Genomic DNA, 57,040 nt, shown 5'->3' on the forward strand with positions numbered 1-57,040 from the left:
TCGGCGATGGTCTCGATGCCTTCCACCACCAGGTCCAGCGACAGCGCGCTGGCCAGGGCGACCACCGACTGCACGACGGCGCGCTGCTTGTCGTCGCCCTCGTCGAGGGCGGCGGCGAACGAGCGGTCGAGCTTGATCTGGTCGACGGGCAGCGTGCGCAGCTGGGTCAGCGACGAATAGCCCGTGCCGAAATCGTCGAGGGAGACGCTGACACCGGCCTCGCGCAGCCGCGCCAGTGTCGGGTGGGCCACCCGCAGGTCGACCAGTGCGTGTTCGGTGAGTTCGATCATCAGGGCCTCGGGCGGCAACCCGGCCGCGGCCAGCATCTGCAGCACCTCTTCGGCGAAGCCGGCTTCCCGCACCTGGCGGGGCGACACATTGACCGACATCGTCAGGTCGTGCGCCAGCCCGTCGGCGCGCCACTGCGCAAGGGTCCGGATGGTCTCGCGCAGCACCCACCGGCCGATGTCGACGATCATCCCGTTGTCCTCGGCCAGCGGGATGAACGCACCGGGATACAGGACGGGCAGCCCCGGGCGGTGCCACTGCAGCAGCATCTCGAAGCCGGTGATCACTCCGGTGTCGAGCACGACGATCGGTTGGGCGGAGCACCGCAGCTCGCCACGCTCCACCGCGTGCCGCAGGGCGGCGTCCAGATCCAGACGCTGCGCGACCTCGGCTTCCAGCGTCGAGTCGAACACGTTGATGTGGTGGCCGTCGGTGAGCTTGGCCCGGTACATCGCCACGTCGGCCTCGCGCATCAGTTCGTGGCCGGAGACGGTGGATTCGTCGGCGAAGGTGATGCCGATGGAGACGTCGACGAACGCCTCCTTGCCGTCGATGGTGTACGGGACGCTGAGTGCGCTGCGGATCCGTTCGGCCAGTGCGAGGGCCTGGGTGCGGTCCGGCAGCTCCGGGCAGAGCACCACGAACTCGTCGCCGCCGAGGCGTGCCACGGTGTCGCTTTCGCGCACGGTGGCCGACAGCCGCCGCGCCGCCGCGATCAGCAGCTGGTCTCCGCCGGCATGCCCGATCGAGTCGTTGACCATCTTGAAGCGGTCCAGATCGCAGAACAGCAGTGCCAGCGGAGTTCCGCGGCGGCGGGACAGCAGCAGGCTGTTCGACAGCCGGGTGAGGAGCAGGCTGCGGTTGGCCAGGCCGGTGAGAGCGTCGTGGCTGGCTTGGTAGGACAGCCGCCGCGCGGACGCATCGCGTTCGAGTGACAGCACCGCCAGGTCACGGCACCGCACCAGGGCGGTGTGGGCGAGTTCGTCGAGCGCATCGGCGTCGCCGAACACCTGGAGCGTTCCCGATCCGTCGACGTTGTCGGTGACGACACCGGTCCACGCCGGCGTGCCCGACACGTCGGCGCCCGGCGGGTAGATGACCGTGCGCCTGCCGATCGACAGTCGGACCGCCGGTGCCCCGGAGACGTCGGCAGCCAGCTGCACGATCTGGCGCAGAACCGATGACACCGGGCCCGCGGTGGCGATCCGTTCCAGGATCTGCGCCTGGCCGCGTTCCAGCGCGGAAACCCGGTCGAGGCGAAACTCGGTCTGGCGCAACGCTTCGCGCTCGTCTTCGAAAGCCCTTCGGGCGCTTCGGTATTGGCGCACAACGTTGGCCGACACCCACCACAGCAGAATCGCCGCGAGGATCAGAGCGGAGATCAGCATGGCCAGCTCGACCACCCTGCCGCGCAGCAGGTTCCGCTCGGCGAGGCGATCCATCCGGTGTTGTTCGAGCTGGTTGTCGGTGGCCAGCTCGTGGGCCCGCTCGGAGAGGGCCTCGGAACGCGGCAGGATGGTGCCGGCCCACCGGTCGCGTTGCCCGACGGGTAGCAGGCCGGGCGGCGCCTTGGCGACCACCGCGTCGAGGGCGGCCAGTGCCGAGCGGTAGTCGGGGCCGGTGCTGTCGGCGGCGGTCAGGCCGTTGGTCGCGATCACCCGCAGGCGCTGAGCCAGCATCGCCCTGGCGAGCTGGACGTCACGCCGGGGAACCACGCCGAGCAGATATTGCTGCGCCCGGTCGATGTAGGTGAGGGAGTCGCGCACGGTGAAAAACGTGTTGGTGGTTGCGGCTTCGCTGCGGGCGCTGTGCTGGCTGTACGCGTTTTGATCGGCCGAGGACTGAAAGCCGATCGCGACCAGCGCGATGAGCAGCAGCACCAGCACGGCCGCCACGAGCTGCTGGCCGCGGTTGAGGGTCAGCCGAGGGCCGGGCGGGGTGAGCCAGCGGTCGGTGATCACGAGCCTGCCGGATGCTTCACCGTGATCGACGTCAGGCTCCAGTTCCAGGCTTCGAGCACCGATGACAGCGGGGTGCGGTCGGGGAACACGATCCGGATGGGCCCGCCCTGGTCGTAGGGAATCGGCGCGCCGTCATGCTGGGTGGCGATCAGAGCCTGCGAGTCGACCATCGGTTTGACGACGCTGACGTAGTGGTAGTGGTCGATCGCGTCGGTGTCGATCGTTGCGGTATCGGGGATTCCGGCCAGCGCGAGCACGTCCGCCAGCGGCACACCGCTGTAGGTCTCGCGCTTGTTGACGAAGGGTTCGTCGATCGAGATGGTCGCGTGGCCCATGGCATTGAGTTGGTCGATGGTCAGCGACAGCGCCGTCGTCCCGCCGGTCACGGTGAGCACCGGCGCGTTCGGAGCCGGCGGATCGACGGTCCCGATGTCGTAGGGGTTGCGCCCCTGGCCGGACCCCGATTCCGCTGCGGCCGAGGAGGGGTGGTCGTGGGTGGGACTGCTCGCGCACCCGCCGACCGCAATGCTGACCGTCCCCGCCGCGATGGCGGCCAGGAGGCGGTTGCGCATGAAGGGCGATGATACTGCCCAAAGCAACGATCGGCCGATAGGTCAGCGTCCCTGGCCGGGCGGTCCGGCGAAGGCTTGCGCGATGCCGAGCCACCTTGCGGCGTCGGGTCCTTCGGCGACAACGTCAAGCTCGCCGCTCGGCCTGCGCTGGGTGACCAGATAGCAGAAGTCGAGAGCCGACCCGGTCACGCGTTGGGCCGCGTCCTCGGGCCCCCACGCCCAGCAGCTGCCGTCGGGCGCCGTCAGCTCGACGCGGAACGGCTCGTCAGGCGGGGTGAGTCCGTGCACGGTGAACGCGAAGTCGCGGGTGCGCACACCGAGGTGGGCGATCGATTTCAGCCGGGCCGTCGCAGCGACCGCGATACCGAGACCGTCGGCGACGTCCAGTCCGTGCGCCCAGGTTTCCATCAGCCGCGCGGTGGCCATCGACGGTGCGCTCATCGGCGGCCCGAACCAGACCAGCTTGCGGCCGTCGGCCACCCCGCGCAGCGCTGCGTGCAGCTGCGTGCGGGTGTCGCGCCACTGCGTCAGCAGCTGCTCGGGCGGGGTGAGCGCCAGCTCTTCGGCGGCCTTGTCGACGAAGCCCGACGGGTCGGCCTGCGCCGCGGCGAGCAGTTCACCGAACGCGGGCTCGTCGGTGATCGACAGCAGCGACGCCCGATCCGTCCACAGCAGGTGTGCGATCTGATGGGCGATGGTCCAGCCGGGCGCCGGTGTGGGCTGCGCCCAGGAGGGTGGATCCAGCGGTGCGACGAGGGCGTCGAGCGCGTCGCTTTCGTCGCGCAGGTCGTCGATGATCGGGTCCGCGGCTGCCATGGATCGAACCTAGCCCCAGCCCTGACATCACGGGCGACGCCCGACCGCGCTGTGCACCGCCAGGCCGACGAGATAGACCACCGAGCCGGTCAATGCCAGGACGGGGGAGTGGCCGTCGGCCGGAACCACCGCCGCGGCGACGGTGATGGCGGCGATGAACGACACCCAGAACAACGAATCCTGTACGGCGAACACGTGTCCGCGCAGCGCGTCGTCGACGTCGATCTGCATGGCGGTGTCGGCGCACAGCTTGACGATCTGGCCGGCCAGCCCGAGCAGGAACCCACACACGATCATCACCACCAACTGCAGGGTGGCGCCGGCCAGCTGAATGACCGCCGCACACACCAACGCCCCGTTGGCGGTCGCGTATCGGCCCCACCGCTTGATCGACATCGGGGTCAGCACGTTGGCCAGGAACGCGCCGCCGCCGGTGGCCGCGACGAAGATGACGGCGGTGCCCAGACCACCGACGGCCGGGGTGTCGCTGTGCCGCACGATGACCAGCACCAGCAGGGTGTTGATGCCGAACACCATCCGGTGGCTGGCGAGGCCGGACAGGGTGGCCGCGACGGTGGGTGTGGTCAGCACGGTGCGGGCGCCGTAGATCCACCCGGTGGTGACGGCGTAGAACACCGATCCGTGCACGGCGCGGGCGGTGTCGTCGGGCCCGAGCACGTGCCGGGGAAAGCGCAGCGACAACACGAACGCGACCGCGATCGGCACCGCCACCATCGACATGATGGTGGCCGCGCCCGCGTCGCCGGAGCCGAACAGCCAGCGCGGCAGCAGCATGAAGTTCGCGCCGAGGAACGTGGCGGTGGCTCCGGTGGCCGTCGCGACGGAGTTCATCACCACGACGGACTGGCGCGGCACAACGTGCGGCAGCGCCGCCGACAGCCCTGAGGTGACGAACCGGCTGAACCCGTTGACGATCAGCGCGCCGCACAACACGGTCAGGTCGCTGGCACCGACGGCCAGCAGCATCGCGACGCCGACGACCAGCACCAGCCGGGCCAGGTTCGCCGCGACCAGGACCGCCCGGCGATCCCAGCGGTCCAGCAGTGCTCCGGCGAACGGGCCGACGATCGAGTACGGCAGGAACAGCACCGCGAATGCGCCGGCCACCGCCCACGGATCGGCCGCCCGTTCCGGGTTGAACAACAACCCGCCGGCGAGCCCGGCCTGAAACAGCCCGTCACCGAATTGGCTGGCGGTCCGCAACTCGAGCAACCGCCAGAACTCGGGCAGACTGCGCACGGCGCGCCAGAGCGAACCGGGTGCGCGGGCGTCGACCATCGGACCAACAGTACAAATATCCACACGCGCCCGTTACCACAGCAACACCTACCTGATGCCATGATGGTGGGGTGGCACAGTCCGAGGACCCCGAAGATTTCGTCGCGCCTGCGGCGAACCGGGTACGACCGGGAACGTTGCTGCTGGCCAACACCGATCTGATGGAGCCGACGTTTCGGCGCAGCGTGATCTACGTCGTCGAGCACAACGATGGCGGCACTTTGGGTGTGGTGCTCAACCGCCCCAGCGAGACCGCTGTCTACAACGTGTTGCCGCAGTGTCTGAAATTGGCTGCGAAGCCGAAGACGATGTTCATCGGCGGGCCGGTCAAACGCGACGCCGCGCTGTGTCTGGGCACGCTGCGGGTGGGCACCGATCCGCAGGGCATGCCCGGTATGCGCCATGTTGCGGGCCGAATGGTGATGATCGATCTGGACGCCGACCCCGATCTGCTCGCGCCTGCCGTCGAGGGGGTGCGGATTTTCGCGGGGTACTCCGGCTGGACCATCGGCCAGCTGGAGGGCGAGATCGAGCGCGACGACTGGATTGTGTTGTCCGCGTTGCCTTCCGATGTTCTGGTCGAGCAGCGGGTGGACTTGTGGTCGCGGGTGTTGCGGCGCCAGCCGCTACCGCTGTCACTGCTGGCGACGCATCCGATCGACGTCAGCCGGAACTGAGTGCCGGCGTCCCCCGGCCCAGCCGGGCGGCGATCACCGCGCAGACGAAGAGCTGGATCTGGTGAAACAGCATCAGCGGCAACATGATCAAGCCCACGCTGGCCGCCGGGAACAGCACGAGCGCCATGGGCAACCCGGAGGCCAGACTCTTCTTCGACCCGCAGAACAACAGCACGATCGCATCCGCGCTATCTAGCCGGGCCAGTCTGCCGGTGATCCAGGTGAAGGCCAGCACCACCGCCAGCAACACCGCGCTGACCGCGGCGACGGCCACCACCCGCCACGGCTGCACGCTGCTCCAGATGTGTTCGGCCATCCCGACCGAGAACGCGGCGTAGACGATCAGCAGGATCGAACCGCGGTCGACCACCTTGGTCAGCGCCGCGTGCCGGGTCACCGCCGGCGCCAACCACCGGCGCAGCAGCTGACCTGCGGCGAACGGCGCCAGGAGTTGCAGCACGATGTCTGCCACCGCCGACCCGTCGACCCGGGGTGCCCCGCCGAGCGGCATCAGCACCACAACGAGCAGCGGTGTGAGAAAGACGCCGACGATGTTCGACAGCGACGCGCTGACGATCGCGGCCGACACGTGCCCGCGTGCGATCGAGGTGAATGCGATCGAGGACTGCACGGTCGACGGCACCAGACACAGGAACAACAGGCCGGTGTACAGGTCGGCGGTCAGCACCGACGGAACCAGCGCGCGGGCCGCGAGTCCGAGCAGCGGGAACACCACGAACGTGGTGGACAGCACCAGCAGGTGCAGCTTCCACTGCCGCACCCCGTGCCAGGCCTGTTGTGGCGACAGCCGCGCGCCGTACAGCAGGAACAGCAGGGCGATGACGATCTTGGTGATCAGCGACAGAGCGTCGGCCGCCGTACCGCCGGCGGGCAGCACAGTGGCCAGCAGGACGACCGCGATGAGCAGCAGCAGGAACGGGTCGACTCCGAAACCGCGACGCAGCGCCCTCATCAGGTCGCCGAGCGGCTTACTTGCAGGACAGCGTGCAGCTCGCGCAGCTCCCCGCGCAGCCGCCGGCCTGAGCTTCTCGTCGGGCGGCGTAGCGGGCGCCTTGCCAGGAGCCGGCGCCGATCGTCCCGACCGCGCCGATCACGCAGACGATCAGGACCAGCAGCGCGGTGCCCGCGGGGGCGGCCAGGGCTACTGCTCCGCCTGCGGCGAGCATGACGGCGGCGGCCAGTTGGGTCGGCGCGACCGCACGCATCACCTGCGCGGTGACGTCAGCGCTGGGCGGTCGGGTCAGCGTCCACGCGCCCGAGCCGCCGACGAGGACGGCCATTCCCAGGCACACCAGGCCGACGATGAACATGGGGCCACAATACGAGCCCGGGTTCAGCGCGCCAGAGCGGGCACCGCGGGAAGGACGGCCGGAGCGGGCGCGGGGGCCTGTGCCGACGCATCGGCCAGCGGTGCCGCTGCAGGGGCGGGAGCCGGGGCCGGCGCGGCTGTCGGCGACGCCACCCGGAAACCGTTGACGATGGCGTCGGTCGCGTCAGCGGTGGCGACCACCTGGTTGGCGGCGGTCGTCACGTACAGCGACACCAGGTAGCGGTCCGGGCCGGACTGGGCGATGACGTGGCGGCGCGAGGTGTTCAGCGTCATGTCGTTCTCGCGGTAGGTGCCCTCGATGAGCGAGGACGGGAAACCGTCGAAATCGGCCAGCGAGGCGTCGGTGGCCTGCCAGTTGAACAGTTGCTGGCTGTCGACGTAGCCGTGGGTGATGGCTTCCTTCGGATCGAAGTCGCCGACCAGCTTGTACACCTTCAGCTGTGCGTTGGAGGTGTACAGCCCGTCGCCGCCGAGCCGGTCGGCGAGCACGGTGAACGCGTCGGGGACGTTCGGATCGGGCACGACGGTCCAGCCGCGCGGCATCGGCAGCACCAGGTTGAGCGCGGTGAAGCCGCTGGCCTTCTGCGGCTCCATCTTGACGCCCTTGTCCTTGAAGAAGTCGGCAAGGGTGCCGGACGCGGCGGGGGCCAGGGTCTCCGGTGCGGCCACGGCAGGTGCCACGGCGGGCGCGACGGCCGGGGCCGCGACCTGCGGAACGGCGGCGACCTGGGGGACGGCGGCCGGTGCCGCCGCGGGCGCGGCGGCGGGGACCGCGTTCGCGGCCGCGACCTCGGGGGCGACGGTGACGGTCTGGGTGACGGTGACGGGCGCGGGCAGAACGGGAACGACCGGATCCGCTGACGCGGTCGCGCCGGTGAAACCGAGGACGGCGGCTGTACCGGCGGCCATCCCACCTACTACCACCCGCCAGTTACGGGCATTCGTGATCATCGCAGCTGTCCTTTTCGACACGGTCGGGCCAGGTGAGGCCCCTTGTCAGGAGGCCGACTGTATCGGCCTGCCGGGCAGCCCGGATAGGGCTGGAACAGACCTGGAACCAACCGTCGACCGCACTGCAATCCATCCGAGACCGGGCCGTTGCACAGGGTGCGACCGGGGTCACACAGCGCTGTCGCGGGGTGGACCCGCGAGCGGCCCTTATACCCTGTGTGCGTGACCGAAACCCCGACCGCCGCACCGCAGGGCAGCGCAGACGCCGACACCCCGCGGTTCCGCTACACCGCCGAGCTGGCCGGCCGGATCGAGCGCACCTGGCAGGACAACTGGCAGTCGTGGGGCACCTTCGATGTGCCTAACCCGGTCGGGTCGCTGGCACCCGCGGACGGCTCGGCGGTTCCCGACGACAAGATGTTCGTCCAGGACATGTTCCCGTATCCCTCCGGTGAGGGTCTGCATGTCGGGCATCCGCTGGGTTACATCGCCACCGATGTCTATGCGCGCTACTTCCGGATGACCGGGCGCAATGTGTTGCACGCGTTGGGTTTCGACGCCTTCGGCCTGCCCGCCGAGCAGTTCGCGATCCAGACCGGCACCCATCCGCGGATCCGCACCGAGGCCAATATCGTCAATTTCCGCCGCCAGCTGGGCAGGCTCGGCCTGGGGCACGACCAGCGGCGCAGCTTCTCGACCACCGACGTGGACTTCTACAAGTGGACCCAGTGGATCTTCCTGCAGATCTACAACGCCTGGTTCGACACCGAGCAGAACAAGGCCCGTCCGATCGCCGATCTGCTCGCCGAATTCGACTCCGGTGCACGCACTCTCGACGACGGCCGGCAGTGGTCCACCCTGTCCGCGGGTGAGCGAGCCGATGTCATCGACGGTCACCGGCTGGTCTATCTGGCCGATTCGCTGGTGAACTGGTGCCCGGGGTTGGGCACGGTGCTGGCCAACGAGGAGGTCACCTCCGACGGTCGAAGCGAGCGCGGCAACTTCCCGGTGTTCCGAAAGCGGTTGCGGCAGTGGATGATGCGCATCACCGCCTACTCCGACCGGCTACTCGACGACCTCGAGGTGCTGGACTGGCCGGAGAAGGTCAAGACCATGCAGCGTAATTGGATCGGTCGATCCACCGGAGCGTCGGTGCTGTTCGACGCCGACGGCGCGGACATCGAGGTCTTCACCACCCGGCCCGACACCCTGTTCGGCGCGACCTACCTGGTGCTGGCTCCCGAGCATGAGCTGGTCGACCAGCTCGCTGCCGCGCAGTGGCCGGACGGGGTGGACCCGCGGTGGACCTACGGCGCCGACACCCCGGCCGAGGCGGTGGCGGCCTATCGGCGCTCGATCGCGGCCAAGTCCGACCTGGAACGCCAGGAGAACAAGACCAAGACCGGGGTCTTCCTCGGTACGTATGCGATCAATCCGGCTGACGGACAACACGTTCCGGTCTTCATCGCCGACTACGTCCTGGTCGGCTACGGCACCGGCGCGATCATGGCCGTCCCCGGGCACGATCAGCGCGACTGGGAGTTCGCCACCGAGTTCGGCCTGCCGATCGTCGAAGTGATCTCTGGTGGCGACATCTCCGAGGCCGCGTATTCCGGTGACGGTGCGCTGGTGAACTCGCAGTACCTCGACGGCCTGACCGTCCAGGACGCCAAGAACGCCATCACCGAGCGGCTGGAGGCTGACGGGCGCGGCCGCGCTCGTGTCGAATACAAACTGCGGGACTGGCTTTTCGCGCGGCAGCGGTACTGGGGCGAGCCGTTCCCGATCGTGTACGACGCCGACGGCCGGGCCCATCCGCTGCCCGAATCGGCGCTTCCGGTGGAACTGCCCGACATCGCCGACTATTCGCCGGTGATGTTCGACCCGGACGACGCCGACAGTGAGCCGTCCCCGCCGCTGAACAAGGCGGACGAATGGGTGCACGTCGAGCTGGACCTCGGTGACGGCCTGAAGACCTACACCCGCGACACCAACGTGATGCCGCAGTGGGCGGGCAGCTCCTGGTACGAGCTGCGATACGCGGACCCGCACAACCCGGATACGTTCTGCGCCAAAGAGAACGAGCAGTATTGGATGGGCCCGCGACCGGCCGAGCACGGCCCGGCCGACCCCGGGGGAGTGGACGTCTACGTCGGCGGCGTCGAGCACGCGGTGCTGCACCTGCTGTACTGCCGGTTCTGGCACAAGGTGCTCCACGACCTCGGACATGTCAGCTCTCGCGAGCCGTACCGCCGCCTGGTCAACCAGGGGTACATCCAGGCGTTCGCCTACACCGACTCCCGCGGCGCGTACGTGCCGGCCGCCGACGTCGTCGAGCGGGACGGGAAGTTCTTCCTGCCCGGGGACGACGGCGAGATGGAGGTGTTCCAGGAGTTCGGCAAGATCGGCAAGAGCCTGAAGAACTCGATCTCCCCGGACGAGATCTGCGACGGCTACGGTGCGGACACGCTGCGGGTCTACGAGATGTCGATGGGTCCGCTGGAGGCGTCTCGGCCCTGGGCGACCAAGGACGTCGTCGGCGCCTACCGCTTCCTGCAACGGGTGTGGCGGCTTGTGGTCGACGAGTCCACCGGTGAGACAAGGGCTTCCGAGCATCAGGCGCTCGACGAGGACACCCTGCGGCTGCTGCACCGCACGATCGAGGGCGTGTCCGAGGACTACGCGGGCCTGCGCAACAACACCGCCGCGGCCAAGCTGATCGAGTACACCAACCACCTCACCAAGGAGGGCGTCAGCGCGCGAGCGGCGCTGGAACCGCTGGTGTTGATGGTGGCGCCGCTGTCGCCGCACCTGGCCGAGGAACTCTGGCATCGACTGGGGCATTCGAAGTCGTTGGCGCACGGACCTTTTCCGGTAGCCGATCCGCAGTATTTGGTCACCGACACCGTCGAGTACCCGGTGCAGGTCAACGGCAAGGTCCGCGGACGCATCACCGTTGCCGCCGACGCCGACAAGGCCGGCCTCGAAGCGGCCGCGCTCGCCGACGAGAAGGTCCAGGCCTTCCTGGCCGGTGCCACCCCGAAGAAGGTCATCGTGGTACCGGGCCGGCTGGTGAACCTCGTCGTCTGACCCACCCCCTTTTTCGCCCAAACCGACGACTGGCAGGGAAAGTGCGAGTAGATCGCCGCAAAACGTCGATCTCGGCGCGAGGCTAGCCGCGAGGGCGGACCACCACCTGGTGGGTGTGCGCGTCGGGCGGGCTGGCGATCACCTCGGCGACGATCCGCGCGACGGTCTCCGGTTTGAGGAACTTCGCCGGGTCGTACTGGCCGCCTTCGTAGGCGACCAGGTCCTGTTGCATCTCGGTGTCGACCCGGCCTGGGTGCACGCTGGTGACTCGCAACTCGGGGACGTCGGCGCGCAGCGAATCGGCGAACGCCCGCTGGGCGAACTTGCTCGCCGAGTAGGCGGCCAGTCCGGGTGAGGCGTTCAGTCCGGCGCCGGAGTTGATGAATACGACGTGCCCACGCGCCGCGCGCAGTGCCGGGAGCAGCGCCTGGGTGAGGGCGACGGCGCCGGTCACGTTGACCTCGAAGCAGGCCCGCCACTGTTCGGGCGTCGAGTCGTCGAATCGTCCCGGGTAGGCGACGCCGGCGTTGTGGACCAGCACGTCCAGTTCGGCGAGCGGCTCGGCCGCGGCCTCGATCCCGTCCGGATCGGTGAGGTCCAGCGGCCAGGTGGTGGCGCCGAGACGGGTGGCGACGGCGTCCAGACGATCGGACGGACGGCCCGCGAGGAGCAGGGTGTGGGTGGGGGCCAGCGCATCGGCGATCGCCGATCCGATGCCGCCACTGGCACCGGTGATGAGAGCTGACTTCTTTCCCGGGTCGCTTCGCTCCTGCCCACCGGATTTTTTACCCGGGTCGCTTCGCTCCTGCCCACCGGAAGACATGCCACCCACCCTACCGACCTGCGTTTCGCAGGTTCGCGCCGCAGAATGAACGCGTGGCATACGACCCGAGCTTCGGCCCGACACAGTTGGCGGCCCGCGCGGCCTACCTTCTGCGCGGCAACGACCTGGGTGTGATGACCTCCGCGGCGCCCCTGCTCTACCCGCACATGTGGAGTTGGGACGCCGCGTTCGTCGCCGTCGGCCTGGCCCCGCTGAGTGTCGAGCGCGCGGTCGTCGAGCTGGACACCCTGCTGTCCGCGCAGTGGACCAACGGGATGATCCCGCACATCGTGTTCGCCAACGGCGTCGACGGATACTTCCCCGGCCCGGCCCGCTGGGCCACGTCGGCATTGGCGGCGCACGCCCCGCGCACCCGGCACACCTCGGGGATCACCCAGCCACCGGTGCATGCCATTGCGGTGCAACGCATTCTGGACCGGGCCCGCACCAGGGGCCGTTCCACCCGCGCCGTGGCCGAGTCGTTTCTGGACCGCCGGTGGCCGGATCTGGTGCGTTGGCACCGCTGGCTGGCCGAGGCCCGCGATCAGAACGAGCACGGTCGCGTCACGCTGTATCACGGCTGGGAGTCCGGGATGGACAACTCGCCGCGCTGGGATTCCGCCTACGCCAACGTGATTCCCGGGAACCTGCCGGAGTATCAGCGCGAGGACACCCACATCGTCACCGACGCCAGCCAGCGCCCGTCGGACACCGAATACGACCGGTACCTGTGGCTGCTCGAGGAGATGAAGTCGGTCCGCTACGACGACGATCTGCTGCCGAAGGTGATGAGCTTTGCCGTCGAAGACGTCTTTGTGTCAGCGATTTTCGCGGTTGCCTGCGATGTGCTGGCCAATATCGGCGAGGACTACAAGCGGCCCCACGCCGACGTCCGCGACCTGTATTCGTGGGCCGAGCGGTTCCGGGCCGGCGTCGTTGAGACCACCGACCAAAGGACCGGCGCCGCACGCGATTTCGACGTCAGAGCAGATAAGTGGATCGCGACGGAGACCGCCGCGCAGTTCGCTCCGCTGCTGTGCGGCGGCCTGCCGCACGACCGGGAGCGGGCGTTGCTGCGGGTGCTGGAAGGTCCGCGGTTCTGCGGACACCCGGACCTGCGGTACGCGGTGATCCCGTCGACGTCGCCGGTGTCCAAGGACTTTCGGTCACGCGAGTATTGGCGCGGGCCGGTCTGGCCGGTGCTGACGTGGCTGTTCTCCTGGGCGTTCGCGCGCCGCGGATGGTCGGAGCGTTCGCTGTTGCTGCGCCAGGAAGGCCTTCGGCAGGCCAGCGACGGCACCTTCGCCGAGTACTACGAACCATTCACCGGCGAGCCGCTGGGCAGCATGCAACAGTCCTGGACCGCGGCCGCGGTCCTCGACTGGTTGGGTTAATCCCCGAGTCGTTTCGCTCCTGCCCGCCGGGGCTAGCTAGCTTTCGGCCTGCTCGGCCAACCGCTCCAGCGGACGCAGCGCCTTGGCCAAGGTCTCGCGCTCCTCGTCGCTCAGCTTCGAGAGCAACGCGGCCAGATTCGCCCGCCGGACCGCCAGTGCTTCGCGGTGCTGCACCAGCCCCTGCGGCGTGACCTCGACGAGAACGGCCCGCAGGTCCGAGGGGTCACGCGACCGCTTGACCAGCCCGAGCTTTTCCAGCCGGCGGATCGCCACCGTGGTGGTCGGGGTGCGTACCCGTTCGCGTGCGGCCAGCTCGGTCATCCGGATCGGACCCTGATCCAGCAGGGTCAGCAGGATGGACAGCTGTGCGAGGGTGAGGTCGGCTCCGGCGGTGGTGGACTTGGTGTCGGCGCGGCGCAAGACCGAAAAGAGCTTCGACAGGACCCGCTGCAGGTCCCCGGACAGGTCAGTGACCTGCGGCTCGGCCTCAATCATAGTTCGCTAGTCTAACCTGTCCGCGGTTGTCAACCGCGCGATACGCGGTATTACGCGCCCGAGTTAGAGAACTTGCGACAGGAAACGCTGCAGACGCTCCGTCTCGGCGGCGCTGAAGATCTGATCGGGCGGCCCGGATTCGATCACCTGGCCGTAGTCCATGAACACCACCGAGTCCGCGGTCGACTGGGCGAACCCCATCTCGTGGGTGACCACGACCATCGTCATCCCGTCCGAACCCAGCTCGGCGATCAGCGCCAGGATCCCTTTGACCAGTTCGGGGTCCAGCGCCGAGGTCGCCTCGTCGAAGAACATTACCTGCGGCGCCATCGCCAGCGCCCGCGCGATCGCGACCCGCTGCTGCTGACCACCGGACAGCGTGGCCGGCCGCACCTCGGCTTTGTGCTTCAAACCGACCCGGTCCAGCTGGGCGAGCGCCAGCTCGTGGGATTCCTCGGCCGACAGCCGCTTGAGTTTGCGTGGCCCGAGCGCGACGTTGTCCACCACGCTGCGATGCGGGAACAGGTTGAACTGCTGGAACACCATGCCGATGCGCTGGCGCAGCGCGTCGGGATCGTCGTTCAGCACCGACTTGCCGTCGAGCAGGATGTCGCCGCGGTCGGGTTCGTAGAGCCGGTTGAGCGTGCGCAGCAGGGTGGATTTGCCCGAGCCTGACGGGCCGATGACCGCCGTCGTGGTGCCGGCCGGCACGTCCAGATCCACGCCGCGCAGCACCTTGTTGGTGCCGAAGGCGAGGTGAATATCCTTGCAGGCCAACGAGACCGGGTCAGGAAGCGAGGCCATCACACCATCTCCTGGCTCGTTGTGCTCGGCGCCAGCGGATCCTCGTCGGGTTGTGTTCGGCCGCGGCGCAACCGGGCGTCGATGTAGTTGACCAAGTGCGTCAACGGGATCGTCAGCAACAGGTAGAACAGGCCCGCCGCCACCAACGGCGAGAGGTTGCCGGTCTGGGCGTTGAGATCGCGACCCACCTGGAACAGCTCGCGCTGGCTGGCCACCAGGCCCAGGAAGTACACCAGCGACGATGCTTTGAGCAGCGAGATGAACTGGTTGACCAGGGCGGGCAGCACTCGGCGGACGCCCTGGGGGACCACCACCAACCGCATCGAGGATGAGTAACTGAAGCCCAGCGCGCGGGACGCTTCCAGCTGCCCGGCGTCCACACTCTGGATGCCGGAGCGGAAGATCTCGCCGATGTAGGCCGCGGCCATCAGCCCGAGCGCGGCGATGCCGAGCGGGAAGGGGTTGTTGCCGGTGATGCCACCCACGACCGGCCCGATGCCCAGCCCGATCAGCAGGATGATCACCACCTCGGGCAGCCCGCGGAAAATGTCGGTGTAGACCCGGGCCGGCCAGCGCAGCCACCGCGACCGGGAGATCCCCGCCACGGCCAGCACCATGCCGAGCAGCAGTCCGATCACGCTGGCGCAGACCGTCAGGATGAGCGTGTTGGGCAACCCGGTGGTCAACAGGTCCGGGATGGCCTTCTTGTAGAGGTCCCAATCCAGGAACGACTCCCGCAGTTGGGTCAGCACCGATTTCGGTGCCGCCCCGACCGAGGCCGGTTTCTCGTGCGCGGCGGCGATCGCGGCGAAGTCGGGCAGCTGCGGAACCGGCGCCGCTTTCGAGCCCGGCTTCCAGCCCGGCGGCAGAGCCCGCGGCACCCACTCCGAGTACAGCTTCGACCACGTGCCGTCGGCGATCACCGCATCCAGGCCGGAGTTGAGGGCGTCGATCAGCGGCTTGTTCTCGTTCGCCACCGCGTAGGCGACGAAATTGTCCAAGCTGAAGGTGTTTTCGACGATCTGAGCCGGATCGCCCGGCTTGACCGTGCCGACCGCCTGCTGCGAGGGCGCCACCCAGGCGTCGATCTGACGGGTCTTGAGGCTGGCGTAGACGGTGTTGTAGTCCGGAAACTTCACCGGTTGCAGGTGCAGCGTGTCGACGAGGTAGGCCTCTTGAACGGTGCCCTGCACCACGCCGATTCGCTGCCCGGGGCCGAGTTGTTGGAATCCGGTGATGGCCGAGCCGGACGGCACCACGAGGGAGAAGTAGCCGAAGTCGTAGCCGTTGGTGAAACCCACGGTGCGCCGGCGCGCGTCCGTGGTGGTGATCGACGACGACCCGACGTCGAAGCGGCGGGCGGCGACTTGGGCGAGCAGACCGGAGAACTCGGTGCCGACGAACGAAATCTTCAAGCCGAGTTTGTCGGCGATCGCCCGCAGCAGTTCGTTGTCGAATCCGGTGAACTGTCCTTTCGAGTCGATGCAGATGCTCGGCGGTGCGTCCGACAGCGTGCCGACGGTCAGCGTGCCGGGGGTGATCAGGCCGAGCGCGTCACGGTTGACCGACGTCAACGGCTGCACCGTGGCGGTGGTGTATTTGTCCTCGTCCGGTCCCTTGGCTGCGGCGGCGAGGTTCGTCGGCAGGGCGCTGGCCGATCCGACGCCCGGCGGCGCGCACTGGTCTGCCCCCGCCGGCGCGGCGGCCACCAGGCCGGCGATCATCAACAGAACCGAGAGCAGTGTCGTCAGGCGTATGCCGGCCCGCGGTGTCCGGTCGGAATGAACAGCCATCATTAGCAAGGTACTGCCCGCGGCAATCCCGTCGCGCTTTGCGATCAGACGGAACCCAAGTCGGTGAGCACCCCAAGCCGGTGCAGTTCGCCGATCAGAACGTCGGCCATCAGGTCGGTGCGGTCCAGGCAGGCCTGCCGGGCGGACGACGGATTACGGCGGTGGATTGCGTCGTGTTCGGCTTCGGCGAGCGGCAGGAGCTGGTTCACCGTGTCCGGGTAGGTGGCCCAGAATTCGTGGGGCATGAATCCGCGCGACGCCCGAATGCCCGCGCTCAGTCGCGGGCCGGCGTACTCGTCGACGACGATGTCTCTGAAGAGGTCGGCCGCGTTGAGGAAGGCGCGCGAGTCGGATGAGGCGCGCATGACGGCTATCGGCTCGGCGAGCCGGTCGAGGACGTCGGGCCGGGGATCGGCGGCGGCCCGCGCGGACGCCGCACCGGTCAGCAGGCCGTGCACTTCATGGTGTTCGCGCAGGACGTCGGCATCGAAGCGGTGGACGAACGCGCCGCGGTGATAGCGCGACTCGAGGATGCCGTCGTGTTCGAGTTGGTTGAGGGCTTCCTGGACGGGCACCCGACTCAGTCCGAGGGCAGCGGTGATCTTGTTGCGGTCCACGCGATCTCCCGACCGCAGCCGACCGGTGAGCAGCATGTCGAGGACGTGGGCGACAACCAGGTCTTTCTCTTTGACCCCATAGCGTTTGGGCATATCCCTCTCCGGGTCCCTCTCCGGGGGCGTCCAGACGACGTGCACTCGTCGTCATCCTCCTGGTTACTTGCGGGTAGCTCGCGCAATCCCAGGTAACGAGACTGTGAGTCTCGTTACTCTCCGACCATGACGACGACGGAAATGCCCGACGGTTACTACGCGGCGACGCCGGTCCCGAGCGGGCGCACCGCGGCCGTGGACCACCTGCGCAAACCGGGGCCGGTGTATCGGGTCGGAAAGATGTGGCTGATCACCAGTTACGAGGGGGTTCGCTTCGCCCAGAAGCATCCCGAGTTGTTTTCCTCGGCGAAAGCCTTCGACGGCGTCGCCAACGCCATCTCGATGATCCCGATCGCGATCGATCCGCCGAAGCATGCGGACTACCGACGGGTGCTGGACCCGATGTTCGGACCCAAGCGCATGGAAGCGATGGACGGCGAGCTGCGCGCACAGCTGCGCGGGCACATCGACAAGTTCGCTCCGCTCGGCCGCTGCGACGTCGTCGCCGACCTGTCCTACAAGTTCCCCACCCAGGCCATCCTGACGCTGTTCGGGCTGCCGCTGGAGCACCTGCCCAAGTTCCTCGGCTGGGTCAGCGGGATCATCAAGGGTGCCGACATCGCATCACTGGGAAGCGAGCAGTCGCAGTCGGTAATCGACTGCAGCATAGCGCTTTTCACCTTCCTGGCCGAGCAGCTGGAAATCAAGCGCAGCCATCCGGGTGACGACATGCTCAGCAATATCCTGGCCCTCGACGGCGACGAGGCGTGGACCGATGCCGAGATCTTGGGGCTGTGCTTCCTGATCGTCCTGGCCGGACTCGACACCGTCACCGGTGCCATCGGATTCGCGTTGCTCAACCTGGCCAACGACCCGGTGCTGCGGCACCGGTTGATCGCAGACCCGTCGCTGATACCGCCGTTCATCGAGGAGGTTCTGCGTCTCGACGGCCCGGTGCCCGGGGTGCCGCGCGTGACGACCGCCGACGTCGAGGTCGAAGGCGTGACGATCCCGGCGAATTCGCAAGTCATGCTGATGCTGTTCACCGCCAACCGTGACGGGCCGTACGCCCACACCGCCGACGAGATGGACCTGAACGCCAAGGCCGTGCATCTCGGATTCGGCGGCGGTATCCACCGGTGCCTGGGTTCGCACCTGGCGCGCCGCGAATTACGGCTCACCATCGAAGAATTCCACGCGCGCATCCCGGATTACCGGTTGGCGGGCGAGGCCACCACGTTGTGGCCTGCCGGCACCTTCGGCCTGGAATCGCTGCCGCTGGAGTTCGATCCCTGCTAACGGCTGTCGCGCCAGCGCACCAAAGCCTCGGCGGCGCTGAGGTCGTAGTCCGGTCCGTCGCAGCCGACGGTCAGCAGGGTCACGCCCAGCCCGGTGAGCGCCTCGGCGTTGGCGACGATGGTGTCGCGGTCGCGGCCCTCGACGCCCGATGACCGTTCGATCTTGGCCGGGTCGCGGCCGACGTCGGAGCAGTGCCGGTCGAGCACCTCGGCCTTGCCGGGGTAGGTCTCGGCGTTGGTGAATCCGTGCCAGATGTCGCCATGCTCGGCGACCAGGCGCAGCGTCTTCTTCTCACCCTGACCGCCGATGAGGATCGGGATTTCCCGGGTCGGTGCCGGATTCAGGTTGGCCAGCCGGGACTTGATCCGTGGTAGCGCGCCGGCAAGGTCGTCGAGGCGGCTACCGGCGGTGCCGAACTCGTAGCCGTACTCGTCGTAGTCCTTCTGCTTCCAGCCCGACCCGATACCGAGGATCAGCCGGCCGCCGGAGATGTGGTCGACGGTGCGGGCCATATCGGCCAGCAGCTCCGGATTGCGGTAGGAGTTGCAGGAGACCAGCGCGCCGATCTCGACCCGGGAGGTCTGTTCGGCCCAGGCACCCAACATGGTCCAGCATTCGAAGTGCGCACCGTCGGGGTCGCCGTACAGCGGGTAGAAATGGTCCCAGTTGAAGACCACGTCGACGCCGAGGTCTTCACAGCGGCGCACGGCATCGCGGATCTGGTTGTAGTCGGGGGCATGTTGCGGCTGCAGTTGCACGCCGATGCGAATGGGATAGGTCACACCCCAACCGTACGTATCGCGCGACGCCGGTATTCCCAGCGGGGGACTGCTCAGTCGGCGAGCACGTCGCGCAGAATGTCGATCAGCGCGCGCGGTTGGTCACCCTGTACGGAGTGACCGGAGTCGGGAACCATGATCACGCGTTGGAAACCCGGTGCGGTACGGGCGAATTCGTCAGCGTCCTCGTCGTTGACGAAGAATGAGTTGGCGCCCCGCACCAGCGTGGTGGGCATCGTGATGGACGGCACGTCGTTCCACAGCCCGGCGAACGACTCCGGCAGCCCGCCACCGGAGTCGGCGCCCTTGCGGAAGGAGTCGTAGCGCCAGGTCCAGGTGCCGTCGTCGAGCTGCTTGGAGTTGTGAAAGACGCCGCGGCGCAGTGATTCCCGGCTTCGGGTGGGCGAGGCGGCGACCGTGACGTCCAGCATGGCGGCGAAGCTCGGAAACGTGCGTTCCCCTTGCGTCAGTGCGACCGCACCCAGCTGGGCCTGGCTCATCTGCTCATGACGCTCCGGCGCGGACGGTGTGACATCGACCAGCACCAGTTCGGGGACGAGCGCCGGCTCGACGGTGGCGATGCGCAGCGCTGTCAGGCCGCCCAGCGACATGCCGACCACCAGTCGTGGGCTGGGCGCCCATTCGTTCAGGACGGGCCGCAACGTCTCGGCATTCAGCCGGGGGCCGTAGTCGCCGTCCTCGCGCCAGGCCGAGCGGCCGTGCCCAGGTAGATCGATGGCCAGCGCCGGAACGCCCAGGCCGAGGATGACGGTGTCCCAGGTGTGGGCGTTTTGACCGCCGCCATGCAGGAACACGATCCGCGGCGGTTCGGCACCCCACTTCAGCGCGCTGATCGGGCCGGACTCAATCCTGGTGACCGGCGGCAACTCCGCGCTGACGCCGGCCTGCTCGGCGTTCTCGGGCAGCAAGGCGAATTCGTCGAGGCCGATCAGCTCGTCATCGGAGATCACTAGCTCTTTATACGTTGAGACCGCAGTGGGATCGCATCCTGGCGGTGATGCGCGATCTCACTGCGGTCTCAACGAACGGGAATCAGCCTTCGATGAACTTCTCCAGCTCCGCGCGCGCGACGTCGTCGGCCAGCTGCTTGGGCGGGCTCTTCATCAGGTAGGCCGACGCGGGGATGATCGGGCCGCCGATGCCGCGGTCCTTGGCGATCTTCGCGGCGCGCACGGCGTCGATGATGATGCCTGCCGAGTTCGGCGAGTCCCACACCTCGAGCTTGTACTCCAGGTTCAGCGGCACGTCGCCGAAGGCGCGGCCTTCGAGGCGGACGTAGGCCCACTTGCGGTCGTCGAGCCACGCGACGTGGTCCGACGGGCCGATGTGGACGTTCTTGTCCTCGACCTTGCCGGCCAGCGAACCGGTCAGGTTGGACGTGACGGCCTGGGTCTTGGAAACCTTCTTGGACTCCAGACGCTCACGCTCGAGCATGTTCTTGAAGTCCATGTTGCCGCCGACGTTCAGCTGATACGTACGGTCCAGCGTGACGCCGCGGTCTTCGAACAGCTTGGCCATCACGCGGTGGGTGATGGTCGCGCCGACCTGGCTCTTGATGTCGTCGCCGACGATCGGGACACCGGCGTCTTCGAACTTCTTGGCCCAGACCGGGTCCGAGGCGATGAACACCGGCAGGGCGTTGACGAATGCGACCTTGGCGTCGATGGCGCACTGCGCGTAGAACTTGTCGGCTTCGTCGGAGCCCACCGGCAGGTAGGAGACCAGCACGTCGACCTTGTTGTCCTTGAGGACCTTGACGACGTCGACCGGCTGCTCGTCGGAGATCTCGATGGTCTCGGCGTAGTACTTGCCGATGCCGTCCAGTGTCGGGCCGCGCTGCACGACGACGTCGGTCGGCGGCACGTCGGCGATCTTGATGGTGTTGTTCTCCGAGGCGAAGATCGCCTCGGACAGGTCGAAGCCGACCTTCTTGGCGTCGACGTCGAACGCGGCGACGAACTTCACGTCGCGCACGTGATACGGGCCGAGCTTCACGTGCATCAGGCCGGGAACGGTGGCGTTCGCGTCAGCGTCCTGGTAGTACTGCACGCCCTGGACCAGTGAGGACGCGCAGTTGCCGACGCCGACAATGGCGACCCGCACATCTGTCGACGATCCGTTGTGCTCCGTCATGGGACGTTCTCCTAACTCGTACTTCTACTGGCTGCTGTTCAGGTACTGCGGTGGCCGCGTCAGGCCTGGTCTGGGTGGCTTTGCGCCACCCGCTCAGCGGCGATCAGCTCGTTGAGCCACTTGACTTCCCGCTCGCTGGACTCCAGGCCCAGCTGATGGAGTTGTTTCGTGTAGCGGTCGAATGAATTGCTCGCCCGGGCGATGGCCTCCCGCAGACCTTCGCGACGTTCCTCCACCTGGCGCCGGCGGCCTTCCAGGATCCGCATCCGTGCCTCGGCCGGTGTGCGATTGAAGAACGCCAGGTGCACACCGAAGCCGTCGTCGGTGTAGTTCTGTGGGCCGGTGTCGGCCACCAGTTCGGCGAACCGCTGGCGACCGGTGTCGGTCAGCTGGTATACCCGGCGGGCGCGGCGCAACACCGTGGTCCCCGCGGGGGCGGTGTCCTCGACGATCAACCCGTCGGTCTGCATCCGGCGCAGGGCCGGGTACAGCGAGCCGTACGAGAATGCGCGGAATGCCCCGAGCAGGCCCGTCAGTCGTTTGCGCAGTTCGTAGCCGTGCATGGGCGACTCGAGGAGAAGGCCCAAGATGGCAAGCTCCAACATCGGGTCACCTCCTTTGCTCGGCCGTTACGACACTTCGACACCTCCGGCGATAGTATCGGAGCGATATATTCGGCGCTACTTGAGTGCGCACGTTCCCCATGGATACAGCCGAGTGTCACGCCAGAGTCGCGCTCGGCGTCGAGTGTCACGCCAGAGCCGCGTTCGCCCGTTAGGGGTAGTTGATCTGCTTTTCCGAGCCGTCGGGATTCAGCTGGATGTAGCCGCTGCCGAAGTCGCTCGAGACGTAGACCGAGATCGTCAACGTCCCCGGGACGGTCTGGTCGCGGCTGGGCTCGATGATCAGATAGGTGCTCTTGACGTCGCCGGGCTTCATGTTCAGCGTTTCCGGCGCCCCGCGCAGCACGCCGACGACCGCTTTGGCGTCGAACTTGCTCAGATCCACCAGCTGGGCGTCGCTACTGGCACCCGACGTGCTCGGGTCGCCCCAGCCGCCGCGGTAGGTGTAGTTGAGTTCGCGTCGCTCGTCGCCCGGATCCGGCCGGGTCAACGACGCGTACTCGGGGTAGATCACCAGCCGGTTGCCGTCGGTGTTGCCGAACTTCTTCTTCATCTGCTCGAGCAATCCGGTGAGGCCACCCAGCGAATGCAGCTGGCGCGGCGGCGTCAGCACCACCGGGGCAACGCCGTCCGACTTGGCACCCGGATCGGAGGTGAAGTTCAGCGGCGACGGGGTGTTGCCGTACAGCCCCCAGCCGATGCCGATGCCGAGCACGACCAGAACCCCCATGATGGCGAGCCGGATGCCCCAGCTTCCGCTGGTCCCCGGCGTCGACAGCCGCGGCTTCTTCAACGTGGGCAGCTGCACCGGCGCGTTCGCGGTCTGGAGGTCGGAGACGAGCGCGCGTAAGTCGCCCAGCGTCATCGCCGTGGTCGCCGCCTTCACCCGCTGCTGATGCTCGGTCATCGACAGCTGCCCCTCGGACAGCGCGGTGTCCAAAATCTGGCACGTGTCGTTGCGGTCGCTGTCCTTGGCGCGCGTGCTGGAAGTCTGCGATGTCGCCACGGCGATGATCGTAAGAGTTCGGACACCAAGAGCGCAGACCAGCCGCATATTCGGCGGCGCCGCGAGTCGGTTGCGTGCCGGTGCCCAGATCCCCGACGTACTCTGGTCCTCGTGCGATTGCAGCGACAGGTGGTGGACTACGCCCTTCGGCGACGCTCCCTGCTGGCCGAGGTGTACTCCGGTCGAACTGGGGTTTCAGAGGTCTGCGACGCCAATCCCTATCTGTTGCGCGCCGCCAAGTTTCACGGCAAGCCCAGTTCGGTGATGTGCCCGATCTGCCGCAAGGAGCCGCTGACATTGGTGTCCTGGGTGTTCGGCGATCACCTGGGTGCGGTTTCGGGATCCGCGCGCACCGCCGAGGAGCTGGTGTTGCTGGCGACTCGATTCGACGAATTCTCGGTACACGTGGTGGAGGTATGCCGGACCTGCGAGTGGAATCACCTGGTCAAGTCCTACGTGCTCGGAACGCCGCGGCCCACCAACGGGACGCGAGGACGCCGTGGCACCCAGACGGCGCGCTCCGGCGCGCGTACGGCCAGTGAATAGCGAAGGGCGTCCCGACCGGCCTGCCACTGACAACCGCACAGGTTCAGGGGCCCAGGGTGCGTCCGGCAACTCGGAGCCACCGACCACGCGATTCCCCGCGGCGGGCGACGGGTCTGGCCCGTCCCGATCCGCACCCCGCCGGCAGGTGCCGCCGGATGACCGGTTGACGTCGATCATCGAACCGGTCCGCGACACCCCACCGCAGCTGCGTGACCCGGTCGACGTCGTCAAGGCAGCGTTGGACGGCACTCCGCCGCCGAAGCTTCCCCCGCCGCCCCCGCCGCGCCGCCCGGGTGGCGCCGGGGGGCCGGGTGGCCCGCCGCCGTTGAAGCCGCCGACGTTCTCCCAGCAGGTCAACTGGAAGTGGGTGCGCCGGTCGTTGTACCTGGCCGCCGTCGTGTTGATCGTGCTGCCGCTGATCACCTTCGGGATGGCCTACCTGATCGTCCAGGTGCCTCAGCCTGGGGACCTGCGCACCAACCAGGTGTCTACGATCCTGGCAAGCGACGGCTCCGAACTCGCGAAAATCGTTCCGCCGGAAGGCAACCGGATCGACGTCAACATCGACCAGGTGCCGGTGCAGGTCCGCAACGCGGTGATGGCCGCCGAAGACCGCGACTTCTACAGCAATCCGGGCTTTTCCTTCACCGGCTTTGCCCGCGCACTCAAGAACAACCTTTTCGGCGGCGACCTTCAGGGCGGGTCGACGATCACCCAGCAGTATGTGAAGAACGCGCTCGTCGGTGACGCCCGATCCGGGGTCGGCGGTGTGGTGCGTAAGGCCAAGGAGCTCGTCATCTCCACGAAGATGACCGGCGAGTGGTCCAAAGACCAAATCCTGCAGGCGTATCTGAACATCATCTATTTCGGCCGCGGTGCCTACGGCATCGCGGCGGCTTCGAAGGCGTACTTCGACAAGCCGGTCGAGCAGTTGACGGTCGCCGAGGGTGCGCTGCTGGCCGCGCTGATCCAACGGCCGTCGACCCTGGATCCGGCGGTCGATCCCGACGGTGCGGCCACGCGGTGGAACTGGGTGCTCGACGGCATGGTGTCGATGGGCGCGCTGTCGAAGGACGAACGCTCCCAACAGGTTTTCCCGCCGACGGTGTCGCCGGAGCAGGCCCGCTCGAACAACGTCACCACCGGGCCGAACGGCCTGATCGAACGTCAGGTCACCAAGGAACTGCTGGATCTGTTCAACATCGATGAGCAGACCCTGAACACTCAGGGCCTGCAGATCACCACGACGATCGACCCGCAGGCGCAGAAGGCCGCCGAGGACGCGGTGTCGAAGTATCTCGATGGCGAGATGCCGGACATGCGTTCGGCGGTGGTGTCCATCGATCCGAAAACCGGTGGAGTGAAGGCCTATTACGGCGGTTCGGATGCGCAGGGCTTCGACTTCGCGCAGGCCGGTCTGCCCACCGGCTCGTCGTTCAAGGTGTTCGCGTTGGTGGCCGCCCTCGAGCAGGGCATGGGGCTCGGCTATCAGATCGACAGCTCGCCGGTCACCGTCAACGGCATCAAGATCACCAACGTCGAGGGTGAGGGCTGCGGTGTCTGCAACATCGCGGAGGCGTTGAAGCGCTCGCTGAACACCTCGTACTACCGGCTGATGCTCAAGCTCAAGAACGGTCCGAGTGATGTGGCGGACGCCGCGCACCGGGCCGGTGTTGCGGAAAGTTTCCCCGGGGTGCCCCACACGTTGTCCGAGGACGGCAAGGGCGGCCCGCCGAACAATGGTGTGGTGCTGGGCCAGTACCAGTCGCGGGTGATCGACATGGCCTCGGCCTACGCCACGTTGGCCGACTCCGGCGTCTATCACAAGCCGCACTTCGTGCAGAAGGTCGTCAACTCGCGCGGCGAGGTGCTCTTCGACGCCAGTACCGCCGACAACAGTGGCGAGCAGCGCATTCCCAAGGCGGTCGCCGACAATGTGACCGCGGCGATGCAGCCGATCGCCGGCTATTCACGCGGACACAATCTGGCGGGTGGCCGGCCGTCGGCGGCCAAGACCGGAACCAATCAGCTCGGCGACACCGACGCCAACCGCGACGCATGGATGGTCGGCTACACCCCGTCGTTGTCGACGGCTGTCTGGGTCGGCACCACTGACGGCACGCAACCGCTGGTCACGTCGTCGGGCGGACCGGTGTACGGCTCGGGCCTCCCGTCGGACATCTGGAAGGCCACGATGGACGGCGCGCTGAAGGGAACAGACAACGAGTCGTTCCCCAAGCCGACCGAGATCGGCGGATACGCCGGTGTCCCGGCGCCGCCGCCCCCGCCACCCGCGCCGCCGTCGGAGACCGTCATCCAGCCCAGTATCGAAGTGGCACCGGGCATCACGATTCCGCTGGGACCGCCGACCACCATCACGATTCCGCCGGGCGGTGGTCCGCCGCCGCCACCGGGTGGGCCGGACCAGCCGGCACCGGTCGGTGGTGACCCCGGCGTACAGCTACCGCCTCCGCCGCCGTGATCGACGGCCGCGCCACCGTGTCACCTGCACCGCTGGCCGAGGATCTGCGCAGCGCTGACGACCGTGACATGCCGAGCCGCAATGACACTGTGGGCGCGGCACTCTCGGAAGTCGTGGGCGGTCCGGTGGGCCGGCACGCGTTGATCGGCCGGACCCGGATCTTCACCCCGTTGCGGGTCATGTTCCTGATGGCGTTGGTGGTGCTGGCGCTGGGCTGGTCGACGAAGGCGCCGTGCCTGCAGACGGTGGGCACCGGCTCACCCGATCAGCGGGTGGCCAACTGGCAGAATCAGCGCGCCTACTTCGAGCTGTGCTACTCCGACACCGTGCCGCTCTACGGCGCGGAGTTGTTGAGCCAGGGCCGCTTTCCGTACAAGTCGAGCTGGATCGAGACCGATTCGAGCGGCCGGCCGCAGATCCGGTATGACGGCAAGCCCGCGGTGCGCTACATGGAATATCCCGTGCTGACCGGGGTGTACCAGTACGTGTCGATGGCACTGGCCAAGACCTACACAGCGGTCGCCAAGATGGTGTCGCTGCCTGCGGTCGCCGAAGTGGTGATGTTCTTCAATTTCGCGGCGATCGGGCTGGCGTTGGCGTGGCTGACGACGGTGTGGGCGTCGTCGTGGCTGGCGGGCCGGCGGGTGTGGGATGCCGCGCTGGTGGCCGCGTCCCCGGTTCTGATCTTCCAGATCTTCACCAATTTCGACGCGCTGGCAACGGCTTTGGCGATCGGCGGCCTGCTGGCGTGGGCGCGCAAGAAGCCGGTATTGGCGGGCATCCTGATCGGTCTCGGGGTGGCGGCCAAGTTGTATCCGGCACTGCTGCTGCTGCCGTTGTTGGTGCTGGCGATCCGCACCGACCGGATGCCCGAGGCCGCCAAGACCGTGGTGGCCGCGGTGGGTGCCTGGTTCGTGGTGAACCTCCCGGTGATGGTGCTGTTTCCGCGCGGCTGGTCGGAGTTCTTCCGGCTCAACTCCCGGCGCGGGGATGACATGGACTCCCTGTACAACGTGGTGAAGTCGTTCACCGGCTGGGACGGCTTCGACACGAACCTCGGGTTCTGGCAGCCGCCGGTGATCCTCAACGTCGTCGTTGCCGTGCTGTTCGTGTTGTGCTGTGCGGCAATCGCGTACATCGCCCTGACCGCGCCGCAGCGGCCGCGGGTGGCGCAGCTGGCGTTCCTCACGGTGGCCGCGTTCCTGTTGGTGAACAAGGTGTGGAGCCCGCAGTTCTCGCTGTGGCTGGTGCCGCTGGCGGTGCTGGCTCTGCCGCAGCGCCGAATTCTGTTGGCGTGGATGACCATCGACATGCTCGTGTGGGTGCCGCGGATGTACTACCTGTACGGCGAGGCCAACAAGGGCCTGCCTGAGCAGTGGTTCACCGCCACTGTGCTGCTGCGCGACATCGCGGTGGTGGGCCTGATGGTGTTGGTCGTGCGTCAGATCTACCGTCCCGAACTGGATTTGGTGCGCTGGGGCGGCCGGGTGGACGATCCTGCCGGGGGCATGTTCGACGGCGCCCACGACGCGTATCCGACGTGGTTCCCGCGGTGGTTGCGCCCACGCGCGACGGCGGTTGCCGATGCGCCCGAGGAACAAGAGGCACCGGATGCAAGTCGCGATAGCACTGTTCCCGCGTAACACCGCACTGGACGCGATCGGCCCCTACGAGGTCCTGCAGCGCATCCCGTCGATCGACGTGGTGTTCGTCGGGCATCGTCGCGGCGAGGTCCGCAGCGACAACGGAATGCTCGGCCTGACGGTCGACGCCACCTTCGACGACGTCACCGAACCCGACATCCTGGTGTTCCCCGGCGGAATCGGCACCCGCACGCTCGTCGAGGACACCACAGTCCTGGACTGGGTCCGCGAGGTGCACCGGCACACCACCTTCACCACCTCGGTGTGTACCGGCAGCCTGGTGCTGGCGGCCGCGGGCCTGCTGACCGGTTTGACGGCCGGGACGCATTGGCGGGCCACCGAGCTGTTGGAGTCCTTCGGCGCGATCTACACCCCGCAGCGGGTCGTCGAGCATCTGCCGGAGCGCATCATCACCGCAGCCGGGGTATCCAGTGGCATCGATATGGCGCTGCGGCTGGTCGAGCTGCTGGTCGGACGGCGGGCCGCGGAGGCCAGCCAGCTGATGATCGAGTACGACCCGCAGCCGCCGTTCCGGGCCGGCGCGGTGGACCAGGTCTCCGATGCCACCTTGCAGCTGGCGCTCGAGTACTACGGCCAGCGGAGTTAGGAGCTCGAGGTGACGGCGAACAAGCGCCACTCGCCGGGCACGCCTTTCAGGTCGTGCTCGCCGCGGTCCTCGAACTCGAGCCCCGACCCGAAGACCAGATCCCGCAGCGTGCTGGACACGACGATCTCGTTGGCAGCGGCCAGTGCACTGACTCTGGCGCCGATGTGCACTGCGATGCCACCGATATCGGCGCCACGTACCTCGCACTCTCCGGTGTGAAGTCCAGCGCGGATCTCGATACCGAGGGGTTTGAGCGCCTCGCGAATTGCCATGGCGCAGCGGATCGCTCGCTGCGGCCCGTCGAACACTGCGAGAAAGCCGTCGCCGGAGGTGTTGACCTCACGTCCGCGGAAGCGGCCGAATTGAGCTCGGACAACCGCGTCGTGTGCGTCGAGAAGCGAGCGCCACTCTCGATCACCGAGCCGCGCCGCGCGACGTGTGGAGTCCACGATGTCGGTGAAGAGCACGGTCGCCAACACCCGATCGTCGGGCACGTCCGCTTCGTGTCCGGTCAGGAATTCGGCGACTTGCTGAAATGAGGCGCGCCACGGTTCGACGAAGTGAAACAAGTTGCGGCCTGGCAGCTCAACGTATTTCGCTCCGGTGATGTTGTCGGCGATGTTGCGACCCATCTGTGGCACCACGAGCTGATCGTCGAGATGATTTACAACCAGGGTGGGCACGCGAATCGTCGGGAGAACGGCGCGGACGTCCAGCTGCTGGACCATCTCGAGCATTACCGCGTGGGTCGAGGGGCTGACCGCCAGACGCTCCATCCGTGCCCACTGCGCCCGAATCTCTTCGTTCCAGGGCATATCAGGATTCATGTGGCGCTGGAGCTCGCCGGAGCCCCAGAGCGCGGTCATAGTGCCGGTGAATGTCTCGTCAGGTCGGATGGTGAGCGTCTCCGCATAACCCTCCAGCGCAATGAGAGCTGTGGTCCGGGATGGATATGTGGCCGCGAACATCGCGGCTTTTGCGAACGCACCGTCGACCGCGACGAGCACGGCTTCAGTGCTTCCGATGTCGTCGAGTACCGCAGTGATGCTGTCGGTCCATTGCTCGAGGGTTGGCATTGCCCCGGGGCGAACCGGGTCGGAGGCACCGGTGCCGGGCTGGTCCAAGAAGATGAGGCGGCCCAGCGACGCGATAGCCTCGGCCCAACCTTGTATCGACTGCAGCTCGGGCAGGATCTCACAGCAGGTGAACCAGTTCGGGACGAAGACGATGTCCCGATCGCCGGGCGGCGACGCCCGGTACGCGACGCCCAAGTCTCCGTTGCGGGCGTAGCGCGTCTCGGAGAACACGGCCGAAGTCTAAGCCTGTCGATCACCGCGATTTCGCTGATCAGCCTGCACTCCGGTAGCCTGTGCAGGTTGCCGACGCAGGCGACCCTTCTGCCACGGACACGCCGTGGCCGCTACGACCATAGGAGGTGATGAGGTTCCCATGCGTCCATACGAAATCATGGTCATCCTTGACCCCACTCTCGACGAGCGCACCGTTGCCCCGTCCCTGGAGACGTTCCTGAACGTCATCCGGAGTGACGGCGGATCGGTCGACAAGGTCGACATCTGGGGCCGGCGCCGTCTGGCCTACGAGATCGCCAAGCACGCCGAGGGCATCTACGCCGTCGTCGACGTGAAGGCCGAGCCGGCCACCGTGTCCGAGCTCGACCGGCAGCTGAACCTGAATGAGTCCGTGCTGCGGACCAAGGTGATGCGGACCGATAAGCACTGAGTCCAGCTCGGACTCACTATCCGCTGAGTGGATAAGCGCGCCGCGCGTCGGAGCTCTTACGTAGGCTTCGCGGTGAATCCATCCGCCTATGCCAGGAGGACCTTGTGGCCGGTGACACGACCATCACCGTCGTCGGAAATCTGACGGCCGATCCCGAACTGCGGTTCACCCCGTCGGGTGCAGCCGTCGCCAATTTCACGGTGGCGTCCACACCCCGCACGTTCGACCGTCAGACCAATGAGTGGAAAGACGGCGAGGCGCTGTTCCTGCGCTGCAACATCTGGCGTGAGGCGGCCGAGAACGTGGCCGAGAGCCTCACCCGCGGTTCGCGGGTGATCGTTCAGGGCCGGCTGAAGCAGCGTTCCTTCGAAACCCGTGAGGGCGAGAAGCGCACCGTTGTGGAGCTCGAGGTCGACGAGATCGGCCCGTCACTGCGTTACGCCACCGCCAAGGTCAACAAGGCCTCGCGCAGCGGCGGCGGTGGTGGCGGCTTCGGCGGCGGCGGTGGCGGGGGCTCCCGTCCGGCGGCAGCAGCGGCCAGTGAGTCGGGCGACGACCCGTGGGGCAGTGCCCCGGCGTCGGGGTCGTTCGCCGGCGGTGACGACGAACCGCCCTTCTGATACCCAACGAAATCCTTTGTGCGCCAACGGCGCGACTGTGAAGAACGAAAGAGATTGACCCATGGCCAAGACCAACAAGCGGCGTCCCGCACCGGAAAAGCCGGTCAAGACCCGCAAATGCGTGTTCTGCTCGAAGAAGGGGCAGGACATCGACTACAAGGACACGCAATTGCTGCGCACCTACATCAGCGAGCGCGGCAAGATCCGCGCCCGCCGGGTGACCGGTAACTGCGTGCAGCACCAGCGCGACATCGCGATCGCCGTCAAGAACGCGCGTGAGGTTGCTCTGCTGCCGTTCACGTCGGCGGCGCGGTAGAGAACGGAAGTATCGAGATGAAGCTGATTTTGACCGCTGAGGTCGAGCACCTCGGAACCGCCGGCGACACCGTCGAGGTGAAGGACGGCTACGGACGTAACTACCTGCTGCCGCGCGGCCTGGCCATCGTGGCCTCCCGCGGTGCACAGAAGCAGGCCGACGAAATCCGTCGTGCCCGCGAGACCAAGACCGTGCGCGATCGTGAGCACGCCGACGAGATCAAGGCCGCCATCACCGCGCTGGGTTCGATCCAGCTGCCGGTGAAGTCCGCCGCGGACTCGGGCAAGCTGTTCGGCTCGGTGACTGCCAACGACATCGTCGGCGCCATCAAGAAGGCCGGCGGACCCAGCCTGGACAAGCGCACCGTGCAGCTGCCCAAGGCACACATCAAGGCGACTGGCGCCCACACCGTCGGAGTGCACCTGCACCCCGAGGTGAACGTCGACATCACCGTCGACGTCGTGGCCCAGAGTTAGCCGTCCGCGTCAATTCCCCGGGTGGCGGCCCTGCGAGGCTGCCCCCGGGGAATTGCTGTATTTCTGGCGAACACTTCCGGGCGGGGTCGCCACAGCTAATCTAACCGTCCGTTAACCTGGCGCATAACCTCCGGCAACACAACACGCCCGAGATCGCAACCGAGGCCGACACGCCGACGAACTTGCCATCCACAACACTCACCTGGCGCTACCCTGCGTTTAGCTGGGCGGATAACCCAAAATCGGCCGGTCATCCACAGGTTCTCCCCAACGACTCAACACCTCTTTTGCCAGCTATCCACAAACCACTAACAGGTTGATGAACAGGCTCGGTTTGCGAGGGCCCCAGCAACGTCTAGCGTGAGCCGTCGGCAGTGCGGTCCATCATCGTGACGCCGAATGCTTGTCGGGGGCGTGGGGTACACCTCTGATAGTGCATCGAACAGAAGTTCGACGAATTCAAGAGGAGGTGGGGCAGCCCAATGGCGGTCGTCGACGATCTCGGTCAGCCCGGGATGGACAGTCCTCCTCCTTCTGAGGACTTCGGTCGCCAGCCTCCCCAGGACTTAGCAGCCGAACAATCCGTGTTGGGCGGCATGCTGCTGTCCAAGGACGCCATCGCCGACGTGTTGGAGCGGCTGCGCCCGGGTGACTTCTACCGGCCGGCCCACCAGAACGTCTACGACTCAATCCTGGACCTCTACGGCCGCGGTGAGCCCGCGGACGCTGTCACCGTCGCCGCCGAGCTGGACCGTCGCGGGCTGTTGCGCCGCATCGGTGGCGCGCCCTATCTCCACACGCTGATCTCGACGGTGCCGACGGCGGCCAACGCCGGGTACTACGCGGGCATCGTGGCGGAAAAGGCGTTGTTACGGCGTCTCGTGGAGGCCGGCACCCGGGTGGTGCAGTACGGCTACGCCGGCGCAGAAGGTGCCGACGTCAACGAGATCGTGGACCGCGCACAAGCCGAAATTTACGACGTCACCGAGCGGCGCACCGCTGAGGACTTCCTGCCGCTGGAAGATCTGCTGCAGCCGACGATGGACGAGATCGACGCCATCGCCTCGAACGGCGGTCTCTCCAAGGGCGTGCCGACGGGCTTCGAAGAGCTCGACGCGTTGACCAACGGTCTGCACCCGGGTCAGATGATCGTGGTGGCGGCCAGGCCCGGTATGGGCAAGGCGCTGGGTCTGGACACGCCGCTGCCGACTCCGACGGGCTGGACCACGATGGGCGAGGTCACGGTCGGGGACTACCTGATCGATGCCGACGGACGCCCCACGCGCGTGGTCGCGGTAACGGACGTCATGGTGGGCAGGCCGTGCTACGAGGTCGAATTCTCGGACGGCACAGTCCTTATCGCGGACGCTGAGCACCAGTGGCTGACGGAGACCCGCGCTTCGCGGAAGTCTGCGCAGGCCGCCGCGGTTGGCTACCACCGCTACAAGAACCAGCAGACGTTCGCCGCTGTCCGCACAACGCGGGAGATCGCTGAGACGCTGCGATGCCCGACACAAGACCGCCGACTGAACCACTCGGTGACCAACGCCAAGCCGCTGCAGGCGCCAGATCGCGACTTGCTCGTCCCGCCGTACACGCTCGGCGCTTGGTTGGGTGACGGAACAAGCGCGGCAGCGCAGATCACCTCGGCTGATCCCGAGATCATCATGTGCATCGAGGCCGAGGGCATCGAGGCGCACAAGTCGGATACGGCGAAGTATCGCTATTCCTTGCGGCTGCCTACCCCCGATGCGCCGGTGGCACGGGACTGCGTGGTGTGCGGTAAGGCCTTCGTTCCCACGACAAGCCAGGTCCGAACCTGCGGGCAGTCATGCGGGGGCAGGGCACGCTTCCTGTCCGATCCGATGCCGGCGCCTACATGCTCACGGTGTGGGGGACCGTCGTGCGGGTTGCTGCTATGCCAGCCATGCCGGAATGCGGTCGGCACCTTGCAGGCTCAGCTCCGGACCATCGGGGTGCTCAACAACAAGCACATCCCAGCCGATTATCTGCGCGCCTCCGAGTCCCAGCGGCGCGCGGTGCTCGCCGGTCTGTTGGACACCGACGGCACGGTCACCAATGGCGGGGCCGTCCAGTTTTCGGTGACCAACCAGCGGCTCGCTGATGATGTCTTCGAACTGATCGTCAGCCTCGGCTACCGTTGCGGCCGCGCAACGAAGAGAGTCCGAGGTCGATCCGAAGAGAGTTCAACTGCTTTCATCCTGAACTTCTCCACTGATGACGAGGTGTTCGGGTTGCCCCGGAAAGCCTTGTTGCACAAGGAACGGCGGGCCAGCGGGAAAGTACGGGTGTCGTCGCGCTTCATCACGGACGTCCGGCCCATCGCGAGCGTTCCGGTGCGCTGCGTCGAGGTCGACAACGGCGACCACATGTATCTGGCGGGGCGGGCGATGATCCCGACCCACAACTCGACCCTGGGCTTGGATTTCTTGCGGTCCTGCTCGATCAAGCACCGGTTTCCGAGCATCGTGTTCTCGCTGGAAATGAGCAAGTCGGAGATCGTGATGCGACTGCTCTCGGCCGAAGCGAAGATCAAGCTCGCCGACATGCGCTCGGGAAAGATGACCGACGACGACTGGACACGCCTGGCGCGCCGGATGAGCGAAATCAGCGAAGCGCCTTTGTATATCGACGATTCGCCGAACCTGACGATGATGGAGATCCGAGCGAAAGCACGCCGGCTGCATCAGAAGGCCGGATTGCGGCTGATCGTGCTCGACTACCTGCAGCTGATGACGTCGGGCAAGAAAGTCGAGTCGCGCCAGCAGGAAGTTTCTGAATTCTCCAGGCAGATCAAGCTTTTGGCGAAAGAACTGGAAGTTCCAGTGGTCGCGATGAGCCAGCTGAACCGTGGTCCCGAGCAGCGCACCGACAAGAAGCCGATGCTGGCCGACCTTCGCGAGTCGGGATCGATCGAGCAGGATGCCGACATGGTGATCCTGCTGCACCGTCCCGATGCCTTTGAAACCGACGACCCGCGTGGCGGCGAAGCCGACCTGATTGTCGCGAAACACCGTGCAGGACCTACGCGTACGGTGACAGTCGCACACCAGCTGCACCTGTCGCGGTTCACCAATATGGCGCGGTAACGGTCATTGGTGTCGCTGCGCTTGTGACCTTTCAAACTGCACGACCAAATCTCACCTGAAGTGACCCGCGAATGGCCAATTAGCCACGAAGGGTGAGACGACAACAGGGAGCTGATCTCGTAGATGGGCGCGGATGAGTGCGATGGTGCCGTCGACGCCCGTCGTCAATCGTGGGCGACGGAACACCGCTAGACAGCCTGGTGCCCCGTTGTCGAACATGATGACCTCAGCTTGGCGGCCAGGCCGTCGAGCAGTGTGGCGGCGGCCATCGGCACGGTGGTCTACGTCAGCTGACGCAGTCGCCATTTGCTTCGTGTGAGTTGGTCAGTCGAGGGTGATGTCGGTCAGCGCGATGGATACCACTAGTTGCTCGGGGATCGGGTGGTTATCGGGATCGCGAACGTAGATCATGCGGGTGCGCGGGATGATGACGCCGTCGATCTCGTCGAAGTCCGAGACGTAGTGGGCGGCCGGGGAGCCGCCCGCGATGTCCACTTGGTAATCGCGGCGTTGGATCAGGCCGTCGTCGTCGATGTAGAGCACCTGGTGCGGGCTGTGGGTGGCGATGGAATCGGGATAGCTGACATGCAGTCGCCGCCAGGTCTGGCCGCGTTCGGTCCACGGCTCACCTTCCTCGGTGCGTACACCGGGCAAAGTGAGGTTGAACGGTTCGGCGGTGTACGTCCACATGGCGTAGCCGGTGAAGTATGCCAATTGCAGTGTCGTCCAGCGTGTTTCGAGGGTGTGGCCGGCGAAGGAGGCGCGAGGGTCGCCGAGCATCTCCACGACGTCGCCGTCGAGTGTCTCGATACCCACTCGGTCCGGTGTGTAGGCGGTCCTCAGGTCGTATGCGGTAAACGGACACAGGGAGGCCCGCTGGTCCTTGATCCACACCGTGATGTCACCGTCGTCGACGATGCCGGGGACCTGTTTGATGTCCCAGATGGCTCCGCCGAAGCGCTTGTGTGCGCTCACCGATGTCAGCTGGTTCCAGCGGTCGGCCCCGCCGTACGCCTGCAGCGTCTTCTGGAGTAGGTCCGTCACGAGGTGCCTTTCAGCGTCCGAGGAACTGACGGATGTGGTGGCCGAAGTCGACCGGGTACTGGTCGAGGAAGCCGTGTCCCGCGTCGGGGTAGATGCGTAGCTGTGCGCCTCGGATTCGTTCGGCGAGCAGGTAGCTGTTCTTGGTTGACATCATGGTGTCGTTGTCGCCGTTGGCTACCAGGGTGGGCTGCGTGATTGCCGAGAGCCGTTCCAGCTTCGAGGTTTCCGGGATGCCCCACGTCATCAACGCCTGATACTGGGCGTCGCGGCAGGCCAGCGTCGTCTCAATGTCGCGGGCCTCGGTGCGGGTGTGGGTGCGGGCGAGGTACTCCCAGCCGCGCTGGACGCTGGCTTCCGATCCGGAGAAGAAGAGGGCGAGGAAGTTCTCGGCGGTGATGTCGTCGCCGCAGGCGTAGGTGTAGACGTCGTCAGACCAGCGGTGCAGATCCGGTGCGCCTTGGGGGGCGGTGCCGGCCAGGACGAGGCGTCGCGGTAGTCGGGGGCGTATCAGGGCGATCTCCTGGGCGATATGCCCGCCGAGGGAGAATCCCAGCAGATCGACGGTGGTGAGGTCGAGCGCGACGATGAATCGCAAGGCGCTGCGGGCCATGTCAGTGACGTTGTCCGGTGTTGTTCCGGTGGATCCGCCGACGCCGGGCAGATCCACCGTGATCACCTCACGGTCCGCGCTCAGGATGTCCAGCAATGCGGGGTCCCAGTAGTCGAGGTTTCCGCGGAAGTGCTGGAAAAGCACGAGCGGCGGCAACGTCACCGAGGGTGTCCCGATTCGCCGGTAGGCGAGGGTGTCCCCGGCCACATCGAGTCGAAGGTTGGGCGCGAGGGCGGCTCCCGCGTCCTGTGCGATGGTCGTCATCGTGCTGTCTCCCTAGCGCTGCTGGTCCAACCGTTGTCGATCACATTCGCAGGAAGCCACCCCGTGCTGTATCCGTCAGTTGACTACCGCTTCCTCGTGCGTGCCGGGTGGGTTCCGGTAGCAATTCGACCTATGGCATCTCCCGCGGCGCCCATCGCACACTGGCATGCCGGAAACATCTTCAGGACAGTGGGATTGGAGCACACGTGCCGTACCTCAGCGGGTCGGATGGAACTCGACTCTTCTTTAAGGAATGGGGCAGTGGGCCGGCAGTGGTGTTCTGCCACGGTTGGCCGCTGAGCGCAGACGCCTGGGACGTCGAGCTGAAGCTGTTCGCCGACAACGGCTACCGGGCCATCGCCCACGACCGCCGCGGGCACGGTCGGTCTGAACACAGCTGGGCCGGAAACGACATGGACACCTACGCGGCCGATCTTGCCGCGGTCATCGACGGTTTGGGATTGTCAAGCGTCGTCCTGGTCGGGCACTCGACGGGTGGCGGGGAAGCGTTGCGCTATGCGGTGCGGCATGGCGCGGGCAGGGTGCGCAAAGTGGTCACCATCGGCGCCATTCCTCCGGTGATGGTGCAATCGGCGGCCAATCCGGAGGGCACTCCTGTCGCGGCGTTCGATGACATCCGCGCGCGGGTGTTGGCCGACCGGTCGCAGTACTGGAAGGAGTTGGCGCTGCCGTTCTACGGCTTCAACCGCAACGGAGCACGGGTGTCGCAGGGGTTGATCGACCACTTCTGGCAGCAGGGCATGCAGGCGGGTCTAGCGTCGGCCTACGACTGCGTCAAGGCGTTCTCCGAGACCGATCTGACCGGTGACCTCAAGGACCTCGACGTCCCGATCCTGATCGCACACGGTGACGACGATCAAATCGTCCCGATGCACGATGCCGCGTCGAAGGCGATCGAACTGGTCCGCTACGGATCACTGCGCGTGTATCCGGGTGCCTCGCACGGGATTCACGGCGAGTATCAGCAGCAACTGGGCCGGGACCTGCTCGATTTCATTCGGGCTTGATCTCCACCAGGGCGACCCGCGACGAAGGTACGCGCTCGCCGTCCGAGCCGCGGAATACGACGCCGACGGGCTCACCGGTGGAGGAGTCGATGAAGCGGAGGTCGCTGCTGTGAGCGCGGGCGAGGTGGATGTGGCCCCACTGGCCGATAGCCGCGAGCGCAGGGATTAGCGCGTGCCCGGCTTTGGTCAGGACGTAGCGGCTACGCCTACGGTCGCCGGGGTTTTGATAGTCGACCATCTCGAGGATGCCGGCATCCACCAGTTCGCCGAGACGAGCACTCAATACGTCGGATGCGGCACCGAGCTGCTCGCGGAACTCCGAGAACCGCGACCGGCCAAGGAAGGCCTCGCGAAGGATCAGCACAGCCCACGGTTGGCCGAGTATTGACATGGTGCGCGCAATGGGGCACGCATCCTCGGACCACAACTCACGACGCATCCCGCCATCCTAGCTGAGTTGGTATGCCAAACCCAGCTCTGGTACCTTCTAGCGGGTGATGGTCGGGCGATCAGCGGAACTGGCCGAAGTCATAGCCGCACTGGCGGCTGTGTCCACCGGCGGATCGGCGTTGGTGGTCGAGGGGGATCCGGGAATCGGGAAGTCCACTCTGCTCGCACGCGCGAGTGAGTGGGCCAGCGCCAACGGGTACGGCCGGCTCTATTGTTCGGGCGTGCAGAGCCACAGCGAGATCGGCTTCGCCGGGCTGCACGAACTCCTACATCCGCTCCTCGTCCACGCACCTGCACTGCCCCCACGCCAGCGTTCGGCCCTGATGACCGCTTTCGGACTGGAAGACGGCCCAGTGCCCGATCGGCTCCTGGTCAGCTTGGCGGTTCTCGGGCTGCTGGAAGAAGCCGCCAACAATAGGCGCCTGCTGCTGGTCGTCGACGACGCACAGTGGTTGGACCAATCCACCCTCGACGTGTTGACCTTCGTGGCGCGTCGACTGACCAACGCGCCCTTGATGATGCTGTGTGCCGTGCGCTCGGCGCTCGACGGCACCGCCCAGTACCTCGACGGGTTACCCCGGTTGCCGCTGGGTCCACTCGGCTCCGACGAGGCCGCCGAGCTTCTCGCCGCGACCCTGACGGCCTCCACCAACGCCCGCGAGGTCGACGCCTACACCCGTCGGCGCGTGCTGGAGCAAGCCCGCGGCAATCCGCTGGCGGTCATCGAAATGGCTGTTGCGCTCGGCGAGCGGGCCACAGACGCCGTCCTCTTCGCGGGGGAGCCGTTGCCCACCGGCCGGCGCGTCGAGCGCGCCTTTCTTACTCAGGTGGCAGCGCTACCGGATCAAAGCCGGCTCCTTCTGCTCGTTGTCGCGGCCGGTAACGGTGTGTTGACCGAGATTCACAGCGCCGCAGAAGTTCTGGGATTGAATCTCGCCGAACACCTGGCCCCGCTGGAGCGATCGGGCCTCATCGTCGTCGGCCGCGGCGAGATCCAGGTCCGACATCCCCTGATTCGATCCGCCGTGTATGGCGCGGCGCCGCTGTCGTCACGCTCGATCGTGCACCGTGCGTTGGCGACCGCGACGACGGATCCGAACAGCGCCGCCTGGCATCGGGCCGAAGCGGCGTTCGGCCCGGATGAAGACGTCGCCGCCGACCTCGAGCGTGCCGCGGACAGGGCACGAGCCCGTGGCGCCGGCGCGGAGGCCGCTGCGGCGTTACGGCGTGCAGCGATCCTGACCCCGGACGTCGACCGGCGCGTCGATCGGCTGGCGTCCGCTGCCGACGTCGCGCGCAGTGCGGGATTGATCGACGAGGCGATCAGAATCCTTCAGGAGGCGGAGCCACTGGCCGGGCACGGCGTCGCAGATACGCGGCTAGCGATCACCCGGTTCGTGCTCAATGCGACCGCCGCCATACCGGGCCAGTCGGCCGCCGAACTGCTGGCCCTGTCCGGGAAACTGCCCGAGGGGGACCCGAGACAACGAGAGTTGCTGTGGGCCGCGGCAATCGAGTGCCGGATGCACGGCCTGGCCGAACAACCTCGGCTCGATGTCATCGCAGCGATCCGTCGCGTCGACCAGTTCGACTCGTCGGACGACCCCTCCGACCCGCCACTGGCCATCGCCCTCGCACTGGTCGACGACGTGGGCCAGGGACCACGGTTCCGGGCCCGGCTACCGGAGTTGATCGACGAGGTCAGCGACGACCCGCTCTCGATGTTGTCCTTGGGAATGGCCGCCGAGGGAGTCTCGGACCGGGACAACGCCTTTCGCTGCTACAGACTGGTGCAGAAGCACGGCCGGGAAACCGGTTCTCCTGCCAATGAGTGTGAAGGGCTGAGGGGCGCGTCGCAGATTCTGTTGACCCAGGGCCGACTCCAGGCCGCCGCTGTGAGTGCACAGCATGCGCTGCGGATGGCCGAAGCCATGAACCTACCGACTACCGCCGGTTCGGCAGCGGCGATCCTGTCCCGCACGTTGACATGGCAGGGGCAGCCGGAGAGCGCCCGCCACGCGCTCGACCATTCTCGCGAACATCTGGCCACGGACCCCAGCATCCTCTGGAACGACGACGTGCATTGGGCAGCCGGCTTCGCGTCGCTGTGCGACGGCAACCACACAGACGCACTCGCTCATCTGCTGAAGATGACGCAGCATCGAACGAGTCGGCGCTGGGCGGTCGCCGACCTGGCCGAGGCCGCCGCGGGATGCGGTCAAGCGGACACCGTTCGCCCGCTGCTCGCCGCGATCGAAGATCAGGCCGAAGCCCTTGGCGTGAACAGCTTTCTGCTACACCGCGCCCGCGCGCTAGTGGCGGAGTGCCCGGTGGAGGCCGATGAGAGATTCGGGGCCGCGCTATCGGCGGCCGAGGGCAGCGGCGCCGAGGTGGAGATCGCGCGGACGCAGCTCCTCTACGGGGAGTGGCTCCGCCGCCGGCGCCGCGTCCTCGATGCCCGTTCACACCTGTCCGCCGCCTTCACCGCCTTCGACACCGCCGGGGCGAAGCCCTTCGCCGACCGGGCCGCCGCCGAGTTGCGCGCCGCGGGCGCCGCCGCCGCGCCTACGGCGGGCAGGAGCAACGCGGCGGCGACCTTGACCGCCCAAGAACTGCAGATCGCTCACATGGCGGTTGCCGGAATGACGAACCGCGAGATCGCCGACCGCATCTATCTGTCCCACCGCACCGTGGCCGCCCACCTGTACAAGGTGTTCCCCAAGCTCGGCATCACCCGACGCAATCAGCTTCACGCAGCCCTGGGGGGTCGTCTCGAGGACGCTGAACCAGTCATCTGACGGATGCCCGTCGGCGAGCCGCTGGTCCACAGTTGGGGTGCACGGAGCCAATCAGGGATCGGCTTCACCGCACACCCGCTAAGGAGACACGATGACCGGCTTGGTCGACTTCACGATCGAAGCACACGGCGGCCTCAACCGCTTCCGCCAGTTCGCGTTCCTGACCGCCCGGCTCCGCCAGGGCGGCGTGCTGTGGGGACTCAAGGGCCAGCCGACTGTTCTGGAGGAAGCCAACGTCCGCGTCGACCTCACCCGAGAGTGGGTGTCGCACTGGCCTTTCGCACCCACCGACCACCGGTCTCAGTTCACCCCAAAGCGAGTCACCATCGAGACGCCGGCAGGCGAAGTCGTCGAGGAACTTGACGAGCCCCGCGACTCGTTCGCCGGTTACGTCATGGAGACCCCGTGGAGCAACGCGCAAGTCGCCTACTTCGCGGGATACACGATGTGGACCTATCTGACGTCCCCGTTCATCCTTGCCCGACCGGGGGTTCTCGCCGAGGAGATCGACCCGTGGACCGAGAACGGGGAGACCTGGCGGAGGTTGCGCGTCACCTTCCCCCAGGACATCGCCACCCACAGCACCGTGCAGACCTTCTACATCGACGACACGGGCCTCCTGCGCCGCCACGACTACGAAGTGGACATCCAAGGCAGCAATCCCGCCGCCCGCTACCTCCTCGAACCCGTCGACGTGCAGGGGATCGTCCTACCGTCCAAACTGCGCATCTTCCCGCGCAACGACGACAACACCCCTGCCGCCGAACCGTTGATCGTGTCGGTGGATCTCAGTGACTACGCCTTCGAGTAGGCCTTCTGCACGCAACCGACCTCGACGACAGCGGATGTATTCATGAACGAGGACGCCACCCTGCAGGTGGAACTGCTGGTGATCGGATTCGGCAAGGGCGGCAAGACACTTGCCGCCATGATGGCTTCCCGCGGGCAGCGGGTCGTCTTGGCAGAGGAATCTCCGCTGATGTATGGGGGCACCTGCATCAACACCGGGTGCGTTCCCACCAAATCGATGGTCTTCCAGGGTGAACGGAGCGCCAGCGGTGTCGCCGGCGCGGCGGTCTACGCTCAAGCGGTCGCCACTACCGAACGACTCACCGCCGGCCTGCGGTCGGCGAACATCGCCGCGTTCGATCCGATCGCGACTGCCACGGTGCTAATCGGCACCGCGCGCTTCGTCGACGAGCACCGGGTGGCGGTGAGCACCGAGCACGGCGTTGTTACGGTCGATGCCCGCACGGTGGTGATCGGCACGGGATCGGTACCGGTGATACCCAATGTCCCAGGGCTGCGACAGTGCCCCGTAGCTGTGACCAGTGCACAGCTCCTGCGTCTGGCATCACGCCCCGACCGACTGCTGGTCCTCGGAGGTGGCTATATCGGTCTGGAGTTCGCCTCGATATACGCCTCCTACGGCACCTCGGTCACAGTCCTGGAACACCGCCCCACCGTCCTGGCTAGTGAGGACGACGACATCGCAACAGAGGTGCGCGAGCTGCTCCAGGAACGCGGCGTCACGGTTCTCACGGGAGCGAATGTCACGGGGGTGCAGACCATTCAACGCACTGGACTGCCGCCGCTGGCCCGTGTCGAGTACATCGCCGAGGGTGCGATGCACGCCATCGATGCCGACACTGTGCTGATAGCGGCAGGCCGCGCACCGAACACGACCGACCTCGGACTCCAGCGCGCCGGCGTGGAAGTCGACAGCAGCGGTGCCATCGTGGTGGACGAGTACCTGCGCACGACCCGTCCACACATCTACGCTGTCGGCGACGTCAACGGCGGACCGCAGTTCACGTATATCTCCCTCGACGACTACCGCATCGTCCTTGACCAACTCCAGGGGGCCTCCGCACCACGGCGCGCGACAGACCGTGTGGCAGTGCCGAGTTGCCTGTTTCTGACGCCCCCACTTGCGCGCGTCGGGCTCACCGAACGACAAGCTCGAGCGGGCGGACGCGATGTGCTCACCGCAGTGAGCCCGGTAGTCAAGCTTGCGACAGTCGCCCGCGCGCGGATCGTCGGTCGAACCGACGGGATGATGAAGGTGGTCGTGGACGCTCGCACCGACGAGATCCTGGGCGCAGCGCTCCTGTGCCACGACGCTCAAGAGATCATCAACATCGTGGCACTCGCCATGCGGCACGGCATTACGGCCACCGCATTGCGTGACGAGATCTACACACATCCTTCGATGGCGGAGTGCTTCAACCAACTGCTGGGCATGCTCAGGTAAGTCGCCACGGGCCCCGACCCACAGTCACGTGACCGATGCCCGAACGGGCTGCGCCGATCCAGTCTGACGAAAACAGCAACTGCACGAAAGGATTCACTCGATGCTAACGATCAGCCAGGACCAATTCGGCGGCCCCGAGGTGCTTCACCCAGTCGAGATCGACCGGCCCGCGCCCGGTCTCGGGGAGATACTCGTGCGTGTGCATGCCGCTGGCGTGAACCCCGTCGACGTCATGAATCGTGAGACCGGGGTTCTGGTCGGCGACCCGCCCTTCGTTCTGGGCTGGGACGTTTCTGGAACGGTCGAGGCGGATCGGCTGGGTATGACGACACTGGCGGCACTGGTCTCGCAGGGCGACCTTGTTCCTACCGTGGCGGCGACCTACCCCCTAAGCGCCGCCGGCAGGGCGCAGGCGACCAAATGCGGTCCCGGCAAGACGGTACTTCTAGTGGCAGACCACATTTGACGGGCGGGCTCATTCACGGCCGATGACGCGAAACCTCGGCTGCCGAAGCAGCACCGACAATTTCACTCAGGCGCATGTCCACGCCGCCTCACGCGGACGCGCTCATTTGGTCGATGATGTCGGCAGTCGAGAGGACCGCATGCGCCAAGAAGCGATAGTTGACCAGTGCAGCCTGGTAGCCGTCGCCCCACTGCGGGTGGCGGGGCCCGGCGACAGCGTCGACAGCCACTGCCACCTCGAAGCCGTCTTCGAGTAGGTGGCGCAGGTGCGATTCGACACACATGTTGGCCAGCATGCCGCCGAGAATGATGCGATTACACCGCTGTTTGCGCAGTTGAAGGACGAGGTCGTTGGTCTGCGGCCCGAACACCTTGTGCGGGCTGACAACCGTGGTCCGGGGATGACCGATGTACGGCCTGAACTCCGGCAGCCAATCGGCGCCCGAATCTGCGAACCCGCTTAGATCGAGCGCGCCCGAGCGGGCGAAGGTGCCCGACGCGAACTCGTCGGACTCCAGGGGGCCGTTGAACAGCCAGCGCGAATCGGTCGGATAGAAATAGTGCGGTGAAATGAACATCGGATAGCACTGCTGCACAGCGGAATCCATGATCGCGATCATGTGGTTGACAGTGTCGTTTTCGGTGACGCTGGCGCCGACAGCTCCCCAGTTGCGACCCTGCGGACTGAGCACGTCGATCTGGGGGTCGATGAACACCACTGCGGTGTCGGACGGATGAAACCTCATCGGAGTTCTCCCAGCGAGTCCGATGCGGTCACGTTCGCGGCCGGCAGGCTGACGGTAATATAGGTCTCAGTGACCGCGCCTACGTCCGCCTCGCCACCTTTGCCAAACCCGATGACCCACGGATCGCCATGCATCCCACTTCCTGGAGTGTCCGTGGTCATGCGAGAAAGGTCAGAACTTCGCTGGTGAAATCGTCGATGTGCTGGAACAGAAAGCCGTGCCCGGCATCGCTGTAGAGCACCACTTTAGCGTCCGGCAGCCGACCCGCCATGGCATAACTGGCGTATGCGTCGATCATCCGGTCGTGCGCGCCGTTGGCTACCAGCACCGGAATCGCAATCTCTGCGAGGCGATCCCAGATACTCGAGCCTGTTGATGCGATCACAGCCAACTGCGCTTGCATCGTCTCCAGAGACACCGGAATGTGATCGGCCGACAAGGTGCGTGCATCCAGCCGGCGCAATGACTCGACGCCCAAGCGGTGCGCACCGTCGGACTCCGGGAAGAACAGGTACAGGAAGTCGTCGTCGTCGTTGACGGGCTTGGTCGCCACCTGCCAGATCCTAGGATCAGGTGCCGGCATGTCGGGCACACCGCCACCGGGAGAGCTTCCGGCAACGATCAAGCGCCGCACGAGGTCCGGCCGGTTGAGCGTTGCGGCTTGCACCACAATCCCGCCCAGCGACCATCCCAACAGATCGACTTGGGCGAGCCCAAGTGCGTCGACGAACTCCGCTAGCCCGCCCGCCAATGCATCCATGGAGGTCGGGGCAGCGCCCGTGGTCTTGCTGTGACCGAGGTTGTCGAAGATGATCACATCGCGTGTCGAGGCCAACCTGTCGAGGAAGCGCGGATCCCAATGGTCCATGGTTCCTCGAAAGCGTAACGCCAGCACCAGCGGTACACCCGATCCGCTGCCAAACCGTCGGTAGGCGAATCGCGCGCTGGCCCCGTCAATGTACTGGGTTTCGGCTCCTGCCGAGGGTGCCTGAGTCATCTCGGGTGAACTCCTGATCTATTCAGACGCGGCGTAATCGGAGCCGCTGTGCAGTGCGATCGTCTGTGTCGAAGGCGGTCTGCGTCCATACGTATGTTGACTGCGTTTCTGCGTGGGGGCGGGAACCCCGGAGTGGTCGTGAAACGCGAGAAGCCACAATTGTGGCTTCTCAAATTTGATGTCCACTCCCAAGGTCCACTGGATGTCCAGTTGGACATTTCGGTGAGATTCTTGAGCTTGATGCGGTCGCCTTCAGTCAGCGATGGTTTGATGCGTGGAACACCCACGATGTGGCCCTTGAGGATTTCGAGCATGGACATGGCGTGAGAAGGGTGTCATCAACGCAGTTCAGTGGTGTGCGAGTGGGCATGAAGTTTGAGAAGCCACACTCGGGCATTCACTTCAATGGTTCGGGTGTGAAAGTTACGTCGACATCGCCCACGGTCATCGTCACCTGACCTTCCATCACCATCACCTGCGCCGAGACCCGTCGATCCACGGTATGGGCCAGCTGCTGAACCGGTGCGTTCGGTATCTGCAGCACCGACAGGTTCGGCAGCCCCGCCACTTTGGGTCCCACAGTGCACCACCAGGTAGCCACGCCGGAGGCGAACGGAAGCAGCACCACCTGGTCGGCCTGGCTGGCGGCCCTGCCCAAGGCACGTTCGTCGGGCTGGCCAACGTTGATCCACTCCAGGATCCGGCCGGTGTAGTCCGCGAGCCGCAAATCGGGCACGCCGGGTGTGGACAGGCCCGCCCCGAACGTCAACTCACCGTCGACGTCGCTGAGCCGGTGTGCGCGCAACCCAAAAGCCAACAACCGCACCACCATGCGCTCATCGGTCTCGCTGGGATGACGGGCGACGGTCAGCGTGTGATCGGCGTAGTAACCGTGATCGACATCGGAGACGCCAAGTTCGACCTTGAACACTGTTGCAGAAAGGGCCACACCATAGTGTCCACCCTGGTGGAGTTCCCCGGACAGTCAGGCGGCTTCGAATAGTCGAAACGCATGGCGCGAAGTTCGGTAGCTAGGCGGGGAAATCCGCGCTGCGCGAGAGCGTTTCGTTGACCCGAATGTCGGCCAGGTTCTGCTCCAGCGCTCCGATCACGGCGTCGTACCCGCTGCTGCCGAGGACTAGCCGACGGGGAGGTGGGTCCTGGGCCATCGCCGCGATCACCGCGCGGGCACCGCGACGCGGGTCGCCGGGCTGCACCCCGTCCATCTCGACGAAAGCAGCGCGTACCTGTTTCAGCATGTCGCGATAGACGGGAACCCGCTCCGCGACAGGCTCATTGGCGAATCCGGCGTAGGCGTTCGTACGAAACGCTCCCGGTTCGACCGTCAACACGGAGATGCCCTGTCCGGCGACCTCGTCACGCAAGGAATCGGTGACGGCTTCGATGGCGAACTTCGTCGCGCTGTAGTAGCCGAACCCGACCGCCGACACCAATCCGGCGACCGAGGACACGTTGACGATCCACCCGTTCCCGCGAGCACGCATCCCCGGCAACACCGCTCGGGTCACGGACAGCACCGCGAAGAAGTTGAGCTCGCACATCGCCCGAAGCGAGGACTCGTCCATTCCTTCGATCGATCCGTACCAGCCGCGGCCGGCGTTGTTGACCAGCACGTCGATACCGCCGAATCGCTCCTCGGCTGCACGCACTGCGTGCTGTACCTGGTCGGCGTCGGTGACGTCCAGCGCCACAACGAGAACCCGGTCCCCGTACTGCTGGGACCACGTCGCCAGCTCCTGCGGACGCCGGGACGTCAGCACCACCCGGTCACCCGTCTCGAGCGCCGCCTCGGCGAACGCCGTCCCGAAGTTGCCAGGTGTGCCACCGGTGATGAACCAGCGCCGCGTCACGGCTCGATCACCAACCGGCTGATCAGCGCGCCGTCGAAGGTGAACCGGTAATGCAGGTCGGCGACTCCACCGGGGAAGTTGCCCTCCAGATGCTGTGCGACGTCGACGGCAGTGTCGGTCGTGGTCGTGCCGGTGATCTCGGTGGTGTAGCTGTACTCGCTGGCGGCTGTCGCGACCCAGTCCCCGATCTCGTCGTGGCCCTCGTCGGTGACGACAGCGTCGGGGGTGAGCGTCGCGAGGGCTCGGTCGGCTTCGCGCGCGCCGAGTGCGGTCATGAACGTCTTGATGGTGTCCGGGAGTGCATCCCAATCTGTGGTCATGAGCCCACGATGGAGCTTTCCCTAAGGGGAAGGTCAAGCCCGGACCGGACGAATTCGTACCACCAGCCGCAGAGTTGACCTTCCCCTAGGGGGAAGTCGCACGATGGCCTGACCCGACAATGCGGGCGGCGGATCGCAAGAGGAGGACGCCATGGGCGCACAGGTCTCGATCGGTGACTTCGCCGTGATGACCAGCCTGAGCAGGAAGGCGCTGCGGCACTACCACGACATCGGCATTCTCGAACCCGCTCACATCGATTCCCACACCGGCTACCGCTTCTACGACACCAGCCAGGTCGATCACGCGCACATCATTCGCCGGTTCCGCGCCCTCGGCATGTCCATCCCCGACGTCAAGGCGCTGCTGAGCACTGACGACGCTGCGGCCCGAACCGAGATCATCACGACGCATCTCGAGCAGATGGAGGTGCAGCTGCAGCAGACGCGTGACACCGTCGGTGCCCTGCGTGAGCTGCTATCGCCCGTACGCACCCCGCTGCACGTGGAGTTGCGCACCGAACCCGCGCTTGCGGTGTGGTCCATCGGCGCCACCATCGAGGTTGCCGAGATCGACAGCTGGTTCGCGGCCACACTGAGCCAACTGCGGGACGCGCTCGCCGCAGCCGGAAGCGCTCCGGCGACGGTCGTGCCGGGTGGGCTTTACGACCGATCGATATTTCTCGAATCCCACGGGGACGCAATCCTATTCGTACCCGCACCGCCATCCGCGGAGCCACCGGAGGGTGTCCGTGCCGAGGTCTTGCCCCAGGGCGAATTCGCGGTACTCACGCACCCCGGCGGCCATGAGGGGATCGACCGCAGCTACGCGGCTCTCGGGATATACGCAAACGAGCATTTGATCACCCATCAGGGGCCGATCCGCGAACACTACCTCGGCAGTACGGCCTCGGAGCCAACGACCTTCACCGCCACGGAGATCTGTTGGCCGATCTTCAGCACCACTCCGCCACTGCCTGAGCGATGACTTACATGGAGCAGCCTCGATCCGGAATGGCTGGCGGCCCCGATTCGTAACATCCGTTCGAGGAAATCCGTTGTGCCACCGGTCGATTCAGCCCGTCTACGCTTCACCTAAACTAGGCCGGTAATCAGCCGCCTCGGCCTCGGCAGCAAGCAATGCGCCGAGCTCACCCTCCTGCTGGGCGACGAACACGCCGATCACCTGCCGGCACACCTCCGGCACGCTCACCCCACGCATGCCCGCAATTCGTGTCAGCCCGGCCAGCATTGACGTCGACACGTGAAACTGCACAGTGAACTGACCGCACGAACCATCCTCAGGCGGCAACCCCGGACCCACGACCACAGGTTCATCCACCCCGTACTCGTCCACCTGGGCACCCCGAGCTCGCTCAACAGCTCCACCACGACCACCGCCGGCGGCCGGATCCGGGAACTCCTCATGACTGAACAAACCCATTCCGTTAACGCTAGACCTCGCAGAATCCCCAGCCCGCCAACCAAGCGACGGCGTTCGCCAGAGACCAATGTGGCGCGCTGGTGAAAAAGCAATTTAACGGTGGGTCCAGTAGCGGCCCGTGACAGGATTCTTCAGCGTGACACGTCCCAATTTTCTGGTCATCGTGGCCGACGACCTCGGATTCTCCGACATCGGCGCTTTCGGCGGCGAAATCAATACCCCGAACCTGGATCGACTGGCCCACCGGGGCATCAGGCTCACCGATTTCCATTCCGCTCCAGCCTGTTCGCCGACGCGGGCGATGCTGCTGACCGGAACCGATCACCACGTCGCCGGAATCGGCACGATGCTCGAGATGGCCGCCCCTGAGTTCCGCGGCGCCCCCGGCTACGAGGGGTATCTGAACGACCGGGTCGTGGCGCTGCCCGAACTGCTTCGCGACGCCGGTTACCTGACGCTCATGTCGGGCAAGTGGCATCTGGGCGACACGATCGACAGGTCGCCGTGGGCACGGGGATTCGACCGCTCTTTCGCCCTGTTGCCGGCCGGTGCCAGCCACTACGGCACCCGCGGGGGTGGCGGGCTCTCTCCGGTGCCGACGATGTTCACCGAGGACGATCAGTTCGTCACCGTGGGCGAGGACTTCTACTCGTCGGATGCCTACACCGACACGCTGCTGCGGTACCTCCACGAACGTCCCCAAGACGGTGAAGACCAGCCCTTCTTCGCCTATCTGCCCTTCCAGGCGCCGCATTGGCCGCTGCACGCGCCGCAGGAAACCATCGCCACCTACCACGGCCGCTATGACGCCGGACCGGACGCACTGCGCGAGGAGCGGCTGGCCGCGCTCACCCGGCTGGGCCTGTGCCCACCCGACGTCGAGCCGCACCCGGTGGTCGCCGACGGCGCGCCCGAGTGGACGGACATGACCGACGAGCAGCGTGCCGTCTCCGCCCGCAACATGGAGGTGTACGCCGCCATGGTGGACCGGATGGACTGGAACATCGGCAGGGTGATCGACTACCTCGACGGCACCGGCGAGTTGGACAACACGGTCGTGATCTTTCTGTCCGACAACGGCGCGGAGGGGACGATCGTCGAGGCCATGCCCATGCGCGGCCCCGAGATCGAAGCGTTCGTCGCCAAGCACTGTGACAACAGCGTGGACAACCTCGGTGCCCCCACCTCCTGGGCCTGGTACGGCCCGCGCTGGGCGCAGGCCGCCACCGCGCCGTCGCGGCTGCACAAGGCGTTCACCACCGAGGGCGGTATCCGGGTGGTGGGCTTCGTCACCTGGCCGGGCTTTGCTCGCCAGCGTGAGATCGGCACGGCCTTCACCACGGTGATGGACATTGCACCGACTGTGCTTGAGCTCGCCGGCGCCGCGCATCCGGGTACCGAGTACCAGGGCAGAACGGTTGAGCCGATGCGCGGCCGGTCGATGGTGCCCTACCTGTCCGGACAGGCAGATGTGGTGCACGATGCCGACACCGGTACGGGGTGGGAGTTGTTCGGCCGCCGCGCGATTCGCCAGGGCGATTGGAAGGCGCTTCATCTGCCCGCGCCCTACGGTCCAGGCACCTGGCAGCTCTATGACCTCTCGAGTGATCCCGGCGAGGTGCATGACCAGGCCGCCTCGCGACCCGAAAAACTGGCTGACTTGCTCGAGCTGTGGGACCGCTACGTCGAAGACAACGGCGTGATCATCGGACCCGTGTCGCTGTTCGAGCTCGACGCGGAGGCGTAGTGACCGCGTGGGCAGTCGAGTTGAGGAATCTGTTGGCGCCTAGCCTGTGCTGATGCCACGCAAACTCAGTGACGACGAAGTTGAGGCGTACCTGGATAGCCGCCCGGGCTGGGCGATCCTGACCACCATCGAAAAGGATGGCTTCCCGCACTCCGTACCTCTCGGATACTTCCGCCTCGGCCGCGACGTCATCCTCGGTGTGCGAGATGGCACCCGGAAGGTGGCGAATATCGAAAGCAACCCGAACGTGAGCATCTTGCTCGAAGACGGCTCCACGATGGCAGATATCCGCGGTGTGATGCTGCAAGGCCGCGCCCGCATTGTTCGCGAACCAGGGGAGGCGCTCGAGCTCGCGAGGGAAGGCGCTCGGGCCCGGGGCGTGGCAGAGTCCGACTGGCCGACCGAACCCAGACCGGGCGCCGCCTATATCCGCGTGAGCCCCGTTCGAACCGTGTCCTGGGATTACGGAAATTCGTCGTCGAACGACGCTTAGTCTGCCGACACCGCAATGGCGCAGCGTCTTGTCGCTGCTCGGCTAGACAACGTTCAGCGCAGTTCGTAGCCTTGCCCGGGACATCGATAGCCGGGCCAGGACCGCTCCATGACCGAAGGATCGTGACAATCCGCATGACCGGGATTCGCCACTGCCTTCGCCGGACGGTGTGCGTTGCCGGGTCTGTGTTGCTTGTGGTGGCCGCGCCGCTGGGTGCGGTGCACGCGGAGCCGGCCGACGACGCGTTGGGCAGGCTGAACGAGTTGTCTCAACAGGCGGTGCGCAGCCGCGAAGCCGTCACGTCCGCTCAGCGCGACGCCGACGCCGCCCAAGCCCAGCAGGCCGCGGCGGAGGACCGCGAACGCGCCGACCTGGCCGCGTTGGAGGCCGCGAACAATCAACTGGCGCCCTATCAGGCCGCGGTCGACCGCCTTGCGGCGATGACCTACATGGGCGGCGGCGAAAGCCAGCTGGCAGCGGTTCTCACCGCGCCGTCGCCGCAACGTCTCATCGACAAGTTGTCGCTGCAGCATCTGGTGAACGCCACGACCGCCGATCAGATGAGGGGATATCGGGACACGCGAGAGCGTGCCGCAGCCGTCGCCCGTGCCTCAGAGCAATCAGCAGCCGACGCCCGCGCCGCGGCCGAGCGGGCTGCCGCAATCCGCGCGGACCTGAACGCCACGTGGCAGGAACTGTTGCGTCAGATCGCCGCCGCGGAAACTCAGTACGCAGCGTTGACGCCCCAGCAGCAAGCGGTAATCGACAACGCCGCGCCGCCGCCATTGCCACCGGATGTGCGCCCCCCGCAGGACCCGGCGATCGTCGCGATGCCTGGCCTGCCGCCCGGCGACCTGGCTCCACCACCCCCGGCCGCCATGCCGGACGATCCCGCGGCATTACCGGTCGGTGTCGCCAATGAGGTTGGCCTGCAACCCAACACAGTCCTGGTCGCACGAACGATCAGTGCAGAATTCCCGCAGATCGCCACCATCGACGGGGTACGGCCGGATTCGAAGCCGTGGCATCCGCGCGGTCTCGCGATCGACATCATGATCCCCAACCCGGAGAGTCCCGAGGGCATTGCCCTTGGCGACCAGATCCGCGCGTTCGCGCTCGCCAACGCCGCCCGATTCGGTCTGCAGGACGTGATCTGGCGGGGCGTCTACTCCACGCCGGCCGGACCGCAAGCCACGGGTTACGGACACTTCGACCACGTGCACATCACCACCACTCCGCGCGGCTGACTCGCCGACCAACCCGGATTCGCAGTCGAGCTTTCCGCCGTCATGGACGCACGGGCGCTCGGTCACGCGATCTTGGCAGCCTCGATGATGTCGTGCGGCACAACGGAGAACGCTCGACCGGTGGGCCGCAGACCGGCGCCGACCAGCAGGTCGTCGAGTTCGGCCCGCGAGCGCAAGCGGCCGCCGTCGCGCTGCGTCAGCGTGTGCAGGTCCAACAGCGGCGAGAACGGATTCGGGCGATTGCGCGGCTGCAGATACTCGACCACCAGCAGCTTCGCGCCGACGGGCATGCCGGCTGCCACCGCGGCGAGGATCGTCGCGCAGCGTTCGTCGTCCCAGTCGTGCAGCACGTCTTTGAGAAGGTAGACGTCGGCGGTGGCGTCGACGGACCGGAAGATGTCTCCCTCGACACAGTCGATCCGGTCGGCGACTCCGCGGTCGGTGAGGAAGCGCTCGGCCTCGGCGATCATTCCGGCGCTGTCGACCAGCACTCCGCGCAGATTGGCCTGCGATTCGGTGACGATTACCGACAACAGCGTGCCGATCCCGCCGGCCACATCACACACCACGGCGCCGTCGGGCCACGGATACACCCGCGCGATCCCGCGGGCGATGATGCTCGTGGCCTGGCGCATCGTCGCGGCGAAGAGGTGTTGCTCATCGGGATGGGCGGCGTACCAGTCCCATACCGACATGCCGTGCACGATCTCGAACGCGCTGCGGCCGCTGCGCACACTCTCGGCGAGCCCACCCCACGCGTCGACGGTCGATTGCATTCCCTTGTAACGCATCCAGGCCCGCAACGACGACGGGTGGTCGCTGCGGAGCACGGCGCCCATCGGAGTCATCCTCGCCGCCCCGGTGCGGCGGTCCAGGGTGCACAGGCCGCACGCGGTCGCGCCGCGCAGCAGGCGATGGGTGGTCTCCTCGTCGCAGCCGATCCGCGCGGCGATCTTCTTGGCGGTCAATGGCCCGTCCGCAAGCACGTCGGCGATCCCCAGCTCGGCGATGCTCGCAGCGATCTGGACGCCGGCGACGCCCTCTCCGACGTCGAGCATCGCGAACTGCGGTGGCACCATCTTGTCGGCGAGTCGCTTGAGTGCGCGCCGCAATGCGAGGGTGGCCAGCACCACGGGCAGCGGTGTCGATGGCATCCGTGCAGGCTACCCGCGCGGTGCGGGGATGCCTGCTGTTTCGTCGGCGACACGACGAATCGCACTTCGAGGTATTCGGCGAGCTCGCGGTCGGGGGCCGGCGCTATACGCGAATTGTCTTGCGCAGCAGCGGAAACGCTAGGCGAGGAGTCGCTGCGCGTTCTCCGACGTCACTCGCCGCCAATCGGTGCTCGAATCGGCGTCTAGGGCGTCCACCTGCTTGGCGACACCGAACGCGGGTGTCCAGCAGTAGTCGCTTCCGTACAGGATGCGTTCGGTGCCGACCACATCCGTCACGACGGCCGCCTGGGTGGGCAGCGGATACCCGGCGAGGTCGAACCAGAAGCGGCGCAACTGGGTTTCGGTCGTCAGGGGTCCGGGTGGACTGCCGTCGGGCATCGGCCACAGGCTGCGGAACTGTTCGATACGCGCCGCCAGAAGCGGCAGGGCGGCCCCGCAATGCGGGATCAGGAACTTGATGTCGGGGTAACGGCCGAGGACATTCGCGAAGATCAAATCGGTTACGGTCCGGGTGGTTTCGAACATGAACTCGAGCAGGGGCCGGGGCCGACCGAGTGCAACGGCTTCGGCGTGTGACGGTGACGTCGGGTGGACGAACACGATGGAACGCCGCGCGTTCAGGCATTCCCACAGCGGATCGAGCGCCGCGTCACCGAGGTACTGTCCGCGGTGGTTGCTCAGGAGAACCACGCCGGCCGCTGCGTGACCGTCGATCGCGCGCTGGGCTTCGACGACCGCCGCGTCGACGTCGGGCAGTGGAAGGGAAGCGAAGAACGAGAAGCGCTCTGGATGGGCAGCGACTGTCGTGACGGCGAAGTCGTTGACGTGGCGGGCCAGGGCGGGCGCGGTCGATGGATCCGCGAACGACACTCCGGGCGAGGACATCGACAGGACCGCGTGACGAATCCGGTTGTGCTGCATCAGCTCGAGCTGTGCCTCGATGCTCCAGGACGGCCACATGGGCATGCCGTCAGGTTGCTCGATCCCCGCGGAAACCGCGGCGCTGACGTATTCGTCGGTGAGGAAGTGGGCGTGCACATCGACCAGTTCGGAGCCGTTCGATCTGGCCACTCGCTCTCCTCGGTCTCAGGGCTCGCATCCCAGGTCGATCCGCCGCACGACCAAATCTACGCGGCGTCGCACCCGGAACGGACCTCTACGAGAGTGGTAACGCCCGGCACATCAGGCAGCGATAATGACGGCATGGTAAAGAAAATTGCTGTTGTCCTGCTCAGCGCGGCCGCATTGTCGGCCATCCCCGCGGCGATCTCCCCGATGGCCCAGGCCGACGTGTGTGGCGACATCGGTGGCCGGCACGTCACCGTCGGCGGCTGCACACCGGGTATCGCGGGCGATGCCGTGGACGCGGCGGTCGCGGGTGACTGGGTTCGCTACGGCTTGCCCGAAACCTACGCGTTTTCGCTGGTCCCCGCCTTCCCCGGCGAACAGCCCTGTATCTCTCCCAACGGGCTGCCGTATTACACCCCCGGTGACGCTCCCTGCTGGGTCGGGTAGCTCCCGCCTGGGAACACCCGTTCCGTCCGAGCGGGTCCCCTAGTCTCGGAGCGTGACCTCCGCTGCTCAAGAACAGTCCGTCGTTGTCGGCATCGATGGATCGGACGCCTCGCTCGGTGCCGCCCGGTGGGCCGCGGAGTTCGCCGCCACCCATGCCCGCCCGTTGACGTTGCTGCACGCGGTCCCGCGGCTCGAGTGGCATTTCGCGGGTGCTGACGCACCCACCGGACCCGAGGGCAACGGCGACGAAGTGCTCGCGGCGGCCGAAGCGGACCTGCGGTCGGCGCACCCCGATCTCGTGGTCAGCACCGTGACGGTCAGGGCTGCTGTCGCGACGGCCCTGGCAGACGCCTCGCTGGAGGCCCGGCTGCTCGTGGTGGGCACCGGCGCGGCGGACCATCGAGCGCTGGGCGGCCATGCTGTGCGGACCGTCCACCGTGCTCAGTGTCCGGTGGTGGTCTGGCGGGCACCCGTGGCCAAGCGGACCGGCAAACCATTGCCGGTCGTGGTCGGTATCGACGACTCGGAGTCGTCCGGACGGGCGCTCGCGGAAGCCTTCGACATCGCCCGTGCGTTGCACGCACAGCTGACGGTGGTGCACATGTGGGAGATCGACGCGGCAGTCGGAATGGGCGACCTCGGCGGCGCGGGCAACATGGACTGGCAGTTGCTCGATGTGCTGGAGACCCAGCAGCGCCGGCGGATGGACGAGCTGGTGCAACCGCTGGCCGGGAAGTATCCCAACGCCCACGTGGTCAAGGTTTTTCAGGACGTCAGCCCGGCGAAAGGCCTCACCGATCTGTCACGGGAGGCTCAGCTGGTGGTCGTCGGCAGTCACGGCCGCGGAAGGCTGGCCGGCTCGATCCTCGGCTCGGTCGGCCAGAATCTGATCCATCACGCCGAATGCCCGGTGCTGGTGGTCCGGTAATTGACACGGTTGGACAACCTCCGCACCGTTTCGTAACCTTTCCGAGACCTTAGCCACAGGGGTCTGCAATTCGACGGAGACGACGTCGCCCGGCAGTCAAAGGATGCGCAGTCGTGAAGTTTCACCGGCCGTTCGCACCGAAAACGGGTCCGAGCAGGGCAGCGGGAGCGATCGCGATCGTCACTGCCTTCTGCGTGGTGTCGGCCGGTTCGGCGTTCGCCGAGCCGGAGTCAGACGAGCTGGCCAAGCTGAACGAGCTGACCAAACAGGCGCAGCAGTTGATCGAGACCGCTCAATCCGTTCAGCTGGACCTCGAGAAGAAGGTGCAGCTGCAGAGCGCCGCGGAGCAGAAGCACGTCGATGACATAGCCGTGCTCGAATCAACCCAGGCGCAGCTGGCTGACTATCAGGGGACCGTCGACAGGGCCGCGGCCGCCATCTACTCCGGTGGGCGCACCGACAGCGTGACGGCGTTCTTCGTCGCCGCGTCGCCGCAGCGCCTGATCGACGAACTGGCCTTCCAGCGGACGATCACCGACCAGATGACGGGGCAGCTGCAGAAGTTCCGCGACGCCCAGCGACAGGCCGCGGTCGCCGCAGCGGCCTCCGCCGAATCCGCCGCCACCGCCAAAGCGGCCGCCGACGCCGCGGCCACGCTGCGAGCCGATCTGGAGACCAAGCAGTCGGAGGTCGAGGGTCAGGTCAGATTGGTGCGGGCGACCTACTACGCGCTACCGGCCGCTCAGCAAGCGTTGTTGGGCCCGGGCGGCGCGATCCCCACCGTCGGGATGAGCGGCCTGACCCCCAATGCCCGAACCCTTGCGGCGTACATCATCGCGACCTTCCCGGGTGTGCAGTCCATCGGTGGCGTGCGTGCGGACTCGCTTCCCGATCATCCGAGCGGCCACGCCATCGACATCATGATCGGCTCCGATATGGCGCTCGGCGATGCGATCAACGCCGACGTGCAAAGCCAGGCTGAACGGTTCGGGGTGTCCTACACGATGTGGCGGGTGGCCAACCACTTCAACCACGTCCACGTCACGGTGTCCTGAGTTCTACCGACACCCTTAGTGCGCCGCGTCGATCCCGGTGATGGTGATGGCGAACGGGCCCTGCTGTTTGTCGAGAATGTAGACCGACACTCCGCTGATGCTCGACGGGTCCAGAGTCGCAGGGGCCTGCGGCGCTGGATCCATACGCATCCCCACCGGCTGAAAAG

At 66.6% G+C, this 57,040-nt stretch carries 55 protein-coding genes (2 of these 55 only partly in view); 25 read left to right on the forward strand and 30 right to left on the reverse strand.

All coding sequences use genetic code 11. From position 1 onward, the window contains the following. The 4 genes in view from CRM90_RS04610 to CRM90_RS04625 are tightly spaced (at most 42 nt apart) and all read right to left on the reverse strand, a layout consistent with a single transcriptional unit that may run on beyond the window. Positions 1-2,249 carry the 5' portion of a putative bifunctional diguanylate cyclase/phosphodiesterase gene (locus tag CRM90_RS04610; protein ID WP_102805838.1) on the reverse strand. It extends 220 nt beyond the left edge of the window, so only the first 2,249 of its 2,469 coding nucleotides appear in the window; it begins with the start codon at positions 2,247-2,249; its stop codon lies off the left edge, out of view. Next, on the reverse strand, positions 2,246-2,821 hold the full coding sequence (locus CRM90_RS04615) for a molybdopterin-dependent oxidoreductase (RefSeq protein ID WP_102805839.1): 576 nt from the start codon (positions 2,819-2,821) through the stop codon (positions 2,246-2,248). Before CRM90_RS04615 ends, CRM90_RS04610 begins: the two co-directional genes overlap by 4 nt. Before the next feature lie 42 nt (positions 2,822-2,863). Continuing rightward, positions 2,864-3,637 carry a TIGR03084 family metal-binding protein gene (locus CRM90_RS04620; protein WP_102805840.1) on the reverse strand — a complete coding sequence of 258 codons (774 nt, stop codon included), beginning with the start codon at positions 3,635-3,637 and terminating at the stop codon, positions 2,864-2,866. 27 nt (positions 3,638-3,664) lie between these two features. After that, the gene (locus tag CRM90_RS04625) at positions 3,665-4,936 is read right to left on the reverse strand and encodes an MFS transporter (RefSeq protein ID WP_102805841.1); all 1,272 of its coding nucleotides are present in this window, start codon (positions 4,934-4,936) and stop codon (positions 3,665-3,667) included. 71 nt (positions 4,937-5,007) lie between these two features. On the opposite strand from CRM90_RS04625, the gene CRM90_RS04630 reads away from it, so the two are divergent. Then, positions 5,008-5,613 (forward strand): YqgE/AlgH family protein, encoded by a 606-nt coding sequence (locus CRM90_RS04630; protein WP_102805842.1) that lies wholly within the window; start codon positions 5,008-5,010, stop codon positions 5,611-5,613. On the opposite strand, the gene CRM90_RS04635 is transcribed toward CRM90_RS04630, so the two are convergent. From CRM90_RS04635 to CRM90_RS04645, 3 genes are read right to left on the reverse strand one after another with little or no spacing between them, the layout of a single operon-like run. Continuing rightward, positions 5,600-6,586, reverse strand: coding sequence for a bile acid:sodium symporter family protein (locus tag CRM90_RS04635; RefSeq protein WP_102805843.1), 987 nt, complete (start codon positions 6,584-6,586; stop codon positions 5,600-5,602). The two genes, CRM90_RS04630 and CRM90_RS04635, sit on opposite strands and share 14 nt — an antisense overlap. Positions 6,587-6,602: 16 nt before the next feature. Next, positions 6,603-6,944 (reverse strand): hypothetical protein, encoded by a 342-nt coding sequence (locus CRM90_RS04640; RefSeq protein ID WP_102805844.1) that lies wholly within the window; start codon positions 6,942-6,944, stop codon positions 6,603-6,605. 23 nt (positions 6,945-6,967) lie between these two features. Continuing rightward, on the reverse strand, positions 6,968-7,915 hold the full coding sequence (locus CRM90_RS04645; RefSeq protein WP_102805845.1) for an LpqN/LpqT family lipoprotein: 948 nt from the start codon (positions 7,913-7,915) through the stop codon (positions 6,968-6,970). Between the two features lie 222 nt (positions 7,916-8,137). Here CRM90_RS04645 and leuS point away from each other — a divergent pair, with 222 nt between their 5' ends. Continuing rightward, positions 8,138-11,005: a leucine--tRNA ligase gene (gene leuS, locus CRM90_RS04650; protein ID WP_102806108.1), complete on the forward strand. Its 2,868-nt coding sequence runs from the start codon at positions 8,138-8,140 to the stop codon at positions 11,003-11,005. Between the two features lie 82 nt (positions 11,006-11,087). Here leuS and CRM90_RS04655 read toward each other — a convergent pair whose 3' ends face one another. Continuing rightward, positions 11,088-11,828 carry an SDR family oxidoreductase gene (locus tag CRM90_RS04655; protein WP_102805846.1) on the reverse strand — a complete coding sequence of 247 codons (741 nt, stop codon included), beginning with the start codon at positions 11,826-11,828 and terminating at the stop codon, positions 11,088-11,090. A 53-nt stretch (positions 11,829-11,881) separates the two neighbouring features. Here CRM90_RS04655 and ggh point away from each other — a divergent pair, with 53 nt between their 5' ends. Further along, on the forward strand, positions 11,882-13,222 hold the full coding sequence (ggh, locus tag CRM90_RS04660; RefSeq protein ID WP_036342238.1) for a glucosylglycerate hydrolase: 1,341 nt from the start codon (positions 11,882-11,884) through the stop codon (positions 13,220-13,222). A 36-nt stretch (positions 13,223-13,258) separates the two neighbouring features. Here the strand turns inward: ggh and CRM90_RS04665 are convergent, their stop codons facing one another. From CRM90_RS04665 to CRM90_RS04680, 4 genes are all read right to left on the reverse strand, one after another. After that, positions 13,259-13,717, reverse strand: a complete 459-nt coding sequence (locus tag CRM90_RS04665; RefSeq protein WP_036342236.1) for a MarR family winged helix-turn-helix transcriptional regulator — start codon at positions 13,715-13,717, stop codon at positions 13,259-13,261. 63 nt (positions 13,718-13,780) lie between these two features. After that, complete coding sequence (locus CRM90_RS04670; protein WP_102805847.1) at positions 13,781-14,521, reverse strand: amino acid ABC transporter ATP-binding protein; 741 nt, start codon at positions 14,519-14,521, stop codon at positions 13,781-13,783. Then, positions 14,521-16,245: an ABC transporter substrate-binding protein/permease gene (locus CRM90_RS04675; protein WP_199189793.1), complete on the reverse strand. Its 1,725-nt coding sequence runs from the start codon at positions 16,243-16,245 to the stop codon at positions 14,521-14,523. The genes CRM90_RS04670 and CRM90_RS04675 overlap by 1 nt, the downstream gene beginning before the upstream one ends. Positions 16,246-16,358: 113 nt before the next feature. Continuing rightward, positions 16,359-17,024 carry a GntR family transcriptional regulator gene (locus CRM90_RS04680; RefSeq protein WP_102805848.1) on the reverse strand — a complete coding sequence of 222 codons (666 nt, stop codon included), beginning with the start codon at positions 17,022-17,024 and terminating at the stop codon, positions 16,359-16,361. Between the two features lie 126 nt (positions 17,025-17,150). Between CRM90_RS04680 and CRM90_RS04685 the strand changes: the two genes are divergently transcribed. Further along, positions 17,151-18,323, forward strand: coding sequence for a cytochrome P450 (locus CRM90_RS04685; RefSeq protein ID WP_102805849.1), 1,173 nt, complete (start codon positions 17,151-17,153; stop codon positions 18,321-18,323). Here CRM90_RS04685 and CRM90_RS04690 read toward each other — a convergent pair. The 5 genes from CRM90_RS04690 to CRM90_RS04710 all read right to left on the reverse strand — a co-directional run bounded on the left by CRM90_RS04690 (position 18,320) and on the right by CRM90_RS04710 (position 22,885). Further along, the gene (locus tag CRM90_RS04690; RefSeq protein ID WP_102805850.1) at positions 18,320-19,105 is read right to left on the reverse strand and encodes an LLM class F420-dependent oxidoreductase; all 786 of its coding nucleotides are present in this window, start codon (positions 19,103-19,105) and stop codon (positions 18,320-18,322) included. The two genes, CRM90_RS04685 and CRM90_RS04690, sit on opposite strands and share 4 nt — an antisense overlap. Positions 19,106-19,155: 50 nt before the next feature. Then, entirely contained in the window at positions 19,156-20,073 is a 918-nt protein-coding gene (locus CRM90_RS04695) for an Rv0045c family esterase (protein ID WP_102805851.1), read from the reverse strand. Positions 20,074-20,155: 82 nt separating this feature from the next. Then, entirely contained in the window at positions 20,156-21,256 is a 1,101-nt protein-coding gene (locus CRM90_RS04700; protein ID WP_102805852.1) for an inositol-3-phosphate synthase, read from the reverse strand. 59 nt (positions 21,257-21,315) lie between these two features. Next, on the reverse strand, positions 21,316-21,861 hold the full coding sequence (locus tag CRM90_RS04705; RefSeq protein ID WP_036342219.1) for a PadR family transcriptional regulator: 546 nt from the start codon (positions 21,859-21,861) through the stop codon (positions 21,316-21,318). A 169-nt stretch (positions 21,862-22,030) separates the two neighbouring features. Continuing rightward, positions 22,031-22,885 carry a DUF1707 SHOCT-like domain-containing protein gene (locus CRM90_RS04710; protein WP_199189777.1) on the reverse strand — a complete coding sequence of 285 codons (855 nt, stop codon included), beginning with the start codon at positions 22,883-22,885 and terminating at the stop codon, positions 22,031-22,033. 111 nt (positions 22,886-22,996) lie between these two features. Here CRM90_RS04710 and CRM90_RS04715 point away from each other — a divergent pair, with 111 nt between their 5' ends. The 4 genes from CRM90_RS04715 (at position 22,997) to CRM90_RS04730 (ending at position 28,163) form a co-directional block, all read left to right on the forward strand. Beyond that, positions 22,997-23,431: a DUF5318 domain-containing protein gene (locus tag CRM90_RS04715; RefSeq protein ID WP_036342215.1), complete on the forward strand. Its 435-nt coding sequence runs from the start codon at positions 22,997-22,999 to the stop codon at positions 23,429-23,431. A gap of 145 nt (positions 23,432-23,576) precedes the next feature. Then, entirely contained in the window at positions 23,577-25,913 is a 2,337-nt protein-coding gene (locus CRM90_RS04720; RefSeq protein ID WP_102805854.1) for a transglycosylase domain-containing protein, read from the forward strand. A 68-nt stretch (positions 25,914-25,981) separates the two neighbouring features. After that, positions 25,982-27,556, forward strand: coding sequence for a glycosyltransferase family 87 protein (locus tag CRM90_RS04725; RefSeq protein ID WP_233209182.1), 1,575 nt, complete (start codon positions 25,982-25,984; stop codon positions 27,554-27,556). Next, positions 27,525-28,163 carry a DJ-1/PfpI family protein gene (locus tag CRM90_RS04730; protein WP_102806111.1) on the forward strand — a complete coding sequence of 213 codons (639 nt, stop codon included), beginning with the start codon at positions 27,525-27,527 and terminating at the stop codon, positions 28,161-28,163. Before CRM90_RS04725 ends, CRM90_RS04730 begins: the two co-directional genes overlap by 32 nt. Here CRM90_RS04730 and CRM90_RS04735 read toward each other — a convergent pair. Continuing rightward, positions 28,160-29,470 carry an adenylate/guanylate cyclase domain-containing protein gene (locus tag CRM90_RS04735; protein ID WP_102805855.1) on the reverse strand — a complete coding sequence of 437 codons (1,311 nt, stop codon included), beginning with the start codon at positions 29,468-29,470 and terminating at the stop codon, positions 28,160-28,162. The two genes, CRM90_RS04730 and CRM90_RS04735, sit on opposite strands and share 4 nt — an antisense overlap. Positions 29,471-29,612: 142 nt before the next feature. On the opposite strand from CRM90_RS04735, the gene rpsF reads away from it, so the two are divergent. The 5 genes from rpsF (at position 29,613) to dnaB (ending at position 34,425) form a co-directional block, all read left to right on the forward strand. Next, positions 29,613-29,903, forward strand: coding sequence for a 30S ribosomal protein S6 (gene rpsF, locus CRM90_RS04740; protein ID WP_036342207.1), 291 nt, complete (start codon positions 29,613-29,615; stop codon positions 29,901-29,903). A gap of 104 nt (positions 29,904-30,007) precedes the next feature. Continuing rightward, positions 30,008-30,523, forward strand: coding sequence for a single-stranded DNA-binding protein (locus tag CRM90_RS04745; RefSeq protein WP_102805856.1), 516 nt, complete (start codon positions 30,008-30,010; stop codon positions 30,521-30,523). A 61-nt stretch (positions 30,524-30,584) separates the two neighbouring features. Beyond that, entirely contained in the window at positions 30,585-30,839 is a 255-nt protein-coding gene (gene rpsR / locus CRM90_RS04750; protein WP_005142196.1) for a 30S ribosomal protein S18, read from the forward strand. 17 nt (positions 30,840-30,856) lie between these two features. After that, entirely contained in the window at positions 30,857-31,315 is a 459-nt protein-coding gene (gene rplI / locus CRM90_RS04755) for a 50S ribosomal protein L9 (RefSeq protein ID WP_036342194.1), read from the forward strand. Between the two features lie 482 nt (positions 31,316-31,797). Further along, positions 31,798-34,425, forward strand: a complete 2,628-nt coding sequence (dnaB, locus tag CRM90_RS04760; RefSeq protein ID WP_102805857.1) for a replicative DNA helicase — start codon at positions 31,798-31,800, stop codon at positions 34,423-34,425. Between the two features lie 324 nt (positions 34,426-34,749). Here the strand turns inward: dnaB and CRM90_RS04765 are convergent, their stop codons facing one another. Together CRM90_RS04765 and CRM90_RS04770 are read right to left on the reverse strand one after the other, a co-directional pair. Further along, entirely contained in the window at positions 34,750-35,469 is a 720-nt protein-coding gene (locus CRM90_RS04765; protein ID WP_102805858.1) for a hypothetical protein, read from the reverse strand. A 10-nt stretch (positions 35,470-35,479) separates the two neighbouring features. Beyond that, positions 35,480-36,343 (reverse strand): alpha/beta fold hydrolase, encoded by an 864-nt coding sequence (locus tag CRM90_RS04770; RefSeq protein ID WP_102805859.1) that lies wholly within the window; start codon positions 36,341-36,343, stop codon positions 35,480-35,482. Between the two features lie 206 nt (positions 36,344-36,549). On the opposite strand from CRM90_RS04770, the gene CRM90_RS04775 reads away from it, so the two are divergent. After that, positions 36,550-37,371 carry an alpha/beta fold hydrolase gene (locus CRM90_RS04775; protein WP_102805860.1) on the forward strand — a complete coding sequence of 274 codons (822 nt, stop codon included), beginning with the start codon at positions 36,550-36,552 and terminating at the stop codon, positions 37,369-37,371. On the opposite strand, the gene CRM90_RS04780 is transcribed toward CRM90_RS04775, so the two are convergent. Then, positions 37,358-37,810 (reverse strand): winged helix-turn-helix transcriptional regulator, encoded by a 453-nt coding sequence (locus tag CRM90_RS04780; protein ID WP_102805861.1) that lies wholly within the window; start codon positions 37,808-37,810, stop codon positions 37,358-37,360. The genes CRM90_RS04775 and CRM90_RS04780 overlap by 14 nt on opposite strands. A 58-nt stretch (positions 37,811-37,868) precedes the next feature. Here CRM90_RS04780 and CRM90_RS04785 point away from each other — a divergent pair, with 58 nt between their 5' ends. The 4 genes from CRM90_RS04785 to CRM90_RS30890 all read left to right on the forward strand — a co-directional run bounded on the left by CRM90_RS04785 (position 37,869) and on the right by CRM90_RS30890 (position 43,339). Next, a complete protein-coding gene (locus tag CRM90_RS04785; protein WP_102806112.1) occupies positions 37,869-40,619 on the forward strand; it encodes an ATP-binding protein in 2,751 nt (916 codons plus the stop codon). Positions 40,620-40,710: 91 nt separating this feature from the next. Further along, positions 40,711-41,430, forward strand: coding sequence for a hypothetical protein (locus CRM90_RS04790; protein ID WP_102805862.1), 720 nt, complete (start codon positions 40,711-40,713; stop codon positions 41,428-41,430). Positions 41,431-41,472: 42 nt separating this feature from the next. Next, positions 41,473-42,873, forward strand: a complete 1,401-nt coding sequence (locus CRM90_RS04795) for an FAD-dependent oxidoreductase (RefSeq protein ID WP_102805863.1) — start codon at positions 41,473-41,475, stop codon at positions 42,871-42,873. A gap of 100 nt (positions 42,874-42,973) precedes the next feature. Further along, complete coding sequence (locus tag CRM90_RS30890; protein ID WP_233209163.1) at positions 42,974-43,339, forward strand: alcohol dehydrogenase catalytic domain-containing protein; 366 nt, start codon at positions 42,974-42,976, stop codon at positions 43,337-43,339. An 88-nt stretch (positions 43,340-43,427) separates the two neighbouring features. Here the strand turns inward: CRM90_RS30890 and CRM90_RS04805 are convergent, their stop codons facing one another. The 5 genes from CRM90_RS04805 to CRM90_RS04830 all read right to left on the reverse strand — a co-directional run bounded on the left by CRM90_RS04805 (position 43,428) and on the right by CRM90_RS04830 (position 47,272). After that, the gene (locus CRM90_RS04805; RefSeq protein WP_102805864.1) at positions 43,428-44,084 is read right to left on the reverse strand and encodes an isochorismatase family protein; all 657 of its coding nucleotides are present in this window, start codon (positions 44,082-44,084) and stop codon (positions 43,428-43,430) included. A gap of 157 nt (positions 44,085-44,241) precedes the next feature. Then, positions 44,242-44,952 carry an alpha/beta fold hydrolase gene (locus CRM90_RS04810; RefSeq protein ID WP_233209164.1) on the reverse strand — a complete coding sequence of 237 codons (711 nt, stop codon included), beginning with the start codon at positions 44,950-44,952 and terminating at the stop codon, positions 44,242-44,244. Positions 44,953-45,478: 526 nt separating this feature from the next. After that, positions 45,479-46,030 carry a YaeQ family protein gene (locus CRM90_RS04820; RefSeq protein ID WP_102805867.1) on the reverse strand — a complete coding sequence of 184 codons (552 nt, stop codon included), beginning with the start codon at positions 46,028-46,030 and terminating at the stop codon, positions 45,479-45,481. Between the two features lie 82 nt (positions 46,031-46,112). Continuing rightward, positions 46,113-46,952 carry an SDR family NAD(P)-dependent oxidoreductase gene (locus CRM90_RS04825; RefSeq protein ID WP_102805868.1) on the reverse strand — a complete coding sequence of 280 codons (840 nt, stop codon included), beginning with the start codon at positions 46,950-46,952 and terminating at the stop codon, positions 46,113-46,115. Continuing rightward, entirely contained in the window at positions 46,949-47,272 is a 324-nt protein-coding gene (locus CRM90_RS04830) for a nuclear transport factor 2 family protein (protein WP_199189779.1), read from the reverse strand. Before CRM90_RS04830 ends, CRM90_RS04825 begins: the two co-directional genes overlap by 4 nt. 151 nt (positions 47,273-47,423) lie before the next feature. Between CRM90_RS04830 and CRM90_RS04835 the strand changes: the two genes are divergently transcribed. Beyond that, positions 47,424-48,257, forward strand: coding sequence for a MerR family transcriptional regulator (locus tag CRM90_RS04835; protein ID WP_102805869.1), 834 nt, complete (start codon positions 47,424-47,426; stop codon positions 48,255-48,257). Between the two features lie 96 nt (positions 48,258-48,353). Here the strand turns inward: CRM90_RS04835 and CRM90_RS04840 are convergent, their stop codons facing one another. Further along, positions 48,354-48,626, reverse strand: coding sequence for a hypothetical protein (locus CRM90_RS04840; RefSeq protein ID WP_233209165.1), 273 nt, complete (start codon positions 48,624-48,626; stop codon positions 48,354-48,356). Positions 48,627-48,849: 223 nt separating this feature from the next. On the opposite strand from CRM90_RS04840, the gene CRM90_RS04845 reads away from it, so the two are divergent. The 3 genes from CRM90_RS04845 (at position 48,850) to CRM90_RS04855 (ending at position 52,200) form a co-directional block, all read left to right on the forward strand. After that, positions 48,850-50,460, forward strand: coding sequence for an arylsulfatase (locus CRM90_RS04845; protein WP_102806114.1), 1,611 nt, complete (start codon positions 48,850-48,852; stop codon positions 50,458-50,460). Between the two features lie 52 nt (positions 50,461-50,512). After that, positions 50,513-50,953, forward strand: a complete 441-nt coding sequence (locus CRM90_RS04850) for a pyridoxamine 5'-phosphate oxidase family protein (protein ID WP_142391321.1) — start codon at positions 50,513-50,515, stop codon at positions 50,951-50,953. A 134-nt stretch (positions 50,954-51,087) separates the two neighbouring features. Beyond that, positions 51,088-52,200 (forward strand): VldE C-terminal domain-containing protein, encoded by a 1,113-nt coding sequence (locus CRM90_RS04855; RefSeq protein ID WP_102805872.1) that lies wholly within the window; start codon positions 51,088-51,090, stop codon positions 52,198-52,200. A 62-nt stretch (positions 52,201-52,262) separates the two neighbouring features. On the opposite strand, the gene CRM90_RS04860 is transcribed toward CRM90_RS04855, so the two are convergent. Then, on the reverse strand, positions 52,263-53,354 hold the full coding sequence (locus CRM90_RS04860; RefSeq protein ID WP_102805873.1) for a methyltransferase: 1,092 nt from the start codon (positions 53,352-53,354) through the stop codon (positions 52,263-52,265). A gap of 138 nt (positions 53,355-53,492) precedes the next feature. Then, entirely contained in the window at positions 53,493-54,446 is a 954-nt protein-coding gene (locus tag CRM90_RS04865) for an amidohydrolase family protein (RefSeq protein WP_102805874.1), read from the reverse strand. 132 nt (positions 54,447-54,578) lie between these two features. On the opposite strand from CRM90_RS04865, the gene CRM90_RS04870 reads away from it, so the two are divergent. The 3 genes from CRM90_RS04870 (at position 54,579) to CRM90_RS04880 (ending at position 56,873) form a co-directional block, all read left to right on the forward strand. After that, on the forward strand, positions 54,579-54,890 hold the full coding sequence (locus CRM90_RS04870; RefSeq protein WP_102805875.1) for a hypothetical protein: 312 nt from the start codon (positions 54,579-54,581) through the stop codon (positions 54,888-54,890). A 52-nt stretch (positions 54,891-54,942) separates the two neighbouring features. Next, positions 54,943-55,818 carry a universal stress protein gene (locus tag CRM90_RS04875; protein WP_102805876.1) on the forward strand — a complete coding sequence of 292 codons (876 nt, stop codon included), beginning with the start codon at positions 54,943-54,945 and terminating at the stop codon, positions 55,816-55,818. Between the two features lie 113 nt (positions 55,819-55,931). After that, complete coding sequence (locus CRM90_RS04880) at positions 55,932-56,873, forward strand: coiled-coil domain-containing protein (protein ID WP_102805877.1); 942 nt, start codon at positions 55,932-55,934, stop codon at positions 56,871-56,873. Between the two features lie 15 nt (positions 56,874-56,888). On the opposite strand, the gene CRM90_RS04885 is transcribed toward CRM90_RS04880, so the two are convergent. After that, positions 56,889-57,040 carry the 3' end of a CIA30 family protein gene (locus CRM90_RS04885; RefSeq protein WP_102805878.1) on the reverse strand. The gene runs 478 nt beyond the window's last position, so 152 of the gene's 630 nt are visible here — the last part of the coding sequence; its start codon lies off the right edge, out of view; its stop codon occupies positions 56,889-56,891.

It is taken from the genome of Mycobacterium sp. ENV421, assembly GCF_002887815.1.
In the GTDB taxonomy this organism is placed as follows: Bacteria; Actinomycetota; Actinomycetes; order Mycobacteriales; family Mycobacteriaceae; genus Mycobacterium.

Excerpts from the sequence above, each read along its gene's own strand:
- CRM90_RS04615 (WP_102805839.1), bottom strand. The coding sequence starts at position 2,821 with ATGCGCAACCGCCTCCTGGCCGCCATCGCGGCGGGGACGGTCAGCATT.
- CRM90_RS04620 (WP_102805840.1), bottom strand. The coding sequence starts at position 3,637 with ATGGCAGCCGCGGACCCGATCATCGACGACCTGCGCGACGAAAGCGAC.
- CRM90_RS04625 (WP_102805841.1), bottom strand. The coding sequence starts at position 4,936 with ATGGTCGACGCCCGCGCACCCGGTTCGCTCTGGCGCGCCGTGCGCAGT.
- CRM90_RS04635 (WP_102805843.1), bottom strand. The coding sequence starts at position 6,586 with ATGAGGGCGCTGCGTCGCGGTTTCGGAGTCGACCCGTTCCTGCTGCTG.
- CRM90_RS04640 (WP_102805844.1), bottom strand. The coding sequence starts at position 6,944 with ATGTTCATCGTCGGCCTGGTGTGCCTGGGAATGGCCGTCCTCGTCGGC.
- CRM90_RS04645 (WP_102805845.1), bottom strand. The coding sequence starts at position 7,915 with ATGATCACGAATGCCCGTAACTGGCGGGTGGTAGTAGGTGGGATGGCC.
- CRM90_RS04655 (WP_102805846.1), bottom strand. The coding sequence starts at position 11,828 with ATGTCTTCCGGTGGGCAGGAGCGAAGCGACCCGGGTAAAAAATCCGGT.
- CRM90_RS04665 (WP_036342236.1), bottom strand. The coding sequence starts at position 13,717 with ATGATTGAGGCCGAGCCGCAGGTCACTGACCTGTCCGGGGACCTGCAG.
- CRM90_RS04670 (WP_102805847.1), bottom strand. The coding sequence starts at position 14,521 with ATGGCCTCGCTTCCTGACCCGGTCTCGTTGGCCTGCAAGGATATTCAC.
- CRM90_RS04675 (WP_199189793.1), bottom strand. The coding sequence starts at position 16,245 with ATGATCGCCGGCCTGGTGGCCGCCGCGCCGGCGGGGGCAGACCAGTGC.
- CRM90_RS04680 (WP_102805848.1), bottom strand. The coding sequence starts at position 17,024 with ATGCCCAAACGCTATGGGGTCAAAGAGAAAGACCTGGTTGTCGCCCAC.
- CRM90_RS04685 (WP_102805849.1), top strand. The coding sequence starts at position 17,151 with ATGACGACGACGGAAATGCCCGACGGTTACTACGCGGCGACGCCGGTC.
- CRM90_RS04700 (WP_102805852.1), bottom strand. The coding sequence starts at position 21,256 with ATGACGGAGCACAACGGATCGTCGACAGATGTGCGGGTCGCCATTGTC.
- CRM90_RS04705 (WP_036342219.1), bottom strand. The coding sequence starts at position 21,861 with ATGTTGGAGCTTGCCATCTTGGGCCTTCTCCTCGAGTCGCCCATGCAC.
- CRM90_RS04725 (WP_233209182.1), top strand. The coding sequence starts at position 25,982 with ATGCCGAGCCGCAATGACACTGTGGGCGCGGCACTCTCGGAAGTCGTG.
- CRM90_RS04730 (WP_102806111.1), top strand. The coding sequence starts at position 27,525 with ATGCAAGTCGCGATAGCACTGTTCCCGCGTAACACCGCACTGGACGCG.
- rpsF (WP_036342207.1), top strand. The coding sequence starts at position 29,613 with ATGCGTCCATACGAAATCATGGTCATCCTTGACCCCACTCTCGACGAG.
- rpsR (WP_005142196.1), top strand. The coding sequence starts at position 30,585 with ATGGCCAAGACCAACAAGCGGCGTCCCGCACCGGAAAAGCCGGTCAAG.
- rplI (WP_036342194.1), top strand. The coding sequence starts at position 30,857 with ATGAAGCTGATTTTGACCGCTGAGGTCGAGCACCTCGGAACCGCCGGC.
- dnaB (WP_102805857.1), top strand. The coding sequence starts at position 31,798 with ATGGCGGTCGTCGACGATCTCGGTCAGCCCGGGATGGACAGTCCTCCT.
- CRM90_RS04770 (WP_102805859.1), bottom strand. The coding sequence starts at position 36,343 with ATGACGACCATCGCACAGGACGCGGGAGCCGCCCTCGCGCCCAACCTT.
- CRM90_RS04780 (WP_102805861.1), bottom strand. The coding sequence starts at position 37,810 with ATGCGTCGTGAGTTGTGGTCCGAGGATGCGTGCCCCATTGCGCGCACC.
- CRM90_RS04785 (WP_102806112.1), top strand. The coding sequence starts at position 37,869 with ATGGTCGGGCGATCAGCGGAACTGGCCGAAGTCATAGCCGCACTGGCG.
- CRM90_RS04790 (WP_102805862.1), top strand. The coding sequence starts at position 40,711 with ATGACCGGCTTGGTCGACTTCACGATCGAAGCACACGGCGGCCTCAAC.
- CRM90_RS04795 (WP_102805863.1), top strand. The coding sequence starts at position 41,473 with ATGAACGAGGACGCCACCCTGCAGGTGGAACTGCTGGTGATCGGATTC.
- CRM90_RS30890 (WP_233209163.1), top strand. The coding sequence starts at position 42,974 with ATGCTAACGATCAGCCAGGACCAATTCGGCGGCCCCGAGGTGCTTCAC.
- CRM90_RS04805 (WP_102805864.1), bottom strand. The coding sequence starts at position 44,084 with ATGAGGTTTCATCCGTCCGACACCGCAGTGGTGTTCATCGACCCCCAG.
- CRM90_RS04810 (WP_233209164.1), bottom strand. The coding sequence starts at position 44,952 with ATGGACCATTGGGATCCGCGCTTCCTCGACAGGTTGGCCTCGACACGC.
- CRM90_RS04830 (WP_199189779.1), bottom strand. The coding sequence starts at position 47,272 with ATGACCACAGATTGGGATGCACTCCCGGACACCATCAAGACGTTCATG.
- CRM90_RS04835 (WP_102805869.1), top strand. The coding sequence starts at position 47,424 with ATGGGCGCACAGGTCTCGATCGGTGACTTCGCCGTGATGACCAGCCTG.
- CRM90_RS04850 (WP_142391321.1), top strand. The coding sequence starts at position 50,513 with ATGCCACGCAAACTCAGTGACGACGAAGTTGAGGCGTACCTGGATAGC.
- CRM90_RS04855 (WP_102805872.1), top strand. The coding sequence starts at position 51,088 with ATGACCGGGATTCGCCACTGCCTTCGCCGGACGGTGTGCGTTGCCGGG.
- CRM90_RS04860 (WP_102805873.1), bottom strand. The coding sequence starts at position 53,354 with ATGCCATCGACACCGCTGCCCGTGGTGCTGGCCACCCTCGCATTGCGG.
- CRM90_RS04870 (WP_102805875.1), top strand. The coding sequence starts at position 54,579 with ATGGTAAAGAAAATTGCTGTTGTCCTGCTCAGCGCGGCCGCATTGTCG.